Here is a 55678-nt window from a genome sequence, read left to right on the forward strand (position 1 = left end):
AACGCCGGGTTGTGCCTGGACGCGTATGGTGCGGCCACGGGTAACGGGACCTCGCTGGTGCTGTGGGCCTGCAATGGCGGGACCAATCAGCAGTGGGGGTTGAGTTGAGCCGGTAGTCGGTCGGGTGCGGGTGGGCTGTGGCTGGTCGCGCCCACGCGGCGGCAGCCGCACATCAGTCACAGCCCCGCGCCCCTAGAGGGGCGCTCTTGCCGCCAGCGTCAGCAGAACCGTTGCCGTCAGCAGGGCGCAGGCCAGCAGGAAGCCCACCAGGAGGCGTTGGCGTAGAGACCGGTATCTCGACTCGTACTCGTGCCTCAACTGCTCGGCGCGTTGTGTCGTGCGTTGCCAGGACAACCTGGCCAGTGCCACGTACTCGGTCTCGACATGCTGCTCAAGATCGGCTCGTTGGGTGTCCGTGAGCCAGCCGAGGCGGTCCGCGAGCCGAGCCGCCGCCCTCCGGCCCTCCTCCCTGGTCGCCGCCAGCAGCAGATGCCCCTCGACCTGGGCCACCAGCGCCCGCTCCTCCTCCTGTGCCGTCATCGGGCGCTCAACTCCCTCTCCACGGAGGCGTGGTGCAGGTCGAACGCCGGTGACTCGCTGCGGATCCGGGGCAGGGTGACGAAGTTGTGGCGCGGGGGTGGGCACGACGTCGCCCACTCCAGGGAACGGCCGTAGCCCCACGGGTCGTCCGACTCGACCTTCGTGCCGTACTTGGCGGTCTTCCAGACGTTGTAGAAGAACGGGAGCAGTGACGAGCCCAGCAGGAACGAGAAGATCGTCGAGACCGTGTTGAGGGTGGCGAACCCCTCCACCGCCAGGTAGTCGGGAATCCGGCGCTGCATGCCTTCGGCGCCCAGCCAGTGCTGGACCAGGAACGTGCCGTGGAAGCCGACGAACAGCGTCCAGAAGGTGATCTTGCCGAGCCGCTCGTCCAGCATCTTGCCCGTCATCTTCGGCCACCAGAAGTGGAAGCCGGCGAACATCGCGAAGACGACCGTACCGAAGACCACGTAGTGGAAGTGGGCGACGACGAAGTACGAGTCGGAGATGTGGAAGTCGATCGGCGGGGACGCGAGCATCACGCCGGTCAGGCCGCCGAAGACGAACGTCACCAGGAAGCCCGTGGCCCACAGCATGGGCGTCTCGAAGGACAGCGAGCCCTGCCACATCGTGCCGATCCAGTTGAAGAACTTCACTCCCGTGGGGACGGCGATCAGGAAGGTCATGAAGGAGAAGAAAGGGAGGAGGACGCCGCCCGTGACGTACATGTGGTGGGCCCAGACGGTCACCGAGAGGCCGGCGATCGAGATGGTCGCCGCCACCAGGCCCAGGTAGCCGAACATCGGCTTGCGGGAGAAGACCGGGATGACCTCGCTGATGATGCCGAAGAACGGCAGCGCGATGATGTAGACCTCCGGGTGGCCGAAGAACCAGAACAGGTGCTGCCAGAGCAGTGCCCCACCGTTGGCCGCGTCGAAGACGTGGGCGCCGAACTTGCGGTCCGCCTCAAGTGCGAACAGGGCGGCGGCGAGGACGGGGAAGGCGAGCAGGACCAGCACGGCGGTCAGCAGCACGTTCCACACGAAGATCGGCATGCGGAACATGGTCATGCCGGGGGCGCGCATGCAGATGATCGTGGTGATGAAGTTGACCGCGCCGAGGATGGTGCCGAAGCCGGAGAGCGCCAGGCCCATGATCCACATGTCGGCGCCGATCCCCGGCGTGCGGATCGCGTCCGAGAGCGGGGCGTAGGCGAACCAGCCGAAGTCCGCCGCGCCCTGCGGGGTGAGGAAGCCGCCGACCGCGATGGTGGAGCCGAGCAGGTAGAGCCAGTAGGCCAGCATGTTCAGGCGCGGGAACGCCACGTCCGGGGCGCCGATCTGGAGCGGCATGATCCAGTTCGCGAAGCCGGCGAACAGCGGGGTCGCGAACATCAGCAGCATGATCGTGCCGTGCATCGTGAACGCCTGGTTGAACTGCTCGTTCGACATGATCTGCAGGCCGGGGCGGGCCAGCTCGGCGCGCATCAGCAGGGCCATCACCCCGCCCACGCAGAAGAACGAGAACGCCGTGACCAGGTACAGCGTCCCGATCGTCTTGTGATCCGTGGTCGTCAGCCACTTGAGGTTCCTCATGCCCCGCCTGTGTCCGGGCTGTCCGCACCGGTCACACTTGGCGGATGCGACGAGCGTCACGGAGGCGGGTGTGACGATCGGGGAGGTGCCGGACAAGAACGGGACATGAGCAACGACGAGATCTTCGCCGCTGCCTATCGCGAGCACTACTGGGCGGTCAGCCGCTATGTCGCGCGGCGACTGGACGGGCGGACCGGCGAGGTGGAGGAAGTGGTGGCGGAGGTGTTCACGGTGGCCTGGCGCCGCCGCGCCGACCTGCCGGCGGCTCCGCTGCCCTGGCTGTACGGCGTGGCACGCAACTGCCTCGCCAACGCGGTACGCGGGTACGGGCGCCGGCGCCGGCTGCTGGACCGGCTGGGCAACGACGACACCGCGCACGGCCGGCACGTCGCGGCCGGCCCCGACAGCGAGCGGCCCGGCTCCTGGGTGCACGAGGCGCTCGCCCGGCTGTCCCCGGCCGACCAGGAGGTGCTGCGGCTGACGGCGTGGGAGGAGCTCGGCGTCGACGAGGTCGCCGTCGCCCTGGGCTGCGGGAACCGGGCGGCGGCGATGCGGCTGCACCGCGCCCGTCGCCGGCTCAGAGCCGAGATCGACCGACTGCGCCCCCCTGCCGCCGAGGCCCTTCCCGAGGTACACCGCCATGGCTGACGAACTCGACCTGCTGCGCGCCGCCGACCCGGTGCCCGCCGACGCCCCGCACTTCGGCGACGGCCCCCTCGACCACATGGCCGAACGGCACCTCAACCGGCTGCTGCACGACACCCACCCCGGCCGCCGGACCCGGGCCCGGCCGCGACTGCTGTGGGGGCTGACCGCGGCCGCCGTCGTGACGGCCACCACGCTGACCGTGCTGCTCGGCGGCCCGTCGGGCGCTCCGGCCGTCGCCGCACCCCGGCCGCTGACCGTCCGCGCCCACTCCACCGCCGTACCGCTCGCCCAGGTCGCGCGACTCGCCGCCGTGGCCGCGACGGACGGCTCCCCGGCCTTGCGCCAGGGCACCCATGTGCAGTCCTGGAGCCTGGCCATGAGCGACGACAGGCCGCCGGTCACCCTGCCCGAGGAGCGCGTGGTCCGCTGGCGGGCGGACGGCACCCACACCGAGGTGGTCGTGGCCACCGACCCGGACCACGCGGGCCGGCCCGTCCTGACCGACACGGGCCGGGTCGAGGACGGCCATGTGCTCAGCCGGCGGACGTTCCCGCCGATGTGGGGTGACGCCCCGCCCCTGTCCACACCCCCGCACGACCCCGCGAAGCTGCGCGCCTACCTCACCGACCTGATCCACAGCGACACCCTCACCACGTCCGAACTCCTCGACGCCACCGAGGAGTTGCTGGACAACTGGACGCTCGGGGCGCACGAGTCCGCGGCCCTGACCGACCTGCTCGCCGACGCGAAGGGGCTACGGCCCGCCGGCCAGGTCACCGACCGGCTGGGCCGCACCGGGCAGGCGTACGTCCTCGACGAGGGCACCGGCGGACGGCGAATGCTGATCCTGGATCCGGCGACCGGCGCCGTACTCGGCCTGGAGACCACGTTCACCCGGGACGACCCCGAGTACGGGGTGCGGGCCGGGGACGTCATGGAGTACCGCGCCTGGCTGCGCTGACCCTCACGCGCCGAGCTGCCGGGCGGCGGCCGCCACCGTCTGCTCCAGCAGCACGGCGATCGTCATCGGGCCGACCCCGCCCGGCACCGGCGTGATCAGCGAGGCGCGCTCGACGGCGGTGTCGAAGTCGACGTCACCGACGTTGCCCTCGTTGTAGCCGGCGTCGAGCACGACCGCGCCCGGCTTGATGTCCTGGCCCCGGATCAGCCGGGGCCGGCCGACGGCGGCGACCACGATGTCCGCCTCGCGGACGGCCGCCGAGAGGTCCCGGGTGCGGGAGTGGCAGTAGGTGACGGTGGCGTCGCGCGCGAGCAGGAGCATCCCGGCCGGCTTGCCCAGGATCGCGCTGCGGCCCACGACGACCGCCCGCTTCCCGGCCGGGTCGACGTCGTACGCGTCGAGCAGGCGCAGGATGCCGCCGGGGGTGCAGGAGACGAAGCCCGGCAGGCCGAAGCTCATCGTCGCGAACGACGCGAAGGTCACGCCGTCCACGTCCTTCTCCGGCGCGATCGCCTCGAACGCGGCCCGCTCGTCGATGTGTTCGCCGACCGGGTGCTGGAGCAGGATGCCGTGCACCGCCGGGTCGGCCGACAACTCCCGGAGCGTGCCGACGAGTTCGGCGGTGGTCGTGGTGGCGGGCAAGGCCACGTGGCGGGAGGCGATGCCCGCCTTGCGGCTGCGGTTCTGCTTCATCCGGACGTAGGTGACGGAGGCGGGATCCTCGCCGACCAGCACGGTCGCCAGACACGGCGTGACGCCGGTCCGTGCGGTGAGGTCGGCGGCCTGCCGCGCGGTCTCCTCGACGATCCGGCGGGCGACGGCGGTGCCGTCGATGAGGCGGGCCTGGGTCATGCGGCACACTCCTGAGCTGGTTCGACCTTGATCGCCCAGGCGCACGGCAACGACAGTGCGGGCCGCTCCCCGGTGGTGCTCCACCTCAGCGCCAGTCACGGCCCGCCCTCAGGGTAACCGAGACCCTCGGCGTCTCCGGCGGCAGTGCGCGGTCCGCAGGAGCGCCCGCAGCAGCGCGGTGCACGCGCGAGGCCGCGGGCGGCGGGCGTGTCCCAGCGCCGTCCGCGCCGAGAAGGTCCAGGTCAACCGCGAGCTGACCTGGACCCTCCCGGTCCTCGCTACTGCTCGTCCCATGCCTGGATCATGATCTGCTCGGCGATCTTGCCGTCGCGCAGCGTGATCATCGACTCGGCGAGCACCCGGACCCCGTCCGCGTACTCGCAGGACTCGCTGTAGGCGGCCTTGTCGCCCTGGACGATGCACTGGTCCAGGGTGTGCGTCATGTCGCGGCTGTAGACGTCGTCCAGCATCGCGGCGATGTCCTGGCGGCCGTGCAGGACCTTGGGGTGGCTGGGCTGGGTGTTGCGGTCGATGATGCGGATCTCCGCGTCGTCCGCGTAGAGCGCCAGAAGGGTGTTCCCGGTGTTCCCCTCTATGCCCCGGCGCAGCGTCTCGGCGTCGAACGTGGAACCGGTCGCGGTGCCCATGGTGACCTCCTGCGGGAGCCCGCGACCCGATGCGGAGCGAGCCGCGCGAGCCCCTCACATCGAGCGTCCCCCGCGCCGCCGGGCTCGGCAAGCGCAGGCCGCGCGCTCCGCCTTGCGGGTGAGGGGGAACGGCTGCCCGTGTCCGGCCCGGCGCCGGGGCCGTTGCTGAAGACATGATCTCAACACGACGTATCGTCGCCGCCGTCGGCCTTGCCGTCGGGGTCACCGGCCTCGCCGCGCCGCTGGCGAACGCGGCCGACGCGAGCGCGCAGCACCCCGGGAAGCTCACCGCGCTCGGCGTGCTGGACTCGGTCTCCCGCAGCGACATCCCTGCGGAGTACCGGGGCAGGATGCCGAAGGCCTCGGAGCAGGTGCAGGGGCTGAACGGACTCCACAAGCTCGGCGAACTGCACCAGGCCACCGACCTGGCCGCGCCCGCCATGGGGCTGCTGCCGGGCATCGAGGCCTGACCGCGCCGCACACCGAGGGCCGTCCCGGCAGGGGCGGCCCTTCCCGTTCCCCGTCCTCAGTGCTCCGAGGCCAGGAACTGCGTCGCCGCCAGCTCCGCGTAGAGCGGATCCGCCGCCACCAGCTCCCGGTGTGTGCCCACCGCGCGGACCCGGCCCGCGTCCATGACGACGATCCGGTCCGCCATGGTCACCGTCGACAGCCGGTGCGCGACCACCAGCACCGTCGTCGACCGCGCCACATCGGCGACGGTGTCCCGGAGCGCCGCCTCGTTCACCGCGTCCAGCTGCGAGGTGGCCTCGTCCAGGAGCAGCAGCCGGGGCCGGCGCAGCAACGCCCTCGCGATCGCCACCCGTTGGCGCTCCCCGCCCGACAGCTTGGTCCCGCGATGACCGACCAGCGTCTCCAGCCCCTGCGGCAGCCGGGCGACCAGACCGTCGAGCCGGGTCGTCTTCACCACCCGCGCGACCGCGTCCTCGTCCGCCTCCGGGTTGCCGAGGAGCAGGTTGTCCTTCAGCGACCCCGACAGCACCGGCGCGTCCTGCTCGACGTACCCGATGGCCGAACGCAGCAGCGGCAGTTCCCAGTCGGCGACCGGACGGCCGTCCACGGCGATCGTGCCGGACTCGGGGTCGTAGAACCGCTCGATCAGTGAGAAGACGGTGGTCTTGCCCGCCCCGGACGGCCCGACGAACGCCGTCATGCCCCGCGCGGGGACGTCGAAGCTGACACCGTGGTGGACGTACGGCAGGTCGTCCGCGTAGCGGAAGCGTACGTCGGTGAAGGCGACCGTGGCCGGTTCGGCGCCGGTGGCCGGCAACTCGGCGGGCCGGGACACGGGTTCGGCGGGCAGTCGCAGCGCCTCCTGGATCCGGGCGAGCGTGCCGGCGCCGGTCTGGTACTGAGTGATCGCCCCGACGACCTGCTGGATCGGCTGCATCAGATAGAAGACGTAGAGCAGGAACGCCACCAGCGTGCCCACCCCGATCGCACCGGTCGCCACCCGCGCCCCGCCCACCGCGAGCACGGTGATGAACGCCAGTTGCATCGCGAGCCCCGCCGTGTTCCCCGCGGCGGCCGACCACTTGGCGGCCCGCACGCTCTGCCGCCAGGACTCCTCGGCGGCCTCGTGCAGCGCGAGTTCCTCCCGGTGTTCGGCGCCGGACGCCTTCACCGTGCGCAGCGCGCCCAGCACCCGTTCCAGCGAGGCCCCCATCACCCCGACCGCGTCCTGCGCCCGGCGGCTCGCCCGGTTGATGCGCGGCACGATCGTGCCCACCACCGTGCCCGCCGCGGCGATCACGACGAGGGTGACGGCAAGGAGCACCGGATCGACCACCCCCATCATCACCACGGTGGCGACCAGGGTGAGTCCCTCGGTGCCGAGTGCGACCAGCGAGTCCGTGGTGACCTCGCGCAGCAGGGTGGTGTCCGAGGTGATCCGCGCCATCAGGTCACCGGGTTCGGTCCGGTCCACCGCGGTGATCCGCAGCCTGAGCAGGTACGACGACAGGGCGCGCCGCGCCCCGAGCACCACCGACTCCCCGGCGCGTCGCAGGACGAACGAACCCAGGGCGCCCACCCCGGCGTTGGCGACCACCAGACCTGCCATCGCGAGCAACCTGCCGGTGATGGAACGGTCGTGGGACAGGTCGTCGATCAACCCCCGGGCCACCAGCGGCAGCAGCAGCCCGGTCGCCCCCGTCACCAGCGAGAGCGCCGCCCCGGCCAGCAGGGCCCAGCGGTGCGGCCGTACGTAGGACAGGAGAAGCCGGAACACGGGCTCTTTCGGCCGGTTCGTCGGAACTGCGTCTGCGGCGGTCACGGTGCTCCTCGTCCGGGCGGTGGGCGGCGCCCTCCGACGGCCCCAGGCTACGACGGCCGGTCCCGGCCCCGGGGCCCGTCAGCCACGGGCGGAACCGAGCTTCGCCAGGGTCGCGTCGAGGTCGGCCGGGCGCGGCCGGTTGTGGGGCAGCCTCGACAGGACCGCGGCCATCCCGCAGGTGTCGGTGAGCGCCGAGAACACCAGGCCGCCCGCGACCCCCGCCGACAACAGCAGCCACGCCGGATGCAACTGCCCGAGGCCCAGGCCCGCGAGGACGACCGACCCGGCGGTGAGCCGCACCTGGCGCTCCATGGCCCACGTCGCTCGGGACTCACCCCGCGGCCGGTGCACTTCGTGACCGCGCTCGGCCCAGCCGTGCGTGCCGCCGGTGAGGGTGGCCGCCGGGATGCCGTGCTCGGCCAGGACCGCCCGGGCGCTCTCGGCCCGGGCACCGGAGGCGCACACCAGGAGGAGCTCGCCGTCCGCGGCGCGGAGCGCGGGCAGGGCCCGGCGCAGGGCGTGCAGGGGGATGTTGTGGGCGCCGGGCACATGGCCGGCGGCGAACTCGCCGGGTGTCCGGACGTCGACGACGGTCAGTTCCGGCAGGCGGGCGAGGGCCTGGTCGGGGGTGAGATCCGGGCTCGGGGGAGTGGTGGCCATGGTGGGTGCGATCCTTCCGTGCAGGGATGAGTGACGGGTTTCGCCCGGCGGGCGGGTAAAATACCCCTACGGGTATGTGAGGAGTGGTGGTCGTGGAGCTTCAGTTCGAGGGCGACGAGCTCAAGTCGGTGCTGAACCGGCTGCGCCGGGCGCAGGGGCAGATCTCCGGGGTGATCAAGATGATCGAGGAGGGCCGCGACTGCGAGGACGTGGTCACCCAGCTCGCCGCCGCCTCGCGCGCCCTGGACCGGGCGGGCTTCGCGATCATCGCGACCGGGCTCCAGCAGTGCATCGCCGATCCGGAAAAGAGTGGTTCGGACGGTGAGACGACCGAGCAGATGAAGGCGCGGCTGGAGAAGCTGTTCCTGTCACTGGCCTGAGCGGCAGTGCCCCGAAAGGGGCGCTGGGGGTAACCCCGGCCGAAGGCTGGGGGAGGAACTGCGCGACCAGCCACAACTGCGCCGCAGTCGACTGATCGCGGCACTTCCAGCGGAGCGCCTGGCCCGTCAACAGACCGCGTCGGCCAGCATGAACGCGGCGACCGCGAGCAGCGCGCAGGCGAAGAGCCGCTGGAGGGTGCCCGCGGAGAGCCGGGCCGCGAGCCGCTTGCCGTCCCAGGCGCCGAGGATCGCGGCCCCGGCGAACGGGCCCACGGCCGACCAGTCGACGTCCGCCGCCGAACCGGCGCGCGCCGCCAGCGCGGTGAGCGCGTTGATCGTGATGACCAGGAGGCTCGTACCGATCGCCGCGCGCATCCGCAGCCCCACGATGTTCACCAGGGACGGTACGGCGAGGAAGCCGCCGCCCACCCCGAGCACCCCGGTCACCGCGCCGAGACCGGCGCCCGCCCCGGCCACCCGGGAGGCCCGAGCCGGGACCGGCGCCGTGGCCCGGACGGCCGTCGGCCGCAGCATGCGCAGTGCGGCCAGGGCGGCGAGCACCGCGAAAGCACCGGTCAGCAGCGCCGCCGGCAGCTGCCGGGAGACCGCCCCGCCGATCGCCGCCGGTACGATCCCGGCCGCCGCGAACACGGCACCGGCCCGCCACCGCACCGCGCCCTCGCGGGCGTGTGCGACGAGCGCGGTGGCCGAGGTGACCGTGACGACGACCAGGCTCGCGGTGGTGGCCGCGGCCGGGGTGAAGCCGAGCAGATAGATCAGCGCCGGTACGGCCAGCACGCTGCCGCCACCGCCCAGGGCCCCGAGCGCCAGCCCGGTGACGGCCCCGGCGCCCAGGGCGAGCAGGAGCGCGCTCATCCGGCGGTGCCCTCGGCGGTCACCGCGAGGCCTGCCGCGCACCAGGCGGTCATCCCGCCCACGACGTCCACCGCGTCCAGCCCGCGGGCGGTCAGCAGCGCCGCCGCCTCTCGTGAGCGCCGGCCCGAGTGGCAGATCACGACGAGCGGGCGGTCCGCGGCGCCCGGCGGCAGCGGAGCCCCGGCCGCCAGTCCGGACAGCGGGGCGTGCACCGCCCGCGGCGCGTGTCCGGCCGCCCATTCGGCGGCCTCCCGGACATCCAGCAGGACGGCATCGGCGTCCGTGCGCTCCCGCGCCTCGGCCGGGGTGAGCCGGGCCATCGGCAGCCCGGCCGCGCGCGCCGCCGCGAACGCGTCGTCCACGGCCACCACATCGCGCCCGGCCGCGTCGAGGAGGGAGGCGGCGACGGCGGCCCGCATCCCGCCCGCGCAGTGCACCCACACCGTGCCGTCGGGTATCTCGCCGAGCCGCTCGCGGATGTGGTGCAGGGGTATGTGGAGCGAGCCCCGTACGTGGTCGCCTGCACGCTCCGTGTCCCGGCGCACGTCCAGGACGACGACGTCCTCCGTGCCGCGTGCGGCCAGGTCCGCGAAGGTGGCGCGGGGGAAGGAACGGGGCCGCTCGCCCGTGCGCAGCCAGGCCTCGGGTGCGCCGGTGGCGGCCGCGGCCGGGCGGTCGATGCCCACGCGGGTCAGCTCCCGCTGGGCGGCGGCGAGCTGGGCCGTCGTCTCGGCGAGCAGCGTGACCGGCCGGCCCCAGGGCAGCAGCCAGGCCAGATAGGTGGCGAGCTGTCCGTCGGCCTCGAAGTTCAGGGTGCCCGGGACATGCCCCTCGGCGAACGCCGGCCGGTTGCGCAGGTCCACCACCCACTCCCCGGCGGCCAGCCGCGCCGCGATCTCCGCCGCGTCCGCCCGGCGCGGCGGCGTGAGGTCGACGGGGGCCGGACCCGCGGAGTTCAGCGGGCCCATGTGGGCGTAGTACGCCGGTACGTCGTCGAGCCCCGCCAGCAGCTCGGCGACGAACGTGTCGACGTCCTTGACCAGCGCCTCGTTCACCGCGCGCTCCCGGCCGATGGTGGTGCCCGGACCGGCGGCGTCCCCGGCCGAGCAGAAGCTGCCGAAGCCGTGCGTCGGCAGCACCGCCGTCCCGTCCGGCAGCTCGGCGGCCAGCCGGTGCGCAGAGCCGTGCTGGGCCCGGGCCAGCTCGCCGGTGAGCCGGGGCTCCACCAGGTCGGGCCTGCCGACCGTGCCGATCAGCAGCGAGCCGCCGGTGAAGACGGCCACCGCGCGGCCGGCCTCCTCCAGGACGTACGACGTGTGGTGCGGGGTGTGCCCGGGGGTGGCCAGCGCGCGCAGCGCCAGGCCCGTCTCGATCTCCAGCACGTCCCCGTCGGCCACCGGCACCCGCTCGTACGCCACCCGCGCCCCGGCCGGCACCACGTACGCGGCCCCGGTCAGCCGGGCCAGCTCGAGCCCGCCGGAGACGTAGTCGTTGTGCACGTGCGTCTCCACGACCTGCGTGAGCCGCACCCCGCGCCGGGCGACGGCCGCCAGCACCCGGTCGACGTCCCGGGGCGGATCGACCGCGACGGCGCCGTGCGCGCCGCCCGCCAGATAGCTGCGGTTGCCCAGTCCGGGCACCTCGATGGTGTCGACGAAGGACACGGCAGCACACTCCTCTCCTCGATCCCCCTGGTGAATTACCCCCGGGGGTATGTGAGCCACCGTAGCAGAGGTACCCCGGGGGGTATGTGATGGAGGTGGTGGCGACACGAACGGCGGCGGTACGGGAAGATCCGGGTCGATCGATGCGTGCCGTCGCTGATCGTTCCCGCGTAGGGTCGGAAGTCAGCACGTCAGCAGAGCGACGAAAGGGCAGGCCCATGGCGCAGGAAGTACGCGGCGTGATCGCACCGGGCAAGGACGAGCCCGTGCGGGTCGAGACGATCGTGGTGCCCGACCCGGGGCCGGGCGAAGCCGTCGTACAGGTGCAGGCCTGCGGGGTCTGTCACACCGACCTGCACTACAAGCAGGGCGGTATCACCGACGAGTTCCCCTTCCTGCTCGGTCACGAGGCCGCCGGAGTGGTGGAGTCGGTCGGCGAGGGCGTCACGGATGTCGCGCCCGGTGACTTCGTGATCCTCAACTGGCGTGCCGTGTGCGGGGCTTGCCGGGCCTGTCTGCGCGGGCGGCCCTGGTACTGCTTCAACACCCACAACGCGAAGCAGAAGATGACCCTCGCCTCGACCGGCCAGGAGCTCGCCCCGGCGCTCGGCATCGGCGCCTTCGCCGAGAAGACGCTGGTGGCCGCCGGGCAGTGCACCAAGGTCGACCCGGCCGTCTCCCCGGCGGTCGCGGGACTGCTCGGCTGCGGGGTGATGGCGGGCATCGGCGCCGCGATCAACACGGGCAACGTCGGCCGGGGCGACTCGGTCGCCGTGATCGGCTGCGGCGGGGTCGGCGACGCGGCGATCGCCGGGTCCCGGCTTGCGGGCGCCGCGAAGATCATCGCCGTCGACATCGACGACCGGAAGCTGGAGAAGGCCCGCTCCCTGGGCGCCACCCACACGATCAACTCGCGCGAGAGCGACCCCGTCGAGGCCGTCCGTGGCCTGACCGGCGGCTTCGGCGCCGACGTCGTCATCGAGGCGGTCGGCCGCCCGGAGACCTACCAGCAGGCCTTCTACGCCCGCGACCTCGCCGGCACCGTCGTCCTGGTCGGCGTACCCACCCCCGAGATGAAGCTGGAACTCCCGCTCCTCGACGTCTTCGGCCGCGGCGGCGCCCTGAAGTCCAGCTGGTACGGCGACTGCCTGCCCTCCCGGGACTTCCCCATGCTGATCGACCTGCACCTGCAGGGGCGGCTGCCGCTGGACGCCTTCGTCACCGAGACCGTCCAGCTCGACGAGGTCGAGAAGGCGTTCGATCGGATGCACGGCGGCGACGTGCTGCGTTCGGTGGTGGTGCTGTGATGACCACGCGCATCGAACGCCTCGTCACCTCCGGGCAGTTCACCCTCGACGGCGGCACCTGGGACGTCGAGAACAACGTCTGGATCGTCGGCGACGAACGCGAAGTCATCGTGATCGACGCCGCGCACGACGCCCGGGCCATCGCCGAGGCGGTCGACGACCGCGTCCTGAAGGCGATCGTCTGCACCCATGCCCACAACGACCACATCGACGCCGCGCCCGCCCTCGCGGACCTCACCGGCGCCAAGATCTGGCTGCACCCCGACGACCTGCCGCTGTGGAAGCTCACGCATCCCGACCGCGACCCCGACAACCACCTGTCCGACGGGCTGGTCATCGAGGCCGCCGGCGCCGACCTGACCGTGCTGCACACGCCCGGCCACGCGCCCGGCGCCGTCTGCCTCCACGACCCCGGCCTGGGTGTCGTCTTCACCGGCGACACCCTCTTCCAGGGCGGCCCCGGCGCGACCGGACGGTCGTACTCGCACTTCCCGACGATCATCGACTCCATCCGGGACAAGCTCCTCACCCTCCCGCCGGAGACGAAGGTCCTGACCGGACACGGCGACCCGACCACCATCGGCGCCGAGGCACCCCAACTGGCGGAGTGGATCGCCCGGGGACACTGATCCGCACATGAGGTCGGCTTCCGCGGAAGGCCCGCCACCGGCCACCGCGGAACCGGCACGCCCCTCAGACGTCCGACGCCGGCCGGGTCGGCCAGAGCGCCGGGTGCCCCGGAGGCAGCGCGAGATCCTCGCGTACGGCGGTGTAGTAGCGCTCCCGGCAGGCCCGCTGCCGTGCCAGGAGGTCTTGCCAGGCGTCCGGGTCGACCGTCCCGGAACGCATGAACCGCTCCATGGCCATCACCGCGGTCACCCACTCCCGTGCCTGCTCGACCACCTCCCGGCTGCCCAGCATGATCAGCGCCTCCCCGGCCGGATCACGGCCGTCGGTGGCCGCCGCCAGCTGCGGCTCGGCCTCGGCCGGGGAGATCGGGTGCGGATGCGGGTCGTTGCCGAGATGGGCCGCGACGCGGTAGGTGAGGTTCACCGTTTTCTTCAGCGCCCGCGCGTAGTCGCTGTACACCCTCAGCCGCCGCTCCTCCCAGCGCGCCTCCTGCTCCCGCCGGAACCGGGCCCGGTCACCCCGCACCACCGCGAGGTACGAACCGAGCGCGCCGATCACGACGCCTATCAGGGCAGGGAGTTGCTGCAGGAACGCGGTCATGTGCGCACGGTATCTGTCCTGTTGATCGTCCGGCCCGTACGGTCGTCGTCATGACCGGACTGACGCGTTTTGCCGGATACGGAGTTCTCGTCACGGGCGCGGCCCGCGGCATCGGTGCGGCCGTCGCCCGCCGGCTGGCCGAGGAGGGCGCACGGGTGCTGGCGACCGACCGGGACCTGCCCGAGGCGGAGCGGACGGCGGCCGCGCTGCGCGAACAGGGCCTGGTGGTGGAGGCGGTCGCCTGTGACGTCGCCGACCGGGACTCGGTGGAGGCGGCCGTCGAGCGGGCCGTCGGCGCCTTCGGCAGGCTCGACGTCCTGGTGAACTGCGCCGCGCACTGCACCCCGGACCTCCCCCTCTTCGAGGACCAGCCGGACGACGGATGGGCACTGGACCTCGACATCACGCTCACCGGCGCCCAGCGCTGCTGCCGCGCCGCCCTCCCGCACCTCGCCGCCTCCGGCCGGGGCGCGATCGTCAGCATCGGCTCGGTCAACGCCCGCGCCGACTTCGGCAACCACGCCTACAGCGCCGCCAAGGCCGGTCTCGCCTCGCTGACCCGCACCCTCGCCGGCCACGCGGCCGCGCGCGGGGTGCGGGTCAACCTGGTGGAGCCGGGCACGGTCCGCACCTCGGCCTGGGCGGGCCGGGAGGACGAACTCGACGCCGTCCGGTCGCTGTATCCGCTCGGCCGGGTCGGCGAGCCCGAGGACGTCGCCGCGGCCGTCGCCTTCCTCGCCTCCCGGGACGCCGCCTGGATCACCGGTACCACCCTGAGCGTCGACGGCGGACTGACCGCCGTGCACAGCGGGTTCCACGCGGCGCTGCGGCCGCACCGGGAGGACCGGCGCGGGTCAGACAGCCGCTGAGGCGCTCGCGAGTGCCGCCAGCACGCGCCGGGTGTCGTCCCCGGTGGTCCGCCAGTTGCTGAACGCCGCCCGCAGCGCCGGCACCCCGCCGTACACCGTCGGCGTCAGGAACGCCTCCCCGGACGCGGCGACCGCCCGGGCCAGCGCGGCCACCCGTTCCTGCGTGGGGTTCTCGGCGAGGGTGAAGCAGACGACGTTGAGCCGGACCGGGGCGAGCAGCCGCAGGGCGGGCAATTCCCCGATGCCGGCGCCGAGTCGGCGGGCCTCGGCGACGTTGCGCTCGACGATCTCGCGGTGCCCGTCCCGGCCGTACGCCGTCAGTGCGAACCAGGCCGGCAGCGCCCGCATCCGCCGGGAGTTCTCCGGGGTCAGGTGCAGGAAGTCCGGGGTGCCGGTGGGCGGGCCCAGGTACGGGGACTCGTTCTGGAAGACGGCCACCTGGAGGTCGCGGCGGCGGGTGAACTGCACGGCCGCGTCGTAGGGGACGTTGAGCCACTTGTGCAGATCCACGCAGACCGAGTCGGCCGCGTCGAGACCGGCGACGAGCGGGGCGTGGGCGGGGGAGAGGGCGGCGAAGGCACCGAACGCGGCGTCCACGTGCAGCCAGAAGCCGTACCGCTCCTTCAGGGCGGCGATCGCCCGCAGGTCGTCGAAGTCGACGGTGTTCACGGTGCCCGCGTTGGCGACGACGATCGCCGGCCGTCCGTCCCGCGCGGCCAGCGCCGCGTCGAGCGCGGTCACGTCCACCGCCTCCCGGTCGCCGGGCAGCAGCGGCACCGGGCGCAGCCGGTCCCGGCCGATGCCGAGCACCGACAGGGCCTTGCCGATACTGGAGTGCGGGCTGCCGGAGAGCACGTCGACCGGGCCGAGCGCGGCGGCGCCCGCCCGGGAGACGTCCACCCCGAGCCGCTCCCCGAGCCAGGCGCGGGCGATCGCCAGACCGACCGTGTTCGACATCGTGGCCCCGGTCACGAACGCGCCGCTGTGCGCGTCGCCGAGCCCGAACAGCTCGGCCAGCCAGGCCACGGTCTCGCGCTCCAGGGCGGCACCCCAGGAACCGGCGTCCCCGGACAGGTTCTGGTCGTAGGCCGAGGTCAGCCAGTCGCCGGTGAGCGAGGCGGGTGTCACACCGCCGGTGACGAAACCGAGGTAGCGTGGCCCGGCCGAGGCGGACATCCCCGGCGCCCACCGCTCGGTGAACCGGGCCAGCGCGCCGGCACCACCCTCCCCCTGCTCGGGCAGCGGCGCCCGCGCGGGCGCGGGCCCGAGCGCGGCCACCGGCCGCTCGGCCGACCCGGCCGCCGCGCGGGCGGCCACGTCGCGGGCGGACTGGAGGAGTTCGGGAAGCCGGGCGAGATCGTCGGCGAGCGCGGGGTGCATGAACCGCACACTAGGTCGGCCACGACGCTGTGGCGCGGTCCACTTCCGGGTAAGTGGACCGGTGTCGGCAGGGACGGCCACGGCGGCGAAGTTAACCGTTTCGTCACGACCCGCCCCGGGCTACAACCAATGCCGCGCATCGGGCGGTCCAGTACGACGAGACCACAGTGCAGAAGAAGGAGACAGACGTCATATGGGGGACATACGCAGACGAAGTGCCGTAGTGCTCGGTGTCACGGGCCTTGTGGCGCCGCTCACGCTCGCCCTCACCTCCGCTCCGGCGCAGGCGGCGAGCTGCACCACGCAGGCCGGGCCGTACCAGAAGCAGGTGGAGAAGTTCCTCGGGCGGCCGGTCGACGGCAAGCAGTCCACCGCCGACTGCAAGGCGATCCAGGCCTTCCAGAACAAGCACGGCATCACGCCCGCCGTCGGGTACGCGGGTCCCGTCACCTGGGGCGTGATGGACCTGATGAACAAGCAGAAGGCCGTCGGGAACAACCCCAACAAGGACGGCAAGTGCCCGACCAACAAGGGGCGCATCGCCTGCGTCAACCTCACTCTCCAGCTGAGCTGGATCCAGGACGGCAACAGGCTGGTCTACGGCCCGGTGCCGGTCCGTACCGGCCGGAACGGGTTCGAGACGCGGACCGGTCTGAAGAAGATCTACTGGCGTGACATCGACCACGTCTCGTCCGTCTACAACGTGCCGATGCCCTACAGCCAGTTCTTCGACGGCGGGCAGGCCTTCCACTCGGTGAATCTCAGCATGTGGAACCCGCCGGGTTCGCACGGCTGCGTCAACATGACCCCCACCACCGCCAAGAAGTACTGGTCACTGCTGAAGACCGGCGACGACGTCTACGTGTACGGCCGCAAGCCGGGCACCTGACGGCACCCGGCCCGCCGCCGGTCCCGGCCGGCGGCTCCGGCTCAGCTCTCCGGGGCGTCCCCGAAGTCCGGGATCTCCAGCCTGGCCCCACCCTGCCGCGCCGACTCGTGCGCGATGATGCCCGGCAGGGTGTAGCGGGCCGCCACCCAGGCGTTGACGGTCGGCAGGCTGCGCGTGTTGACCGCGGTCACGAAGTCGTCCACCAGGAAGTGGTGGCTGCCCTCGTGCCCGTTGTGCAGCGCGTCGAACTCCCGCGGCAGCCGCGCCCGGTCGTGCACCGGCGCCGACCCGGAGGTGAAGGCCGCGCGCAGCTCCGGCGCGATGTGCTGGAGGGACGGGTCGTCAGGGGACATGGTGGGCTTGGGTTCGAGCAGCTCGCTGATGTCCTTCACGCAGTTCTTGTCCTGCCACAGCGCCACCGTCGCCAGCTGCTCCATGCTCGCCTCCGTGCCGAAGAACCGGAAGCGGGACTCGCGGATGTGGGACGGGTAGCCCACCCGCCGGAACTCGTTCGTACGGAACGACCCGCCGCCCGCCACCTCGAACAGCGCGGTCGCGTTGGACACGTCGTTGCCGAACTGGCTGACCTCCTTGTCGAAGACGCCGTCGCCCCGGTCGTCCACGACCCCGATCGCCGACACGCTCACCGCGTGCGTCTGCCAGGCGCCGAGCACCCCGCCCACCGCGTGCGTCGGGTAGAGCAGCGGGGGATAGCTGGCGGTCGCCTTCCAGTTCTCGCCGCCGCTGTAGCGGTAGGCGTCGTAGAAGCCCAGGTCCATGTCGTGGACGTAGTCGCCCTCGGCGTAGAAGAGCCGCCCGAAGGCGCCCTCGGCGATCTGGTTGCGGGCGTGCACGGTCGCCGGGTTGTACTGGCTGGTCTCGCCCATCATGTACGTCAGCCCGGTCGCCTTGACCGTGTCGATGATCGCGGCGATCTCCTCGGTCGTGATGGCCATGGGGACCGCGGAGTACACGTGCTTGCCGGCGTTCAGGCCCTGGAGGACCAGCGGGCCGTGCGTCCAGCGCTGGGTGAAGATCGCGACCGCGTCGACGCCGGACTCCAGCATGGCCTCGTACGACGGGAAGGTGCCCGCCAGACCCTGGGCGGCGGCGAGCTTCTCCGCCCGCTCGGGCAGCAGGTCGGTGACGTACACGTCGCCGACGCCGGGATGGGCCTGGAACAGCGTGGCGAACTGGCCGGAGAACTGTCCGGCGCCGACGATGCCGAGTGAGAAAGTCATGGGGGTTACTTTCGTCGCGGAAGAATCTTGCCGTCAAGGGGCGGAAGGAAGCCGGAAAGGTGTGAGGAGGGCGCTTATGCGGCGCACCCGGCGCACAGTAGGGTGGCTTGGTTGCTTCAGTCTCGGAAGAAAAGGGATGCCGTGACCGACTGGCTGCCGCTGAGCCCCGCGGAGCGCTCCGTGGCGATCGAGGTGCTCGTCAACGGCCCGCTGTCGCGCACCGAGCTGGCCCGCCGGCTGAACCTGTCCCAGGGCAGCCTGACCCGCCTCACCAAGCCGCTCATCGAGTCCGGCCTGCTCGTGGAGGCCCCCTGGACGGGCGCCCCGGGGGAGGCGCGCCAGGGCCGTCCCTCGCAGCCGCTCGACGTGGTCGCCGAGTCCCGGTCCTTCCTCGGCTTCAAGATCACCGACGAGATGGTCTACGGCGTCGTCACCAGCCTCAGGAGCGACATCGTCGCCCGCCTCGACCGGCCGCTCACCAGTCATGACCCGAAGGGCGTCGCCGACCTGCTGGCCGCGATGACCACCGAGCTCGCCGGCCGCCATCCCGCGGTCGCGGGCATCGGCATCGGCGTCGGCGGGTTCGTGCGCGAGTACGCGGTGGTCGGCGAGTCGCCCTACCTGTCCTGGCGTGACGTCCCGCTGGCCGGGCTGGTCCGGGAGCGCACCGGGCTGCCGGTCTTCGTGGAGAACGACGTCGCCGCCCTGGTCGAGGCCGAGACCTGGTTCGGCGCCGGCCGCGGACTCGACCGCTTCGTCGTGCTGACCATCGGCGCCGGTATCGGCTACGGCCTGGTGCTCGGCGGCAGGCGGGTCCCCTGCGCCGAGGAGGACCGCGGCTTCGGGCGGCACTGGATCATCGACCCCCTGGGCCCGCTCACCCCGCAGGGCGAGCGCGGCAGCGCCGTGTCGCTGCTCACCATCCCCAGCATCCGCTACCAGGTCCGGGCCGCCACCGGCCGTGACGCGTCGTACGAGGAGATCCTGGCCGGCGCCGCCGCGGGCGAGCCGATGGCCGCGCGGGTGATCGGCGAGGCCGGCCGGGCGCTGGGCACGCTGCTCGCGCAGATCGCCAACTTCGTGATGCCGCAGAAGATCCTGCTGGCCGGGGAAGGCGTTGGCCTGATGGAGGTGGCCGGCGACACGGTGCGGGACACGGTCCGCGCCCACCGGCATCCGCTCGCCGCCCCGATCGGTCTGGAGACCAAGGTCTCCGACTTCCACGACTGGGCGCGGGGAGCGGCCGTCCTGGCGATCCAGGTGCTGGTGCTCGGTCGGGCCGGGGCCTGAACTGCCGTTTCCGCTCGGACGGCCGTTGCGGGACCGCACCGAACTCCCGCCTGTGCTTGACACATTGACGTGATGAGTAACACGGTCCGATATGTCCGTATCGGTCGTACTTACTCACGGCGCCTTCACGTCGACCGGCATATGCTTCACACCATGTCCACCACTGTTGAAACCGTCACCGAGCGATCGGCCGACGAGGTCAACGAGGAGATCCGGGCCCTGTGGCTCCGGTCGGGCGGGACACTGAGCACCGAGCAGCGCGAGGAGTACCAGCGGCTCGTCCTCGAATGGGCGGCGGCAACCCCGTAGCAGCCGGACCAGACGGCCTGACCGCCCGTCCCGGGCACCCGCAGGCGAACGGGTGCCCTTCTCGTAGACCTCGCGCGGCAGACCTCGCGCCGCCCCCGTCAGCCCCAAGTGGCCGAGTAGTAGCGCTGGTACGCCTTGCGGTCCTGTTCCGCGCGGATGAAGCGCGTGCCCACCAGCGCGATCAGACTGCCTCCGATCACCAGCAGGCCCGGTCCGACGTTGCGGGTGTCCGTGAGCCGGGCGACCAGGCTGGTGTCGTCCCCGGTGACCGGCGCCGACGAACCCGGCGAGGCCGCGCTCGGCGCGATGGCGCTGTGGTTGGCCGACGCGGACGGCGCCGGAGCGGCGCTCTGCCCGCCGGTCGCGGCCTGCTTCGTCACGATCAGCTGGACGTTCAGCGCCGCCATCGCCCGCGTCACCGGCTGGAAGAACGTCACCCCGCCCGTGGTGCAGTCACCGCTGCCGCCCGAGGTCACCCCCAGCGCGATGCCGTTGGAGAACAACGGACCCCCGCTGTCGCCGGGTTCGGCGCACACGTTGGTCTGGATGAGTCCGGTGACCGTGCCCTCGGGGTAGTTGACGGTCGCGTTGAGCGCCGTCACCGTGCCGTCGTGCAGCCCGCTGGTGGAGCCGCTGCGGAACACCTTCTCGCCGACCGTCGGATCGGCCGCCCCGGTGATCCGCACGCCTTGGCCGTTGCCGATCGCGACCACGTCCGCGTTGTCGCCGGCCTTCCCGTTCGCGTACTGGATCAGCGAGAAGTCGTTGCCCGGGAACTGCGTGTCGATCGTGGTGCCGACCTGCTGGTCGTTGCCCTGCCCCTCGTCGAACCAGACGGTGTTGGCGGGACCGCAGTGACCGGCGGTGAGGATGAAGTCGGTGGTCCCGTTGGTGACGTTGAACCCCGCCGAACAGCGGCCGCCCGTCGACAGGATGGGCTGCGCCCCGTTCAGCCGGGTGGTGAACGTCCCCTCGGAGCGCTGCATCTGCACGAAACCGCCGATGCCCGCGGCGACCCGGCTCAGGTCCGACCAGTCGGAGGCGGAGACCGTGCTGTCGGCCTCCACCATCACCCGGTTGGTCTTGTAGTCCACCGCCCACGCGGTGCCGGCGACCCGGGGCGCCGCCTTCAGCGTGGCGGTGGCCGCCTTCAGCTCGTTCATGCTGTGCGACACCATCTTGGGTTCGGCGCCCGCCTGCTTCACCATCGCCGCGGCCTGCTCGTCGGTGACCGCGACCACCGGCTTGCCGTCCGCGCCGATCCAGCTGCCCGCGGTGCGGGCCGTGCCGAGCTTCGCCACCAGCGCGGTCCCGGTGTCACCGGCCGCGGTCGCGGAGCCCGAACTGAACGGGACGACGGACGTGCCGGGAGTCTCGCTCGCCATGGCCGTGGTGACCATCGCGCCTCCCAGAAGGAGTCCGCCGACCGCCGCCAGCTGTGTCCCCCGCCGGACGACCCGTCGTCGTGCGTGCCTCATCCATGGCTCCCGAACCCCGAACGCGCGGTGCCTGCACCGCGGGGCCCTCCGGTCGTCGAGCGCCCTGCTCTCCATACGTGGGCGGCCCCCGGGGTGTTCACGGCCGTGGTGATCTTTACGATCCCGTGGCAGTGCGGCACGGCCGTACGCCTCGTTCCCGGGCCTGCCGCAGCCGCCTATCTTGAGCCCATGACCAGCATCCCGCAGGAGAATCCGGGCGAACCGAACCCGCTGCGCGCCCTCACCCTCGACCGGCTGCGATGTCGTACCAGCATGAAATGGCGCACCTACCCGGCGGACGTGCTCCCGGTGTGGGTGGCCGAGATGGACGTGCCGCTCGCCCCGGCGGTCGTCCGCGCGGTCACGGACGCGATGGAACTCGGCGACACCGGCTACCCGGCGGGCACCGCCTACGCCGAGGCGCTCGCCGCGTTCGCCGCGAAACGATGGGGCTGGGACGGGCTCGACGTGGCCCGCACCGCGATCGTCCCCGACGTGATGCTCGGCGTGGTCGAGATGCTGAGACTGGTCACCGGGCCCGGAGACCCGGTGGTCGTCAACTCGCCGGTGTACCCGCCGTTCTACCAGTTCGTCGGCAACATGGACCGGCGAGTGGTGGAGGCCCCGCTCGGCGCCGGCGGACGGATCGACCTCGACGTGCTGGAGGCGGCGTTCCGCGGGCTCGGCGGCGGCCGGGCCGGCTATCTGCTGTGCAGCCCCCACAACCCGACCGGCACCGTCCACACCGCCGACGAGCTCACCGCCGTCACCGCCCTCGCCGAGCGGTACGGCGTCCGGGTCGTCGCCGACGAGATCCACGCCCCGCTCACCGCCCCGGGCGTCGGCTTCGTGCCGTACCTGAGCGTGCCGGGCGCCGACCGCGGGCTGTCCCTGATGTCGGCGTCCAAGGCCTGGAACCTCGCGGGCCTCAAGGCCGCGCTCGCCCTCGCCGGGCCGGGCGCCGCAGCCGACCTCGCCCGGCTGCCGGAGGAGGTCAGCCACGGCCCGAGCCACGTCGGCGTCATCGCCCACACGGCCGCGCTGACCGACGGCACCGCCTGGCTGGACGCCCTGCTCGCGGGCCTCGACGAGAACCGGCGCCTGCTCGCCGGGCTGCTCGACAGCCACCTGCCGGGCATCCGGTACCGGCCCGCCGAGGCCACCTACCTCGCCTGGCTCGACTGCCGCGCCCTCGGCCTCGGCGACGACCCGGCCGAGGTCTTCCTGGACCGCGGCCGGGTGGCCGTGAACTCCGGCCTCCCGTTCGGGACCGGTGGCGCCGGGCACGTACGGCTCAACCTCGCCACCTCGCCCGAGGTGATCACGGAGGCGGTGCGCCGGATGGCGGCGGCGCTCGCGTGAGGCGGGACCGCCCGGCTGACATCATGGCCGTATGCGTGTGCTGATACCGCTTCCCGACCGGGACTTCGACGTGACCGAGGTGGCCGTGCCCTGGCGGGAGCTGACCCGGGCCGGCCACCAGGTCGTCTTCGCCACCGAACGCGCCGGCACCCGCCCCGCCGCCGACCCCCGGCTGCTCACCGGTGTCCTGTTCGGGCAGCTCGGTGCCGAGGACGAACCCAAGCGGTTCTACGAACAGCTCACCGCAGCACCGGAGTTCACCACCACGCCGGCCTGGGCCGACCTCGACGTCACCGGCTTCGACGGGCTGCTGCTGCCCGGCGGACACGCCCCCGGCATGCGCCAGTACCTCGGCTCACCCGAACTCCAGGACCAAGTACGGAAGTTCTGGGCGCTCGGCCGCCCGGTCGGCGCGATCTGCCACGGCGTCCTGGTCCTCGCCCGCACCCGGGACCCGGCCACCGGGCGCAGCGTCCTGTCCGGCCGCCGCACCACCTGCCTGCCCAAGTACATGGAACGCACCGCCTACCTGACCACCGCCTGGCGCCTCGGCCGCTACTACCGGACCTACCCGGCCTACGTCGAGGACGAGGTGCGCGCCGCCCTCGCCGACCCGGACGCCCAGTTCGAGCGCGGCCCCCGCGAGCTCACCCGGCGTGGCACCGCGACCGACGACACCCACGCCTTCGTCGTCGAGGACGGCACCTATCTCTCGGCCCGCTGGCCCGGTGACGCGTATCTCTTCGCGCGGAGGTACCTCGGCCTGCTCGACCGGAGTTCGGACACCTGAGTGTTCCGCTGGTCATGCGGTTCGTCGGCCGCGGGCCGGTGGGGGCTGGTCGCGCAGTTCCTCCCCCAGCCTTCGGGGCGCGCACTCGCCTAGACTCCGGGCATGGACGACATCACCGGGACGGCGCTCGACCGGCTCGCCGCCGGTAAGTATCTGCTGGTCACCAGCTACCGCAAGGACGGCACCCCCGTCCCGACCCCGGTGTGGGTGGTGCGGGACGGGGACACGCTCGGCGTCTGGACGGTCGCCGACTCCTTCAAGGTCAAGCGCATCCGCCGCCGTGCCGACGTCACGGTCGGCCCCTGCGACCTGCGTGGCAACCCGACCGGCGACCTCGTCCCGGCCACCGCCGAGATCACCGACGCGGCCACCACCGCCCGCTACCGCGGCCTCATCGCCCGCAAGTACGGCATCACCGGCCGCCTCACCCTCCTCGGCAGCAGGCTGCGCCGGGGCGTGGACGGCACGGTCGGCATCCGGGTGACCCTGGCGCCCTGAGGAGGCCGAGACCTCCTCAGGGCGCCAGGGGCGCTACGAGGCGTCCAGCACCGTCCCGTTGAGCGTCAGGCCGCCGGGCAGCGGCTTGCCCTCGTCGTCCGTCTGCTGGAAGGTCACCGACTCGGCCGGTTCCCCGACCTGGTCCCGTACGGTGGGCACGGTCACGTCGAGACCGGTCTTTCCGGCGGGCACGTCCAGCCACAGGTACAGGCCGTCCACCTGGGACAGCGGCCGCTCCGGGTCCGGATCCGCGCCGGAGACCTCGGCCAGCCAGCCGGGGTCGACGTCCTTGGTGGACAGCTCCGTGCCGCCGCTGCCGACCGGGACCGGCACGAAGAGCGCGCCGATGTCCGTGTCCGCGGCCTGCGACAGCGAGATCCGCCACTTCAGGGCGGCGCCCTCGGTCACCCGGTCCGCGAGCGGAGTCACGGTGACGGTGGGTGCCGGGTCGTCGTTGTGTACCGTCAGCCCGCCCCGGTAGGAGCCGACCACGGCCCCGTGGACGGCCTTGACCAGCACGTCGTACGGCACGTCGGCGCCGTAGCGCGTGTTGCCCCGCACCTTGACCGGCACGTCGATGCCGTGGCCGCCGGGCCGCACGGTGACCAGACGGTCCTTCGCGGTACCGGTGGCCGGGTCGACGACGTACACCCGGACCTGGCCGCTGCCCCGACCGGACACCCGCACCGGGACGTGGTAGGTGCGCACGCCCGAGTCGCCCTCGTCGACCGTGAGCCGGCCGACGTCGACGCGCGGCAGCCCCGCCGCGCGGACCGCCGGGGTACCCGGCCGCCAGCCCCAGGCGTCCATCAGCCAGGCCCGTCCGGACCCGGAACGCGGCGTCAGCTCAAGGGACGTGACGGACCGCAGGTCGACCCCGGCCCGGTGGGCGGCGGTGAGCGGTACGCGCAGCTCGCGCGCCCAGTAGGACGCGGTGCGGTCACTGCCGGGCAGCCCGTCGGCCCGGACCCGGCCCAGCGTGGCCCGCCGGCCGTGGCTGTCGGTGACGGACACGTCGAGGCTCGTGCCCCGGGAGTTCGGGGGCACGAAGACCCGCAGTGCGAGCGCCTCGGCACCGGAGAGCGAGATGGGCCGCGCCACCCGGACCCGGGCCGGAGTTCCGGCGGACGTCCAGTCCAGCGCGATCGCGTGCCGACCGGTCTCCCGTCCCGTCTCCCACTGCGCGAAGTGCGGCGAGACACCCGTGGCGCCCTGCCCCAGGCAGGCCACCGCCGGATCGGGATCGACCGCCGAGCACAGCCGGCCACCGGTCACCGTCACCTTTCCGTCCGGCAGGAACCCGGCACCGCGGTTCGCGCCGACCGCGTGGCCGAGCACCCGCGCCGGATCCGCCGACGGCGCCCGCCGCCCCGAACCGTCCAGCAGTGGACGGACCCTGTCGTCCCTGGCGACGAACAGCCTGGCCGCCGCCGCGATGTACGTCGAGCCCGCCCGGTGCTGCTGGTCGGCCGTCAGCCGGGTCGCGGCCTGCGGGGAGCAGACCGGGTCCGGGTGGTCCGGGTCGTCGGAGAAGTCGTCCTCCGCGGGGGCCTGAGCCTGTCCCGGCGTCCACTCGGTGTTGAAGAAGTTGTGGTCGGCGCCGATCACGTACACGGCGCTGTGCAGGGCCTTGCCGCTGCTGACCGCGCGGGTGCCGTCGACGTACACCTCGCCCTGGAGGTCGGAGACGTCGCCGTCGCAGCCCGGCAGGATCGTGAGCGACGGCACGTCCGGCACCGGGTTCTGGCCGAAGACGGTCGGGCCGATCAGCACGGTCCCGCTGATGTGCCAGCGCACCCTGCCGTGGTAGCCGTCCTGGTCGGCCGGCGGCGGGTACAGGCTGTCCAGCGCCGCCCGGTTGACGCCCTCGCCGCCCCGCGAGTGGCCGATCAGCAGCACACGGGAGAGGTCGGCGCGGGGTGCCTCGCGCACGATCGGGGGCGCGTGGCGCGGGTCGCGCGCCCAGTCGGCCCAGTGTGCGAGGTGCAGCCGGATCAGGGACGAACGGGCCTGCGCGCCGCCGTCCTCGGCCTGCCAGTCCTGGCCGTTGATCCCGTTCGCCGAGATCGACACCGTCACATAGCCCTGGGAGGCCAGTAGTTGCTGGTCGCGCAGATAACCCCGGTGGCTCGGTATGGGGAGCGTCCCGTCCGGGCACGGCCAGGCCCCGGAGGCGTCGTCGGAGCCGCCCTGCGGGGCGTAGCAGGTGGCATGGCGTCCGTGCAGGAAGAGCGCGAGCGGCCGGGCCCCGGAGACCCCGGTGGGCGCGACCACCACGGCCTGCATCTCGACCGGGACGGAGAACCCCGGCAGGCGCACCGACTTGAGTCGGTACGAGCCCGTCTTCGTGCGGTACGGGCCGGGCTTGCCCGGGTCCACCGGATTGGCCGGCAGCGGGGCCGGGGGCCGGGCCGCCGCCGAGGTCGTGGGCGCGGCCTCGCGGGTGTCCAACCGGCGTCCACCGGACCAGACCTGCAGGTTCTTCAGCGCTCCTGCCCGCGCCGCCCCGTCCAGACCGAGCCGGAAGGTGTGCCCGTCCCGCTCCGGCTTCGGCACCCCCAACAGCCGCCCGTCCGCACGGAATTCGACCCGCGCGTCCCCCATCGGCACCCGTCTGCCGGACCGCCACACCAGCTGGGGCGCCGACCGTCCCTGGTCGATGTGCCAGCCCGGTGGCAGCTTCCCGTCGGATCTGACCGCGGCCGGGGCCTGTCGAGCGTGTGCGGTGGTGCCGGACACTCCTCCCACGAGCGCGAGCACCGCCGCCGCGGTGACCCATATGCGCCGGGTACGGACCAATGTTCCCTCCTCCTCGGAAGGCGAGCACGGGCCGTCCCGGCCGTCCCGGGAAGCCCCTCGCGCTCCGGAGGACGGGGAGTTGAGGCTGTGGGTTGCCTGTGAGGAGGGAGTGAAGGGTCAAGTGCGCGAGAAACGGCACCTGTCGAGGTCCCGGGCGGCGTCCCGGCACGCCAGGTGGTACGCCACCGACGCGCCGAGGACCCCGGCCCCCACCACGACGGCCGTCACGGCTCGCTCAGCCCCCGCCGTGTCAGTCGACGCCGGGAGGTACGACCGTGGCGTGGTGGTGGTACATCCGCCAGCCGCTCCGCTCGTCGCGCCGGCGCCAGAGGGAGCTGTGCCGGGAACGGCGGTCGCCGAGACGGGCCTCGAAGGTCACCAGTACCAGCCCGGGAGCGAGGACGACACCGGTCATGCCGGACGGCTCGTACCGGGGGCCGTCCGCCGACGCGCCCGGCTTGTCCGGCAGTTCGGCGAGCAGTTGCCCGTACGTGAACCTGCGGCCGGACGCGCCCACCTCCACGAACTCCGGGTCCAGCAGCTCGGCCGCCGACTCCCGGGATGCGCGCACCTCGGGCTCCATGAGCCGCAGCTCACCCGCGATCGCAGCCGCCACCTGGGCCGATTCGTCGCTCATGGCCACATCCTCGCCCAGGGCCCCGGTCACCGGGCAACCGGATTTCCGAGCGTCAGCTCCAGGCCCGGTACGGCTCGTCGAGCAGCTGGAAGACCGGCTCGCCCCGCACCGGGTCCCTGGTCGTGGAGAGCCTGACCCGGTCACCGCTGTGGATGCCGATCGGCGGGCCCATGACCCGGCCCCGGACCACGAACCCCTCGGCCATCTCGATCAGGGACACGTTGCGCGCGGCGGGCGTGTTGCGGTGCACCACCGTCGAGTGGCGGACCGTGCCGGTGCCCTCGCTGCGCTCCGTCCGCAGCTCGCTGCCCTGGCACACCGGACACAGCAGCCGGTGGTACATCGCGGTGCCGCACCAGGTGCAGCGCTGGTAGACGATGGCGTCCTTGGCACGGTCCGCGGGCGCGGGGTCGAGCACGCCCGTCGCGAATCCGACCGCCGACTGCGCGGCGCTCGTCGAGTGGTGGTACACGCTGGTCAACTCCCTGCGCTCGCCCGGAATCACACGTGTCCGGACCCGGCCGGGCACGCCTGTGCCCGGTTGGCCGTGCCACCGTGCACGCCGACAGCGTATGGCACTCAGTGCCAACCGTAAAGGCACTGCGTACCCCCAATGTGGGTGCACCGGGATTCAGGCGCGGCCGAACGCGGTCTCGATCTCCTGTACCACCCGCCACAGCGGGGCGTCCCGCCGCGAGACGAGGACGACCACGTCGTCCGGGTGCTCCGCCGGGCCGCCGAAGAGCGCGGCCGGCGCCCCGCCCGGAGCGGGGCCGACGGCTGCGGTGCCGAACGCCTCCTGCACGTACCCGAGGGCGTGGTCGACCGTCTCGTCCGCGTCGCCCCGCCCGTCGGAACGCAGCCAGGAGCGGAGCGCGTTGTTGTGCGCCGCGACGACGGCCGCCGCGACGACGTCGGCCCGCAGCGTCCCGTCCGGCCGGCCGGCGTACCGGCCGCGCAGGTACTCGGCCAGCGCGCGCTCGTAGCGCCACACCACGGACAGCTCGTACGCGCGCAGCCCCGGGACCTGTTTGGTGAGCCGGTAGCGCTGCACCGAGAACGTGGGGTTCTCCGCGTACATCCGCAGCACCAGCCGGGCCGCGTCGCACACCCGCCGCACCGGCTCGCACTCCGGGTCGCCCGCCGCCAGGAAGGCGGTCATGTCGGCCAGGCACCCCTCGTGGTCGGGGAAGACCACGTCCTCCTTGGACGGGAAGTAGCGGAAGAAGGAGCGGCGCCCGACCCCCGCGAGGGCAACGATGTCGTCGACGGTCGTCTGCTCGTACCCGCGCTCCAGGAAGAGCCGGAAGGCCGCCGCGACCAGGGCGTCCCGCATGGGCGGCTTGGCGGGCGGTGCCACGCTGCTGGAGCTCATGGACGCGAACGTAGCATTCCGTCGCCCCGCATGGCACTCAGTGCACCAGGTCGGGGGACTGAGTGCGCTGCCGGCCGGCCAGGGCCGGGTTGCGGTCCCCGGCTGAACCGGCCGGGCGGTCCTCCCGTATGTGTTCTCGGGGATCGCGGACTCCCCGTGCGCACGGGGAGTGGAAGGAGAGCAGTGTGTCGACACCGCCCGACCCTGAACAGCCGCACCGCGGACCGGTGCTGGAACCGGTCCGGGTCCTGCGGCCCCGCCGGCTCGACTCCCTCGCGGAGCTGATGCGCGAGTTCCACGCGGATGCGGAGGCCGCCGAGAAGGCGAGGGAGACGCGGGAGACCAAGGAGGCGAAGAGCCCGGGCCCCGCGGACTTCGAGGCCTTCGACCCGGCCGTCGGCTCCGGCACGGGGTCCTTCGTCTCCGGCATCGGCTCCTTCGGCTCCCGCATGGAGGACGAGACCCAGGAGCTGCCGCCCGTCACCGACGGCCCGCGCACCGCGCCCGGCGGCCGCGGGTATGGTCACGGCCCCGGCGCCGGCCCGTCCCGTGCCTTCGGCTTCGGGCCGGGACTGCGCCGGGCCGCGGTCGTGGTGGCCGTCGGCGCGGCCGCCCTGGTCGGCTTCGGCTGCGCCCTGCTGCTGCCCGGCCGCGAGGGCACCGCCGAGGCCGCCCAGCCGTCCGAGTCCGCCACCACGGCACCGGCCTCCACCCCGCCGGCCTCGGACACCGCCACCGACCCCGACGGCGCCGGCACCCTCCGCCAGGGCGACACCGGCCCCGAGGTCGTCGAACTGGAGCAACGCCTGCTGCGCATCCCGGACGTCTACCGCGACGGCTCCACCGGCGGCACCTACGACGCGGCCCTGACCGCCGCCGTGGAACGCTTCCAGGTCTGGTACGGCATCAGCGGCGACGAACGCGGTGTCTACGGCGACGACACCCGCCGCGCCCTTGAGTCCCGTACCAGCCTCACCGACGGCTGACGGCCCGGAGGTGCGACTACTCCTCGCCCTCCGCCGGCACCCGGATGTCCAGCACGCACACGTCGTCCCGCCGTTCACCCGCCAGCATCGCGGCGAGAAGCGCGTCCAAGGAGGCGGGTCCGGCGGCGAGCGCGGCCGCGGCCAGGCGGTCCAGGCCCGCTTCGATGTCCTCGCCGGGCCGCTCGACCAGGCCGTCGGTGTACAGCAGCAGCCGGTCGCCGGGCTCCAGCTGGAACTCGGCGGACTCGTAGACCGGCTCCGCCGACGCCCCGAGCAGCATGCCGGCCGGACGGTCGAGGCGGTAGGCCCTGCCCCCGCGCACGAGGAGCGGCGGCGGGTGGCCCGCCTGGGCCCAGGCGAGTCGCCGCTCGGCCGGGTCGTAGCGGGCGAGGACGAGTGTCGCGGTCGACTGGGCGTCGCGCGAGTGCAGGAGCAGGAAGTTGAGCCGGGCCAGCGCACCGGTCAGGGAGGAGCCGGTGCTCACCATGCCCTTGGCGGTGAACCGCAGCTGGGCCATCGTGGCAACGGCGTCGACGCCGTGCCCCGCCACGTCGCCGACCACGAACAGCGCCGCCTCGTCGGGCAGTTCGATGGCGCTGAACCAGTCACCGCCGACATGCACCCCCGCCTGGGCGGGCAGGTAGGCGACCTCGACGCGCAGCCCGTGCAGCCGTACCGGATTGCTGGGCAGCGGCAGCAGCGCGTGCTGGAGCCGGGCGGCGAGCGCACGCTCGGCATCCAGGACGCCGCGCTGCACGAGGATCGCGCGCTCGCTGTCCACCAGGGCGAGTTCGGCGCTGCGCTGCGCGGTGAGGTCCTGAACGAAGCCGTGCACCTCGACGACCGTGCCGTCCGCGGCGCTCACCGCCTCGGCGACGGCCCGCAGATGCCGTACCGCGTTCCCGGTCCTGATCCGGAAGGGCACGTCGAACGACCGGCCGGTGCGGGCGAGTTCGGAGACGGCGCGGGCCAGCGCGTGGGCGTCCTCGGGCAGCACCAGGTCCGGCAGCAGGTCCAGCGGCACCGCTCCGCGTCCCGGGTCGCGGCCCAGGATGGTGTACACCTGCGACGACCAGTTGACCTGACGGGTGACCAGGTTCCAGTTCGCCCAGCCCAGGTTGCCCAGCCGCTGCAGCTCCGCCAGCCGCTGCTCCTGACGTTCCTCCGTGTCGTGCCGGAGCCAGGTCACCAGCAGACCGTCGCCGAGCCGCGCGGCACGCACCGAGTAGGTGGCGGTCACGGTCACCCCCGCGACGATCTCCTCGTAGACGAACGGCTCGCCCTCGTACGGCTCTCCTCCGCCGAGCGTCTTCAGGTATCCCTGCCACAGCGACTCGCCGGCGACGGAGGGATAGCTCTCCAGGATGTGCGAGCCGATCAGCTCGCGACCGGTGCGGCCGAGGATGTCGACGGCGCCCGGAGTGGCCGCCTCGATGCGGTAGTCCTCCACCTCGCCGGCGGCGGTACGCAGCGGGGTCAGCAGGACCGTCGCTCCCGGCAGCGCGTCGAGGACCGGCTGCACCGCCTGGGCGAGGCCCGAGGCCGCCGGCTCGGCGGGGGCGTCCAGGGCGCCGAGCCGGCCTGCGCACAGCCGGGCGACGGACTGCAGCAGCTCCCGGTCCGCGCGGCCGAAGGCGGCCGCGGGGCGGCGAAGTACACCGAGGACCAGGTCCGTCGAAACCGGCAGCCACGCCCGGGTGAGCCAGCGCCCCGGCGGCTCGTCGATGAGCTGGAACGCCTCCCGGTCCTCGGTGAAGTGCTCCAGCCAGAGCGGGTCGCCGGCCTTCAGCACCTCCAGCGGGGCGATCCCCTTGAGCGGCGGTACCTGGTGCCATTGGGCGGCGAGCGTCGTGTCGAGTCCCGCGTGCCCGACGAGCTCGAGCCCGTCGCCGGGCAGCCGCCGGTACAGCAGCACCGCGTCGGCGTCGACCCGGGATGCCAGGTGGTCGAGGAGTGTCCCGGCCAGTTCCTGCGGGGAACCGACGTGCAGCAGGGCCTTGCCGAGACGGCCGAGGATCTCGGCGACCTCCGCGGTACCGGGCGGGGCGGCCGGCTTCCGGGCCACGGCCCGTGCGGGCGGTTCGGTGACGGGGACACCGGCGGCGGACGCGGTGGGCGTCAGGGCGCCGAGGGTGAGCCAGCACTCCTCCAGCAGCGTGCGGTTCCCGGCCTCGGCCCGGTGCAGCAGCGCCTCGTGCGCGGCGTCGGGGGAGCAGCCCGTGGTGGCCATCAGCGCGCCCTTGGCACGCTCCACAACCGCGGAAGTGGCCACCGATTCCCGCAGTCGGTCCAGCTCGGCGCGCTGCCTGGACACGATCTTGGCCAGGGCTGCCAGCTCGGCGACGGCACCGGTGTCCATGGCAGGCACGTACTCGCTCGTCACGGGTCGAGCATGGCACAAGAAGGTGCCTCCGATCACACTCGTACCCGATCCGTGAAGGATATGGGCATTCGTGGACGGTTATGGTCAGCGGCCGGTGCTGTGCCCGACGAGCGCCTCGGTGACCACGCGGACGCTGCGGGCGATGTGCTGCAGCTGCATGACCTCCGCCGCGTACAGCTTGATGGTGTGCTCGATGACCGACTCCGGCAGGCCCAGCAGGGGCAGTTCGGCGCGCGCGGTCTGCAGCGCCGTGCGTGCCACCCGGACCTCGTGCTGGACCTGGATCTGCGCGTGCCGGGCGAGCAGCACGGGGTGCCGGATCAGCGCCGGATAGCTGGCGTAGCGGGCCGGGACCAGTTCGCGCAGCCACTTGGCGGCGGAGCGCTCCCAGTCGTAACTGCCCGGTGCCTTGACCTGGCAGGGCCAGTCGGGGCTGATGCGCGCGGTCGTCGTCACAGTCATGGTCATCGCTTCCGGGTGTGCGGCGTCGTGAGGGTGCTCGACGGAGGTCTTGGCGGCTCCGGCCTAGGGGATGGCCGGAGCCGCCGCGGGCGGATCGCACAGGCGATGCCCGTTCGAACATCCCCGGCGCCGACGCGGGTAGGAGACGGCGGCTGGGGATGTCCGTGCGAGGCCCCGGCCGTCGGCCGCCGGCACTGCGGGTGGTGCTGCGTGCGCATGGGCGGTCCGTCGGCTTTCTCGGGGCGGGGTGCGAGCGGTGCGTCCTCGGGTGCGGAACGCGCCCGGAGTGGGCCGGGAGTGATCCGTGAGCAGTATTTATATATGCCGTCCGCTTTGCAAGACGTATGAAAACATTCATGCGTGAAATGAGGTGAATGCTCCCCTTACGAGGTCGTGCGGGGACATCGGAGCCGAGGTCAGTCCTTGAGGAAGAACTGGTGCTCCTCGGCGACCTGCTCGTACTCCTCGAGTCGCGCCTGGGTGCGCTCGGGGTCGGCGTCGGTCATGGCCTGGAGCAGGGCGGCGGCCATCAGACCGGGCGCCGCGTAGGTGTCGAAGACCAGGCGGGACCCGATGCCGGTGCTGAAGGTGACGTCGGCCTCGTCGGCCAGCGCGCCCAGCGCCAGGTCGGTCACCAGCGCGACCCGCAGCCCCGCGGTGCGGGCCACCCGGATCGCGGTCAGAGTCTCCTGCGCGTGCCGCGGCATGCCGAACGCCAGCACCCAGGTGCCGCCCGCCTCGCGTGACTGCAGCAGCGCGTCGTAGGCCACGCTGCCGCCCCGGGTCACCAGCCGTACGTCGGGGTGGATACGGCGGGCGGCGTAGGCGAAGTACTCCGCCAGCGAGACGGAGATGCGCAGGCCCAGCACGGTCAGCGGGGACGACTGGGACAGCTCGCGGCCGATCCAGATCACCCGGTCCGGGTCGGCGAAGTCCCGGCGCAGGTTCTCCAGGTTCTCGATCTCGGCGTCGACGGCGGCCTGGAGCTCGTTGCTGCGCTGCTCGGTGGCGGCCCCGGTGCCGCCCGCCAGGGTGCGCAGCGCGATCGACTGGAGCCGCTCACGCAGCGCGGGGTAGCCGTTGAAGCCGACCGCGCCCGCGAACCGGGTCACCGACGGCTGGCTGACCCCGACCCGCTCGGCCAGGTCGGTGATCGACAGGAAGGCCGCCTCGGTGATGTGGTCGATCAGGTACTGGGCGATGCGGCGCTGGCCGGGGGAGAGCCGGGGGCCGTCGAAGAGCTCGCGGAGCTGGGAGGTGGGCGCGGCCTCGGCCTCCGGCACGGTTTTGCCCGAGGTGATCGCGGATGCCTGGGCCCGGGCCTGCTGCGGCGATGGCACCGAAGCGCCTCCTTTGTCTCCCACGAGGACTCAACATAGCTCACGGACCGTGGTGACCAGGGGTTGTGCGGTACGCCGGACCGTCCCGGCGCCGAACGCCCAGGATGCGGAAACAGCACCGGGATTCCGGCGCTCACCGGCGACGGGTGCGGTGGCCGTCGCCGGTGGATCGGGTGGATCGTACGGTCACCGCCGATAGATGGTGATCGAATGACCGACATCATCGACCGGACGGCTGGTGTCGATCAATTCGGCCAGTCCGCCCCGGGCCTTGGCGGCCGACGAGTCCGAGACGACCAGCAGCCCGTGCACGCTGCGGAGCGGCACCTTGCGGGGGTCGGCGGCGTGGATCCCGTAGTACTCCGGGACACCGCTGCCCTTGTAGACCAGCCAGATCCGCTCGCCCGGGTAGCGCTCCCGCAGCCGGTCGGCGAGCCGGCCCAGGTCCTGCCCCCAGTCCACGTTGGAGTCGTGCAGCCACTGATGCGTCTTCGCCGGGCCCCCGAACGCCTCGTTGGCGTACGGCAGATAGAACGGGAACGTCCGCAGCGAACTCACCGCGACGAACAGCACCAGCGCCCCGCCCACCGGCCGCACCCACCGCCGGCGCAGCGTCAGGACCGCGGCTCCGCCCACCGCCAGGAACATCGGCATGAAGACCGCGTACCGCGTCCCGAAGTCCCGGGACCCGGTCATCGCCGCGGCCAGCAGCACCGCCGGCGGCAGCAGCAGGTACGGCGCGGCCCGCCGCAGCCGACGTACCGTCACCAGCGCCACGGCACCGGCCACCCACAGCGCCAGCATGCCGAGCGGGGTCTTCACCAGCAGGGCGGCCGGCAGGTAGTACCAGCGGGAACCGGTGTAGAGGTGCCCGAACAGATAGCCCTGCCAGGGGTAGTCCTCCAGGGCGAACTGCATCCGCATGCCGTCCCGGTAGGACTCCGGGAAGGGCATCAGGCCGACCAGGAGGCCCCGCAGGCCGTGCACCGCCGGCACCGGCTCGGCGGACAGCGGACGCAGCCGGGGATCGACCGCCAGGTAGGAGAGCCAGACGACGGCGACCGCCGTCACCGTCACCACGGCGGCGGCCGCGAGGGCGCGCAGCGCACGGCCTGGGCGTGTGCCCCACACCGACACCACCGCCAGCGCGACGAGCACCGGGACCGCGGGCAGCGCGCTCATCTTCGTCGCCACCGAGGCCCCCAACGCGGCTCCGGCCAGCGGCAGGTACCGCCGGGGCCGGCGCCGGGCCCGCCAGACCAGCCACGCCGCCGTCAGCACGAACCCGGCCGACGGCACGTCCAGGGTGGCCAGCGAGCCGTGTGCGATGACGTCCGGCGAGAAGCAGTACAGGGCGAGCGCCAGCAGCCCGGCGGCCGTACCGAGGACCTCGCGGGCGAAGGCGAACGCCACCAGGCCGAACAGCAGCGTCAGCACGATCACCGGCAGCCGGGCCCACAGCATCACCCGCCAGGGGTCGTTGCCGGACGCGTACAGCAGATGCCGGCCCACCTGCCCCTGGTCGCCTCGGTACGACGGGTCGTAGTGCGGGTCGGCGACGGCGATGCCGGCCATGACGACGAGCTTGCCGAGTGGCGGGTGCTCGACGTTGTAGCGCAGCCGGTGCTCGTGGAGGTAGTCGGTGGCGGTCGCCACGTAGACCGGCTCGTCGATGGTCGGTGTCTGCTGGACGGCGGTGGTGACCATCGCCGCCGCCATCTGGGCGAGCAGCAGCACCGCGAGGACCGGCACCAGCCAGCGGCGGCGGGCGCGCAGGGCGGCGGTCAGCCGGGCCGCGGGGGTGGGCCGGGGGAGCGGCCCGGGGCCGGCGGGGAGGCCGGGGACGTCGGGTTCGAGGACCGACTGCTGTTCGCTTGCCATCATCCGCCCCGCGGGGACACCGGGCCCGCGGCGACGGGAGCGATCACGAGCAGTCATGGGCCCTACTGTCGCATCGCTCCCGCCACCGGGCGCGTCACCGCTTCACGAGTCGTACCGACAGACCGTCTGCCGTGTACACGGGTACGGCTCGCAGCGTGGCGGAGTTCAGCTCCACCTTGTCGAACTGGCCGCGCAGCCGCGGAGCGTCGACGACCGGCAGGATGCTGCCCGCGGCCGGCGGGCGCTCGGTGTCGAGGGTGAGGGACAGGATGGTGCCCCGGCCCAGGACGGCCAGGTGCTTCACCGCCAGCGGCGCCTTGCGGCCCTTGGCCAGGGTGACCTCCAGGGTGCCCGCGTCCTGCGTGTACGTGCCGCGCACGAACAGCTCCCCGGCGACCCGCAGGGTGCCCGCCGAGACCCGGACGTCCCCGCGGCCCAGCGCGTCCTCGGAGGCGGCGACCAGGGTGCCGGCGGCCAGCACGGTGCCGCCCCGGTAGCGGTTGTCGCCGGTCAGGGTCAGCGTGCCGGTGCCCTTCTTGGTCAGACCGCCGTGGCCGCCGATGTCGTTGCGCCAGCTGTCGGCCGCCGCGAAGCCGCCGGCCGCCGCGTCCAGGGTGACCGTGACGTCCGCGTCGAAGGCGCCGTAACCGTCCGCCGCGGCGAACAGGTTGAGGCGGCCCCACTGCTCCGGGCCGTCCAGCAGCACGTACCCGGAGGGCAGGCCGGTGGTGCGCAGCACCTCGCGGCGCTGGTCGGCGGTGAGGTACGGCTGGCGGGTCTCCAGCAGCACCTCGGCGCCCTTGGGCACGGTGAGCGGCAGGTCGCGGCCCTCGCGGTCCAGGATGTACGTCAGCCGGGGCGTGGCCGCGCGCTCGTTGGCCTCGCGGTCGGCGTACGGGTCGGTCGCGGCGTTCGCCGAGTGGGCGTAGGCGTACAGGGTGTCGGCGGTCGAGCCGGTCTGCGCCTCGAAGTAGGCGAGGGCCTGGGCGCGGGCGGCCGCCTTCAGGTCGGCGTTGGCCGGGTCGGCGAGGGTCGCGGCGGCCAGGGCGGTGGCCATGATGCGGCCGCCGATCACGTCGACCGTGTTGTGCATACCGGCGATGATCCGGGTGTCGCTCAGCTCCAGGGCGCGGGTGACCAGCTCCTGGAAGCGCTCCGGCACCGCGTACGCGTAGGCCAGGCCCGCCAGGTGGAAGGCGTTGGTGTGGCCGGACGGGAAGCCGCCGTCGTCGGTGGGGGAGGTGTTGCGCTGACGCAGCAGTTGCGGGGCGACGGCCACCTCGGACTCGTAGACCGGGAAGCCGTACGCGTCGGTCCTGCCGGTGTCGACGACCTGGCTGTCTTCGTTCATCCGCCACGGGCGCGGGTACTGGTAGGCGTACTTGGACGGGTTGCCGGACGCGTAGGTGCCGCGCAGGGTGTCGACCAGGGTGGCCACCTTGCCCAGCGCGGAGTCGTGCGAGCCCGCGCCGAGCGCCGAGCCCGCCGGGGCGCCGGCCGGGACCGCGTCGTTGATCGTGGTGGCGGGCGTGCCGTCGGGGGCGCTGGTGATCGAGGTGACCGCGAGGGCACCGGCCTTGTAGAGGTCCGCGAGCGGGCCGAGGCCGGCGATCATCGCGTAGCTCTGGTGCTGGCGGTCGTAGAGGAACGCCTTCTTCGCGTCGGCGGCGCTGCGCCTCCTGGTGATCTTGGCGCAGTAGCGCATGTTGGCGCGCAGGATGTCGGCGCGCAGCACGCTGCCGGTGTTCCAGGCGGAACCGGTCTTCCAGATCTGCGCGAAGCCGCCGAGGATGCGGACCACCGCGTTGGTGTCGGCGGTGAGGTTGGTGCTGATGTTGGTCTTGTAGTCGTCGACGAACGCGAGGGCGGCGGTGGCGGCCTTGGCGTCGGCTGCGGCGAGCCAGCCGACGAGGGTCGGAGCGGCCACCACACCCGCCGACGCGCCGAGCGAGGTCTTCAGGAATCCCCGTCGGCCGACGGCGAGTCCACGGGCCGGAGAAGCGGAGTGGTGCCCGGCAGGTGACGGCATGGGTGTGCCTCTCTTCAGTTCTGGGGGAGTTCACGCGGACGGCCGATGCTCCGGATGCGCGTGAGCGGGTGGGTTCGCGTGGGAAAAGTGTTGAACGAGCGAAGTTCTAGGGCGAGTTCGTGTCCCGGCGGTCATCGTCCGGCGACCGCCACGTGACCCGGAGTTGAACGGCAGCCTGTGGTTCACCGGAAGAACCGGCCGGGACCTGCGCGTTCGCAGCACCGAACAGCCCGTGGTCCAGGCGCGCGGGACCGGACGGGCTGCGGAGGCGTTTCTCACAGGATCGAACGCGCCAGCGCCACCGCTCCCTCGACCGGCGGGAGCCGCAACGGCTGTGGCCGCGCCCCGGGTACGGCTTCGGCGAGCGCGGCGGCGAAGGCGTCGTACAGCCGCGGCTGGGAGAGGATCGTGCCGCCCGCGACCACCACGTCGTCCACGGCGAGACCGCGGGCGGCGAGCCGGACCACGAGGCCGGCGAGGGCGCGGCCGCCGTCGGCTATCACGTCGGCGGCGAGCCGGGAGCCCGCGTCGGCCGCGGCGAAGAGCACCGGGGCGTGCCGGCCCCACTCGGCGGAGACGTCGAAGGCGCCCTCCAGCGCGGCGCCGAGCGCGGGTACCTCGGCCACCTCGAAGGCGGCGACGAGTCCGGTCGCGAGGGCGTCGGGGGCCTCGCCGCGGTCGTGCGCGGCCCAGACGGCGCGGGCGGCCTCGCGGACGAGTCCGGCGGCGCCACCCTCGTCCCCGAGGACCGCACCCCAGCCGCCGACCTGCACGGGGCTGCCGTCGGCCAGTCGGCCGACGGCCACCGAGCCGGTGCCGGCGACCAGGCCGACACCCTTGTCCAGGCCGGCGGCGGGGACGAGGAGCTCGGCGTCGCCCACCACCAGGACGGGCACGTCGAGGAGGTCCCGCAGCGCGGCGGCGATCCCGGCGCACTGGCGGGGGGTCTCACAGGCGTGCCCGCCGACGGCCAGGGCGGCCGGGCGGGTGCCGGTGGGCAGGGCGTCGTGGACCAGCGCGGTCAGCCAGCGGGCCGCTGCGGCCGGGTCGTGCGGCCGCCAGCCGCTGCTCGGACGGACGTGGTCGGCGACCCGCTCCGCGCCGGCGAGGGCGCGGAGCTGGGTCTTGGTGCCGCCCACGTCGATCCCGACCACGAGCGGGGAGGACGGGGAGGGCGGAGAAGAAGAAGCGTCCTGCACGGATCCTCTTTCGTCGTCTGGGCGAAGAGCGCCGAAGAGCCTGGCCCGGAGCGGGTCCGGCGAAGTCCGCTGCGAATCGGCGGCGCGCCTGAGGGGCGCGGGGCCGTATCCGATATGCGGCTACTGCCGCATAGGCGCGAACAGCCACGACGGCGCCGCGGGTGAACGACGGCGCATCGCGGCACTTCCAGCGGAGCGCTTGGCTGCGACGGTTGGGCGAACCGTGCCTGGCCGAACAGGAGTTGTGCAAGTCGGGAAGCCCCGGGACGGGCTTCTTGCGGAGCACGGCAGGCGAGTACCGTGTACTTCGTTAGGAAGTTAACTAACGAAGTACAGTGCGTCAAGAGTTGCCGCGGACTCGATCAACGGGACGCTGTCGAGGCCAGAACCGCGCGGCACAACGGCACCGCATCGCCGCCTCCCCCGGCACCCGGGGGAGCGCGGCCCCTGACCCATGGGGGAACTGTGGAACACGACGTGGCTGAGGCCCCCCGGCTCACCGAGAGCGCCGGCGCGGTCTTCGCCGTGCTGGCCCAGGCCGGCAGCGCCACCCGGCCGCAGCTCGCGAGCCTGGCCGGCCTGTCCAAGCCGACGGTCTCCGCCGCCGTCGCGGAGCTGGAGGGGGCCGGTCTTGCCACCCACTCCGGCACCGCCTCCAGCGGCACCGGCCGCTCCGCCGCCGTCTACGGCCTCGGGCCCGCCTCCGGCTCGGTCCTCGCCGTCGACCTGGGCCCGGCCCGCACCCGGGTCCGCGCCTGCGCCCTGGACGGCACCCTGCTGGCCGAGGCGGACACGCCCCGCACCCGAGCCGCCGACGCCGTGCGCGAGGCCCTCGCCGCGCTGCCCGCCGGCGCCCCGCTGCGGGCCATCGTCGTCGCCATCGGTGACGTCAGCGCCCCCGACCGGGCGGGCACGGGCATGCGTCCGGCGACCGCCAAGGCGGGGCCCGTCTTCGACGCGGTCTCCGTAGCCCTGCCGCCGGGAGTCCCCGTCCACCTGGAGAACAACGTCAACTGCGCGGCCCTCGCCGAACTCCACGAGGGCGCCGCCCGGGGCCGCCGCACCTTCGGCTACCTGCGGATCGGCGTCGGTATCGGTCTGGGCATCGTCATCGGCGGCCACGTGCTGCGCGGCGCCAACGGTGCGGCCGGTGAGCTCGCCCGGCTGCCCTACCCCTGGGACGACGACCGGGAGCCCCGCCAGGAGGCCCTGGAGGCCTATGTCGGCTCGCAGGCACTGCTGCGCCGGGCCGCCGAGGCCTGGCGGGAGGGCGACGGACCGTCTCCCCGTACCGCCGACCGGCTGTTCGCGCTGGCCGCCGAGGGTCGTGAACCGGCCCGTTCCCTCGTCGCCCGGCACGCCGCCGACGTGGGCAGGCTGGCCGCCGCCGTGGCCGCCGTGCTGGACCCGGGGCTGATCGTGCTCGGTGGCAGCACCGGCGCGGACCCCCAGCTCCTGCCCGGGGTGCGCACCGAGCTGGGACGGCTGAGCTGGCCCACCGAGGTGGTCAGCAGCCAGATCGGCGATCTCGGTACCGTGGTGGGTGCCGCGCGGCTCGCCGTGGCCAAGGGAGTCCAAACCGTGACCGAAGGTGTGCAGGCGAAGGATTGACGGCTTCCTTATCGGTCTGCCAATGTCCGGACAAGCGCTTTCTAAGTCGGCCGGGACGCCGGCTTGGGGTGAGCCTCCCAGCCCGTACACGACGTACGGCAACCGTACGAGGGCGTGCCCGTGCGGTGACGGCCAGGACGGCCGGGGATCTCGCCCCGCGTGGACGATGCGGCCGGGCGAGGCCGCGCACCCCGGAAAGTGACTTCTCCATAAAAATGCACCCGTGCCGCCTCAGTCGGCGCCGTGCTCCGTCCGTACGACGAAATGGGATCGAAGATGACCACTGTGGGTGTGCGGCGTTCCCGCCGACTCGGCCGCGGCGGTATGCGCCGCCTGGTTCCTCTCGCTGCCGTGGCTTCGGCAGGAGCCCTGCTGCTCTCCGCCTGCGGAGGGGGATCCGGCTCGGGCGGTGACTCGAAGTCGCTGACGTTCTGGATCTCCACGGTTCCGGGGCAGGACGCGGGCTGGAAGAAGCTGGTGGCGCAGTACAAGAAGGAACACGGCGTCTCCGTCAAGCTCGTCAACATCCCCTACGACGGCTACACGACGAAGCTGCACAACTCCGCGCAGGCGAATGCTCTGCCCGACGTGGCGGCCGTGCCGGCGCTGGACCCGATCTGGTCGAACAAGCTGATCGACCTGAGCTCCATCGCCGGCAACAAGAGCTACAACATCAACGCCAACTTCCTGGCGAAGGACTCGTCCGGCAAGGTGCTGGCCATCCCCTCGGACGTCACCGCGTCCGGCCTGTTCATCAACAAGACGCTCTTCAAGAAGGCCGGCGTCTCCTTCCCCACCTCGCCCTCGGAGACCTGGACCTGGACCGACTTCATCGCGGCCGCGAACAAGGTCCGGGAGAAGACCGGCGCCAAGTACTCCCTGACCTTCGACCAGTCGCCGTCGCGACTGCGCGCCATGGTCTACGAGATGGGCGGCAAGTACGTCCACGCGGACTCCTCCGGCAAGTTCTCGGTGGACGCCGCGACCAAGAAGGCCGTGAAGACCTTCGTCGGATGGAACGACGACAAGACCATGCCGAAGTCGGTGTGGACCAGCGGCGCCGACCCGTCCGCGATGTTCCAGAGCGGTGACGTGGTCGCCTACTGGTCCGGCGTGTGGCAGGTCGCCGCCTTCTCGGACAGCATCAAGAAGTTCGACTGGGCGAGCGTCCCGACCCCCGCCCAGCCCGTGCAGGCCAGCGACGTCAACGCCGGCGGCCTGATGGTGGGCTTCAACAACAACGGCGCCGCGGCCACCGCCGCGAAGAAGTTCATGACGTGGGTGTACGACCCGAAGCAGTACACCGAACTGGTCGAGAGCTCCGGGTTCCTCCCGGTCGAGAGCGGCCTGACCCCGAACTACCCCTTCAAGTCCCCGGCGGCGCAGGCGGCGTTCAAGCTGTACAACGAGGAGATCCCGCTCTACGCCCCGATCTCCGGCTACTTCAACGGCGCGCAGACGGAATGGGCGCTGAAGGGCAAGAGCATCACCACCGACCCGACCAAGACGGAACTCGGCAAGGCGGTCAACGGCCAGCAGTCGTCCGACAAGGCCCTGGAGAACATCGTCGCCGGCTACAACCAGCAGGTCGGCGGCGCATCGTAGGCCACAGGTCCGGGCGGCGGGTCAAGACACCGCCGCCCGGACCTGGGCGCCCGCGTGATGCCGGGCTCATGGCGTGAGCCCACCGGAATCCATTCCACCAGCACGGAGTCAGGAAGATGACAAAACCCGCCCCGGCAGTGTCCGCGAGCCCGCCCAGAAGACGCAGTAAGTACACCGTCGCGCCGCTCGTCCTCATCGCGGCCAACGTCATACTTTTCTCGCTGTTCTTCGTCTGGCCGGCGGTGATCGGGCTCGTCTACTCCTTCACGAACTACACCGGTGTGGGGGCGTTCCAGTTCATCGGACTGGACAACTACCACAACCTGTTCGGGGACTCCACGTTCTACGACGCGCTGAGCCGCACGCTGTTGTACACCGTGCTCTTCGTACCGCTGAACTTCGCGCTCTCGCTGCTCGCCGCCAATCTGGTGGTGAGCAAGCACGCCAAGGGTACGTCGGTCGCCCGCGTCATCTTCTTCATCCCGTGGCTGCTGTCGCCCATCGTCGTGGGTGTCCTGTGGCGGTGGCTGTTCGGTGAGAACTTCGGACTGGTCAACTACGTCATCGAGAAGCTCGGCGGAAGTGCCGTCCCGTGGCAGTCGAACGCGGACCTGTCGCTGCTCGTGGTGGTGATGGCGGCGTCCTGGATGTGGACGGGATTCACGATGCTGCTGTTCATCGCGGCGATCAAGAACGTGCCGGTGTCGTACTACGAGGCGGCCTCGCTCGACGGCGCCGGACCATGGCGCCAGTTCTTCAGCATCACACTGCCGAGCATCGCACCCACCTCGTTCATCGTCGTCCTGCTCAACACGATCAACGCAATGAAGGAATACCCGGTGTTCGTCGCCCTCAACAACGGTGGACCCGGAACGTCGAACAACCTCCTTGTCCAGTACATCTACCAGACCGGTTTCCAACGCGGCCAGATCGGCTACGCGAGCGCCGCGTCATTCGTGCTCATGCTCATCCTGATGGCCGTCGCGATCATCCAGCTGATCGTCAACCGGCGGGTGGAGAACCGATGACAACCACAGACATGCCTCGCAAGGTCGACGCCGATCCCGGGCGGGCCGTCTTCAAGAAGCGGCCCCGCGGCGTGGCAAGGGGTGGGATCCGGCAGGCGGTGTCCGCGACGACACTGCTGTGGATCCTCGCGTGCCTCTACGGGTTGCCGGTGCTGTGGTTCATCCTCAGCTCGCTCAAGCCGGCCAGCGACCTGTTCTCCTATCCGCTCACGCTGGTGCCGCACCACCCCACCCTGTCGGGCTACCTGACGGCCTGGCGCAGTGCCAACTTCTCCCAGTTCTTCATCAACACGGCCATCGTGTGCGTGATCACGACGATCCTCACGGTGGGAGTGAGCTGCTGCACCGGGTACGCGCTGGCCAAGTACGACAACAAATGGCTCAAGGCGTTCTTCCTCTGCATCCTGGCCACAACGATGCTGCCGGGCGAGGTCATGCTCGCCCCGGAGTTCCTGGTGGTCCGCAACCTCGGCCTCTACAACTCGTTCGCCGGCATCATCCTTCCGGCCGTGCTCACCGCGACCGGATGCTTCATGTTCCGTCAGTTCTTCCTGACGGTTCCCGACGAACTCGTGGAAGCCGCACGCATCGACGGCGCCCGTGAACTGTCGATCTTCCTGCGGATCATGGTGCCGCTCTCCCGGCCCATCATGCTGACCCTCGCCATCCTGTCCTTCCAGTGGCGGTGGAACGACTACATCTGGCCGCTGCTGATGCTCAACGACCCCAACAAGTTCACCGTGCAGATCGGCATCCAGAGCATCGTCGGCGCGCAGAACATCAACTGGTCGGTCCTGCTCGGCGCGTCGGTCATCTCCATGATCCCGCTGATCGTGATCTTCCTGGTCTTCCAGCGCTACGTCATGGGCGCCGACATCAATGCCGGACTGAAGGACTGACTTTGTCCACCCCGCTCGACCACGAGTTCGTCCGGTCGGTGGCCCGCGCCGCCGACCGGGCGACCGTCCCGCTGGCGGCCGCCCCCGACGACGAACCCACCGGTGCGACCCACCGCGATCTGGCCCGCCGGGTGAAGACCCTGGTCGCGGCGTACCGTTCCCCGGACTCGGCACTGCACGGCAGCAGGCAGGCCGTCGCCGCCGCGAGGACCCACATCGGCGCCCTGCGGGCCGCACAGACCGGCACCGGCCTCTTCGCCGGCGGCGACAACGTGCAGTCACCGCCGGACTCCGCGTTCACCGTCAACGACGTGTGCGACGCGCACGTCCTCGCCGCGGGCGCGGGGCCGGAACTGGGCGACGTCACGGACGCGCTCGCCGAGATCGCCGGCGCCGCCACCGGGGGCCTTCTGACCGGTGGGGTGCACACCCCGAACCACCGCTGGGAACTGTGCGCGGCGCTGGCCCGGCTGCACCGGTCGTTCCCGGACGGCCGGCTGCTCGACCGCATCGACGCGTGGCTCGCCGAGGGCGTCGACATCGACGCGGAGGGCCTGTACTCGGAGCGCAGCGCCGTCTACGCGTCCTACGTGTCCAACCCGTCACTGCTGCTCCTGGCCGACGTCCTCGGCCGCACCGACCTGCGGGACGCCGTCGAACGCAACCTCACCGCGACCCTGGACCTCATCCGACCGGACGGCACGGTGGAGACCGTCCACTCGCGCCGGCAGGACCAGCACCACCCGTTCCCGCTGGCGCCCTACCTGCCGCACTACCGGCTGCTCGCGATCCGCACCGGCCGGGGCGACTTCAGCCGGGCGGCGCGCGCGGCGGCGGCCGGCGGCATCGACGACCCCGGCCTGCTCGCCGAGACCCTCCTCACCCCCGACCTGTGCCGCGCGCTCCCGGCACCGGCGCCGGAACCCCTTCCCCGCGACCGGTACTTCACCACGGCGCGCCTTGCCTCACGTGCCTCCACCACCGCCCACAGCGTCCTGTACGGCGGCTCGGACGTGCCCGGGCACCGGCGCATCCGCTCGGGCCTCGCCTGCAACCCCACCTTCCTGCGCCTGTTCGCCGGCGACGCCGTCCTCGACGCGGTCCGCCTCTCCCGGGGATTCTTCGACCTGGGCCCGTTCCGCGCCGCCGGCATGCAACAGCTCGCCGACCACCGGTACCGGCTCACCGAGACCCTCACGGCCGCCTACTACCAGCCGCTCCCGCCGGACCGGCGACGGGACGACGGCGCCTACCGGGTGGCGGACGAGGGACGTTTCTCGGCCGCCATGGCCTTCCCGGACCGGCCCCGGGACGAGGTCTCCCAGACGACCCGCGTCGACGTCGATCTGCGCGAGGACGGTGCCGACCTGCGCATCGACATCAGCGGACCACGGGTGCCCTGGGCTCTCGAACTGACCTTCCGGCCGGGCGGCGTGCCGACGGGCGCGGTACCGATCGGCGACGGACGCTGGTGCCTTGCGACCGGACCGACGACCTACCGGGCCGGTGCCGACGAGATCCGGGTCGAGGCCCACGTCGAGGCAGGCGAACCGCTCGCCGGGCCGGACCGGAGCGACGTACTACGGTACGACCCGGGTCAGGACCACACCGTGGTGGGCGGCACCGACGCGACGACCGGGAACCGCGTCTACCTCGGAGGGCAAGGCCCGCAGACACTGAGCGTCACACTGCGCGCCCGCCGCGCCTCACCCGTCGCCCGCCCCTGACCATCCACGTCACGGCCACCTCCGGAACGAAGGGCTGACCTCCTCCGATGCACCTGCCGCGCCAGCTCGGCCCGCTGCACGACCTGCCGTCCACCCCCGAGGCCTACGACGCGGTCCTCGCCGACGTCGTCGAACAGGCGCTGGCCCGCCTCACCCCCGAGGGCAACCTCGAACACCCCGACGCGGACGACGACATCGGCGACACCTCCCTCGGCGTCACCTCCCTGCTGGCCCTGGCCTGGCAGCGGTCCAAGGACCCGCGGCTGCCGGAGGCGGTGCGCCGCAGCCTCGCCTTCCATCTGCGCGAACGGGTCTACACCGAGGACAACCCCGGCTACCCCAACCTCACCGTCCGCAACTCCGGTCTCCCATACGCCCGTTACGTCCTGGAGGCGGGCGCGCACCCGATCGGTGACTGGCCCAGCACGGTCTGGGCGCTGCTCCAGGCCGTGAACATCCTCGACCTCTCCGGGGGCCTGGTCGACGAGGGACAGTGCACGGAGCTGGTCGAGCTGGGCCGCGGTTACTGGCGCTGGCTGACCGAGGCCACCTTCTTCAACCCGCAGGAGGCCGGCAACCAGGCCATCGGGTGCGTGGTCGGCGGCCTGATGCTGGCACGGCACCTTCCACCCGAGGAGGCGCAGCCGATCCGGGAGCGGGCACTCGCCCTGTACACCGACAGGATCCGTGCTCACCGCGTCCTCGACCGGGGCGAGCTGCTGCCCCCCGAGCACGGCGGCGCCTACGACAACAACTACGGGCCGATCTCCCTGTCCTTCCTCGCCCAGGCCCACCGGGTCAGCGGCGAGGAGGTCTTCGCCGAGGACGGCGACGCGCTCGCCCGCTACATCGACGCCCGGCTCACGGGCGGCGGCTTCGACAACGGCGGACCGCGCTACAGCGAACAGCACTCGGCCTTCGAGTCGGTCCTCGGCCTGCGCTACTTCGGCGCCCGTATCGGCTCCGACCTGGGCCGCTACCGGGGCGACACGAACTGGGGACGGCACGCCGTCAAGCCGGACGGCGGTGTCGACGGGCACTTCGCCTGGATGCTGGTCTGGCAGATCCAGGACACCACTCCCTGGCACCGCGACCCGGCGACCGCCCCGGCCCGCCACCAACTCCGCGCCGGTACGGTCTCGGTGGCCTTCGACAGCCGCATGACCCCGTCACTGATCGAGGCCGGCGGCACCTACTACCTCCCGGCGGCGGTGAACCGGCAGCACGGCTTCGGCCCGGTCCTGGACGGCTTCCTGTACTGCCGGCCGATGGGCGAGGTCCGGGTCCGGGACGTCCACGCCGACGGCCTGACCGCCAAACTGGTCAGCAAGCCGGTCGTGGGGCGCGACCATGTCCTGCGCCACGTACGTTCCCTGTACGTCACGGACGGCACCCGGCTGTGGGTGACGGTGGCCGTGGAGCGTCTGAACGGCACGCCGTACCTGCTGGCCGGGCTGCCCTACGCGGCCGACGACGGCGAACGGGTGCGCCGGGTCGCCGAGGGCGAAACCGCCGCGGCGGGCGCCCTGCGCCTCACGCACCCCGCCGGGCAGAGTGCGGACCACTTCGACGCGCGCTCCGAACTCACCCAGGAGCAGGCCGCGTTCGCCCTCGCCGCCGACCCGCGCGGCTACGGCAACCCGGACGAGGGCTGGCGCCACCTGGTCACCTCGACTGCCTACGAGGCCGAACCGGCGCCGGGCGCACCGGAACACCTGCACGTGTTCGCCGTACGGTACGGGCCCGGCGGGGACTTCACGCCGTCCTTCGAAGGCGATCTGACGCTGCACACCGAGGAGTTCACGGCCGCGATCGGGGCCGAGGACGCCCACGGGGTGCCCGAACTGGTCCTGACCGCCTGCTAGCGCCGTTCCGCGCGTGGCGATGAGTCCTGTGGTCTCCGGCGGTCGTACGGTCGAACCCGTTTCCCGAGCAGGAGGACTCGCGATGCGCAGCGTGACCTATTCGATGGGTGTGTCACTCGACGGCTACATCGTCGGGCCGGACGGCACGTTCGACTGGGCGGCGCCCGACAAGGACGTCTTCCGCTTCTGGATCGACGAGATCCGGGAGGTCGGCGTCCATCTGATGGGGCGGCGGCTGTACGAGACGATGCTGTACTGGGAGACCGCCGACCAGGATCCCGCGCTCGACGACGCCGAGCGAGAATGGACCGCGCTCTGGAAGCCCCTCCCGAAGGTGGTGTTCTCCACCACGCTGTCGGAGGTGCGGGGCCGGGCCCGGCCGGCCTCCGGCAGCGTGGCGGAGGAGATCGAGCGGTTGCGGGCCGAGCCGGGCGACGGCGCCATCGCGATCGGCGGCGCGACGCTCGCCGCCGAGGCGGCCGAACGGGGTCTGATCGACGAGTACCGGACCGTGGTCCACCCGGTGCTGGTCGGCGGCGGCGTTCCGTACTTCCCCCGGCACGAGCGCCGGGTGGATCTCGAACACGTCGAGACCCGCACCTTCGGCTCGGGGGCCGTCTACCTCCGCCACCGGGTGGTGCGCTAGACCGCCGCGGCCCGGGCCGCGCCGGAGTCCATCGCGGGCGGCCCGGACTGCGAGCACGTCACCTTCGCCAGAACAGGTGGTGGGTCACGCCGCTCGGGCTGGGCACGACCTCCAGGTGGAAGCGGTCGAGGAGTTCGTCGGGGGACTCCCACAGGTGTAGGCCGGAGCCGAACTTCACCGGTGAGACCGCCACGTGCAGGGTGTCGACGAGATCGGCTTCGAGGAACTGGCGGACGGTGGTGACCCCGCCGCCGAGCCGGACGTCCTTGCCCTGCGCGGCTTCCCTGGCCTGGGCGAGGACCGTGGCCGGGTCGCCCTCGACGAAGTGGAAGGTGGTGTCGGAGAGCGTGAACGAGGGACGCGTGTGGTGGGTCATGACGAACACCGGGGTGCGGAACGGGGGCTCGTCGCCCCACCAGCCCTGCCACTCGTGGTCCTGCCAGGGCCCGCGCTGGGGCCCGAACTTGTTGCGGCCCATGATCTCGGCGCCGATGTTGCGGGCGAAGTCCCGGGTGAAGTAGTCGTCGAGGCCCCGGCTGCCCCCGGCATCCGTGCGGTTGGGCCAGCTCGCGGTGGCGCCGGCCCAGGCGAACAGCCGCTCGGCACGGTCGAGGCCGAACGGCCGCTCGAAGCTCTGGTGCTCACTGGCACCGGCAGCGACTCCGTCGGCCGATACGACGAAGTTCATGACTCTCAGCAGTTGATCCACGTGTTTCCTCGCCAGGTTCGGTTCGTGTCCTCGTGGGGCGAGACGCCGCACATCATGATGTCGAACGGGAGGCGGCCGGATCGACAGCGCCCCGCGACTTTTTCCGCGGGGGCAGCGCCGTCTCCGGCACCACCAGGTCCGCCCGGTCCCGGGTGGCCGCGACCAGGTCGGCGTTCAGCTGGTCGGTGCCCGCCACCCAGGCCACCGCCTGTTCGTGGCCCTTGCCGAACTCCTCGTGCCGGTCGACCAGCCGTCGTATCCGCTCGGACTCGTCGATCTCGCAGAACCACACCTCGTCCAGGGCCGGCCGCACCCGCGCCCACGAACCGTCCGCCAGCAGCAGGTAGTTGCCCTCCGTCACCACCAGCCGGGCGGTCGGCAGGACGGGGATCGCGCCCGCGATCGGCTGCTCCAGGACCCGCTCGAAGCCCGGCGCGTACACCACGACGTCCGTCTCCTCGCGCAGCCGCCGCAGCAGCGCCGCGTACCCGGCCGCGTCGAAGGTCGCGGGCGCCCCCTTGCGGTCCCTGAGCCCGAGGCGGTCCAGTTCGACGTCGGCCAGGTGGAAGCCGTCCATGGGGACATGCGCGGCCCACGGCTCTCCGCTGCCGTTCAGCTCCCGCACCAGATGCTTGGCGAGGGTCGTCTTGCCGGCACCGGGGCTGCCCGCGATGCCCAGGATCGCGCGCGGAGCCCGTCCGGCCAGTGAACGGGCGCGGTCGAGGAGGTCGTCGAAAGTCAGCGGCACGCAAAAAGTGTGACACCGGGCCCGGAATGTGGCGGGCGCCACCCCCTCGAAGCCGTCCGCTGGGGAAGATGCGGGACATGACTGCACTCGGTCTGCCCGACACCATCCAGGCCTGTCTCTTCGACCTCGACGGGGTCGTCACCAAGACGGCCGTCGTGCACGCGGCGGCCTGGAAGGCGACCTTCGACGCCTTCCTGCGCGGCCACGACGGACAGCGGCCCTTCGACGCGGTCGCCGACTACGACGAGTACGTCGACGGACGCCCCCGCGCCGACGGGGTCCGCGCCTTCCTCGACTCCCGCGGCATCCACCTGCCGGAAGGCACGCCGGACGACCCACCGGACGCGCCGACCGTGCACGGCCTCGGCAACCGGAAGAACGAACTGCTGCTGGAGAAGATCCGCACAGAGGGGGTCGAGGCCTACGACGGCACGCTGCGCTATCTGGAGGCGGTCCGCGCGCACGGGCTGCGCACCGCGATCGTCTCCTCCAGCGCCAACTGCCGTGACGTGCTGCGCTCGATCGGCGCCGAGCACTTCTTCGACGTCCGCATCGACGGCGTCGTGGCCGCCGAGCGGCGGCTGCCCGGCAAGCCGCACCCGGACACCTTCCTGGCCGCCGCCCAGGACCTGGGGGTGGAACCGGTCGCCGCCGCGGTCTTCGAGGACGCCCTGGCGGGCATGGACGCGGGTCGGGCGGGCCGTTTCGGGTACGTCGTCGGCGTGGACCGCGTCGGGCAGACGGACGCCCTGTACGCACACGGCGCGGACACGGTCGTGAAGGACCTCGCCGAGCTGGGAGGCAAGGAGTGATCACCCAACGGTCGTACGCCGTGGAACCCTGGACGGTCCGCGAGACCGCGCTCAACCTGGACGTGCTCGCACAGAGCGAGTCGGTCTTCGCGCTGTCCAACGGCCATGTCGGCTGGCGCGGCAACCTCGACGAGGGCGAACCGCACGGCCTGCCGGGCAGCTATCTCAACGGCGTGCACGAGGTGCACCCGCTGCCGTACGCCGAAGCCGGTTACGGCTACCCGGAGTCCGGGCAGACCGTCATCAACGTCACCAACGGCAAGATCCTGCGGCTGCTGGTCGACGACGAGCCCTTCGACCTGCGCTACGGCCGGCTCGTCGCCCACGAACGGGTCCTTGACCTGCGCCGGGGCGTCCTGGAGCGGACCTGCGAGTGGACCTCGCCGGCCGGCTCCACCGTGCGGGTGCGCTCCACCCGGCTGGTCTCGCTGACCCAGCGGGCGATCGCCGCCGTCTCCTACGAGGTGGAGGCCGTCGACCGGCGCTGCCGGATCGTGGTCCAGTCCGAGCTGGTCGCCAACGAGCAACTGCCCGACTCGAACGGTGATCCCCGTGCGGCGCTCGCGCTGCAGTCGCCGCTGGAGCAGGAGGACGACTTCGCCTCCGGGTGCCGGCTGCGTCTGGTCCACCGCACCCGGCGCAGCGGCCTGCGGGTCGCGGTCGCCGCCGACCACACCGTCTCCGGTCCCGAGCGGACCTCGGCCCGCGCCGAGAGCGGCGTGGACGTGGCCCGGCTGACCGTCACCTCCGTCCTGGAGCCCGGGCAGCGGCTGCGGCTGGAGAAGTTCGTCGCCCACGGCTGGTCCGGGGTGCGCTCACTGCCCGCCATGGCCGACCAGGTGGACGCGGCCCTCGCGGCCGCCGCCCACGAGGGCTGGCAGGGGCTCGCCGACGACCAGCGCGGCTACCTGGACGACTTCTGGTCCCGCGCCGACGTGGAGGTGGACGGCGACGAGGAGGTCCAGCAGGCGGTCCGCTTCGCCCTCTTCCACGTCCTGCAGGCGGGGGCCCGCGCCGAACAGCGGGCGATACCCGCCAAGGGCCTCACCGGCTCCGGATACGACGGGCACGCCTTCTGGGACACCGAGATGTTCGTGCTGCCCGTCCTCACCCACACCGCCCCCGGCGCCGTCGCCGAGGCGCTGCGCTGGCGGCACAACACCCTGCCCGCCGCCCGCGAACGCGCCGCCCAGCTCGGTCTGGACGGGGCCGCGTTCCCCTGGCGGACCATCGCGGGACCGGAGGGCTCGGCCTACTGGCCGGCGGGCACCGCCGCCTTCCACGTCAACGCCGATGTCGCCGACGCCGTGGTCCGCTACGTCGCCGCCACCGGCGACACCGACTTCGAACGGGACACCGGTGTCGAGCTGCTCGTGGAGACCGCCCGCCTGTGGCGCTCGCTCGGCCACCACGACAGCCGCGGCGCCTTCCACATCGACGGCGTCACCGGCCCCGACGAGTACAGCGCGGTCGCCGACGACAACACGTACACCAACCTGATGGCCCGCGCGAACCTGCTGGCCGCCGCGGACGCCGTGGAACGCCACCCGCGGCAGGCGGCGGAGCTCGGCGTCGACGCGGAGGAGAGCGCCGCCTGGCGGGACGCGGCCGAGTCCATGCACATCCCCTACAACCACGAGCTCGGCGTCCACGAACAGAGCGCCGGATTCACCCGGTACCAGCGCTGGGACTTCGAGAACACCCGCCCCGAGCAGTACCCGCTGCTGCTGAACTTCCCCTACTTCGACCTCTACCGCAAACAGGTCGTCAAACAGGCCGACCTGGTGCTGGCGATGTACACCTGCGAGGCGTACTTCGACGAGGAGCACATCGCCCGCAACTTCGCCTACTACGAGCCGCTGACCGTCCGCGACTCCTCGCTGTCCGCCTGCTGCCAGGCCGTCGTCGCCGCCCAGGCCGGACACCTCACGCTCGCCCACGCCTACACGGCCGAGGCCGCGCTGATGGACCTCGACGACCTGGAGCACAACACCCGCGACGGACTGCACATCGCCTCCCTCGCCGGCACCTGGATGGCCCTGGTGGCCGGCTTCGGCGGGCTGCGCCACTACGACGACGGGGCCCGCTTCGCCCCCCGGCTGCCAGAGCGGCTGCGCCGGCTCGCCTTCAGCCTGCAACTGCGCGGCAGCAGGCTCCGCGTGGAGATCGGCGCCGACAAGGCGACGTACACCCTGCTCGACGGCCCGCCGCTGACGGTGTACCACCACGGCGAGCCGGTGACGGTCGGCACGGACAGCCCGGCGGTACGGGCGGTGCCGCCGACCCGGCCGGGGCCGACACCGGCCCAGCCGCTGCACAGGGCACCGACTCGACCGGCGTGAGCGACGACGCCCCGTCTTTCAGGGGCGCTGGGGGTACCCCCGGCGCCCCCAAAAAAGAAGGGCGCTCACGTGAGGGCGTTGAAAAGGAGGTGTACCAGGTCGCCCGTCGCGTCCGCCGCGAACAGGGCCGCCAGCGCGCCCAGGGCGAGGACGGCCGCCGCGGCGGGCCACAACTGCGGGGGCGGAGTCGTCTGGAGTGCCGCGATCCGGCGCGTCACCGCGCGGTCCGTGAAGTTGAGGGCACAGGCCGGGCGCGCGGCGCGGCCCGCGCTGAGTGCCGCCCGGGCCAGCGCCAGGGCGGTGGTGCCGCGGTCCCCGACCTCGGTCGCCGCCTGCTCGTCCGCCCACCGCTCCACCAGGAAGGTCACCGCGGAACGGACCGGGCCGAGCAGTGGGTTGGCCGCCGCGGCGAGTGTCACCGCCGTCACCAGGCGGCCGTGCCGGTGCCTGAGGTGGGCGCGTTCGTGGGCCAGCAGCACCCGTCGCTCCGCCGGTGCCAGCGCGCCCAGCATCGCCGAGGTGACCAGGATCCGGCCCGGCCGCCCCGGGATCGCGAACGCCCGCGGCACCTCGCAGGCCGCCACCACCAGCTCGGTGTCCCTGGGATGCCCCTCGCACAGCCGCCGCAGCGCCCGCCGGGTGTGCCGCTCGGCCCGCACCGCCCGCTGCACCCGCCAGACCACCACGACCAGCGCCAGGCAGGCGGCGACGCCGATCACCTCGGGCACCGGGTCGGCCAGCGGCCGCCCGTCCTCGTGGGCCTCTCGGACCACCGGCGGGGCGTCGCCCAGCAGGGCCGTCGTGAGCAGGACCAGCGACCAGGTGGCCGCGGCGGCGGTCAGTACCGCGGCGGACGCGAGGACGCGCGCCGCCAGCGCCGGCGCGACCCGGCGGGCGATCAGCGGGCTGACCAGGTGGAGCAGCAGGGAGACCAGCAGCGGGGTGTAGACGTCGAACCTCATGCGCCGCCTCCGGCGAACAGGTTCCGCAGCGCCCGCTCCTCCTCCGGGCTCAGCCCGGACACGAACTGCTGGAGCGCCGCGATCGGGTCCGGGCCCCGGTCCAGGGCCTCGTGCATGGCTTCGGCGGTCAACTCGGCCGCGTTCTTCGCCGGCCGGTACGCACCGCGCCGCCCGTCGGCGTCCCGCAGCACCAGGCCCTTGTCGTACAGCCGCTTCAGGATCGTGTGCACGGTGTTGTACGCGAGCCCGCCGCCGATCTCGGTCTGGATCTCGGCGGGGGTCAACGGGCGTTCGGTCGCCCACAGTGCCGCCAGGACCTCGCTCTCCAGCTCCCCGGCGCTGCGCCGCTCCGTCCTGCCGCGGGACCCTGTGCCAGCCATGCCACAACCTTACAGCGCGTAGTGCCGCCGTTCGTATGGACTTACCCGCGCTGCCTCCGCCGGTAAGTCCGGTTAATTTGTCAGTGTTTGTCCCTGAGTCCATGGAGGGTCCTGCGCGCCGCAGGGGAACAGGGGGGTGCCTCGATGGTCCCGAACGTGAACGCCACACCCGTCCTGGGCCGTCGGGGACGCTACTGGCAGAGCGGTGCCTGCCTGGTGCTGCTGCTCGGCGCGGGCTGGCTGGTCCTGCGGCACTGGCCGGTCGTGGCGCACGGGGCGGTCCGGCTGGCCGGCGCCGACCAGGGGTGGCTGTTGGTTGCGGCCGTGGCGGCGGTCGGGACCTGGGCGTCGTCCGCGCTCGCCCAGCAGGGCGCGGTCACGCGCCGGCTGCCCGGCGGGCGGCTGGTCGCCGCCCAGTTCGCCGCGTCGGCCGCCAACCACGTGCTGCCCGCCGGGCTCGGCGCGGGCGCGGTGAACCTGCGGTTCCTGATGCGCTGCGGGCTTCCGGCGGGCCGCGGTGCGTCGGCCCTCGCGGTCAAGGCGGCCTCCGGTGCCGTGGTCCGGCTGGCGTTGATCGCCGTGCTCGCTCCCGCATGCCCCGGACTGCTGCGCGTCCCGCACGTGTCCGGGGCCGCGATCCTCGCCGTGACGGCTGCGGCCACCCTGGCCGGGGTGCTGCTCCGGGCCCGGGTCTGGCCCCGCTGCCGGGGTGCGCTGGCCGCCGTGGCCGCCGACATCCGGGCCCTGCACGCACGCCCGGTCCGCGCGGCCGCGCTGTGGGGCGGCTCGCTGACCTTCGCCGGGCTGCACGCGCTGGTGCTCTTCGCCGTGATCCGGGCGGTCGGACTGCCGCTGTCCCCGGCCCGGGTGGCGCTGCTCTACCTCGCCGCCAGCGGGGCTGCCGCGCTGCTGCCGACCCCGGGCGGCATCGGCTCCCTCGACGCGGCCCTCGCGTTCGCTCTCACCGTCTCCGGAACCCCGGCCGCCGCGGCCGCCTCCGCCGTGCTCGGCTACCGGCTGCTGACCGTGTGGCTGCCGCTGCTGCCGGGCCTGCTGGTGCTCGGGTTACTGATGCGGCGCCGGGCGCTGTGACCGGGCGGGCGTTTCCCGGCGCCCCGCATCAGGTAGGAGTCCGGTGTCGTCGGCCGACAGGAGGGGGACTGGTATGCCAGCGAACGACACGGAGGGCCGGCTGGGGGAGGAGTTCTTCACGCCGGGGACCTCGTCCTTCGCCTGCTTCCTCGCCGCCCACCGGCCCGAACTGCTGCCCACCCGCAGCCCGCTGCCCCCGGGCACGGTCGCCGCGCCGGACGCCTTCCCGCACGGCACCACCGTCCTCGCCCTCGCCTACCGCGACGGCGTGCTGATCGCCGGCGACCGCCGGGCCACCATGGGCAACCTCATCGCCCAGCGCGACCTGGAGAAGGTGCACCCCGCGGACGACCACACGGCGGTCGCCTTCGCCGGTACCGTCGGGCTCGCCGTCGACATGGT

The 55678-nt window shown here is 72.7% G+C and carries 52 protein-coding genes and 1 riboswitch (2 of these 53 running past the window's edge); of the genes, 26 read left to right on the forward strand and 26 right to left on the reverse strand.

Annotated features, from left to right (window positions below):
- Positions 1–108, forward strand: the end of a protein-coding gene (locus ACFY0P_RS05590; RefSeq protein WP_388907678.1) for an RICIN domain-containing protein. Its footprint begins 1872 nt before the window's first position; only the last 108 of its 1980 coding nucleotides appear in the window; its start codon lies beyond the left edge, outside the window; the stop codon is at positions 106–108.
- An 84-nt stretch (positions 109–192) separates the two neighbouring features.
- On the opposite strand, the gene ACFY0P_RS05595 is transcribed toward ACFY0P_RS05590, so the two are convergent.
- Together ACFY0P_RS05595 and ctaD are read right to left on the reverse strand one after the other, a co-directional pair.
- Positions 193–540, reverse strand: coding sequence for a hypothetical protein (locus tag ACFY0P_RS05595; protein ID WP_388907679.1), 348 nt, complete (start codon positions 538–540; stop codon positions 193–195).
- Positions 537–2135, reverse strand: coding sequence for a cytochrome c oxidase subunit I (gene ctaD / locus ACFY0P_RS05600; RefSeq protein ID WP_388907681.1), 1599 nt, complete (start codon positions 2133–2135; stop codon positions 537–539). Before ctaD ends, ACFY0P_RS05595 begins: the two co-directional genes overlap by 4 nt.
- Before the next feature lie 105 nt (positions 2136–2240).
- Here ctaD and ACFY0P_RS05605 point away from each other — a divergent pair, with 105 nt between their 5' ends.
- Complete coding sequence (locus ACFY0P_RS05605; RefSeq protein ID WP_388907683.1) at positions 2241–2783, forward strand: RNA polymerase sigma factor; 543 nt, start codon at positions 2241–2243, stop codon at positions 2781–2783.
- Positions 2776–3744 (forward strand): CU044_5270 family protein, encoded by a 969-nt coding sequence (locus tag ACFY0P_RS05610; RefSeq protein ID WP_388907684.1) that lies wholly within the window; start codon positions 2776–2778, stop codon positions 3742–3744. The genes ACFY0P_RS05605 and ACFY0P_RS05610 overlap by 8 nt, the downstream gene beginning before the upstream one ends.
- Before the next feature lie 3 nt (positions 3745–3747).
- Here ACFY0P_RS05610 and ACFY0P_RS05615 read toward each other — a convergent pair whose 3' ends face one another.
- Together ACFY0P_RS05615 and ACFY0P_RS05620 are read right to left on the reverse strand one after the other, a co-directional pair.
- Positions 3748–4596, reverse strand: coding sequence for a bifunctional 5,10-methylenetetrahydrofolate dehydrogenase/5,10-methenyltetrahydrofolate cyclohydrolase (locus ACFY0P_RS05615; RefSeq protein WP_388907686.1), 849 nt, complete (start codon positions 4594–4596; stop codon positions 3748–3750).
- A gap of 26 nt (positions 4597–4622) precedes the next feature.
- Positions 4623–4705, reverse strand: a riboswitch (ZMP/ZTP riboswitch).
- Positions 4706–4874: 169 nt separating this feature from the next.
- Positions 4875–5243, reverse strand: coding sequence for a nuclear transport factor 2 family protein (locus ACFY0P_RS05620; protein WP_388907688.1), 369 nt, complete (start codon positions 5241–5243; stop codon positions 4875–4877).
- Between the two features lie 173 nt (positions 5244–5416).
- Here ACFY0P_RS05620 and ACFY0P_RS05625 point away from each other — a divergent pair, with 173 nt between their 5' ends.
- Positions 5417–5713, forward strand: coding sequence for a hypothetical protein (locus ACFY0P_RS05625; RefSeq protein WP_388907690.1), 297 nt, complete (start codon positions 5417–5419; stop codon positions 5711–5713).
- A gap of 56 nt (positions 5714–5769) precedes the next feature.
- Here ACFY0P_RS05625 and ACFY0P_RS05630 read toward each other — a convergent pair whose 3' ends face one another.
- Both ACFY0P_RS05630 and ACFY0P_RS05635 read right to left on the reverse strand, forming a co-directional pair.
- Entirely contained in the window at positions 5770–7491 is a 1722-nt protein-coding gene (locus tag ACFY0P_RS05630; protein ID WP_388907692.1) for an ABC transporter ATP-binding protein, read from the reverse strand.
- 123 nt (positions 7492–7614) lie between these two features.
- Positions 7615–8196: a rhodanese-like domain-containing protein gene (locus tag ACFY0P_RS05635; protein ID WP_388907694.1), complete on the reverse strand. Its 582-nt coding sequence runs from the start codon at positions 8194–8196 to the stop codon at positions 7615–7617.
- Between the two features lie 92 nt (positions 8197–8288).
- On the opposite strand from ACFY0P_RS05635, the gene ACFY0P_RS05640 reads away from it, so the two are divergent.
- Entirely contained in the window at positions 8289–8576 is a 288-nt protein-coding gene (locus tag ACFY0P_RS05640; RefSeq protein ID WP_388907696.1) for a metal-sensitive transcriptional regulator, read from the forward strand.
- A gap of 126 nt (positions 8577–8702) precedes the next feature.
- Here the strand turns inward: ACFY0P_RS05640 and ACFY0P_RS05645 are convergent, their stop codons facing one another.
- Both ACFY0P_RS05645 and ACFY0P_RS05650 read right to left on the reverse strand, forming a co-directional pair.
- Positions 8703–9452: a sulfite exporter TauE/SafE family protein gene (locus tag ACFY0P_RS05645; RefSeq protein WP_388907698.1), complete on the reverse strand. Its 750-nt coding sequence runs from the start codon at positions 9450–9452 to the stop codon at positions 8703–8705.
- Positions 9449–11116, reverse strand: a complete 1668-nt coding sequence (locus ACFY0P_RS05650; protein WP_388907700.1) for a rhodanese-like domain-containing protein — start codon at positions 11114–11116, stop codon at positions 9449–9451. The genes ACFY0P_RS05645 and ACFY0P_RS05650 overlap by 4 nt, the downstream gene beginning before the upstream one ends.
- A gap of 218 nt (positions 11117–11334) precedes the next feature.
- Between ACFY0P_RS05650 and ACFY0P_RS05655 the strand changes: the two genes are divergently transcribed.
- Positions 11335–12423 carry an S-(hydroxymethyl)mycothiol dehydrogenase gene (locus ACFY0P_RS05655; protein WP_388907702.1) on the forward strand — a complete coding sequence of 363 codons (1089 nt, stop codon included), beginning with the start codon at positions 11335–11337 and terminating at the stop codon, positions 12421–12423.
- Positions 12423–13052, forward strand: a complete 630-nt coding sequence (locus tag ACFY0P_RS05660) for an MBL fold metallo-hydrolase (protein WP_351496758.1) — start codon at positions 12423–12425, stop codon at positions 13050–13052. The genes ACFY0P_RS05655 and ACFY0P_RS05660 overlap by 1 nt, the downstream gene beginning before the upstream one ends.
- Positions 13053–13116: 64 nt before the next feature.
- Here the strand turns inward: ACFY0P_RS05660 and ACFY0P_RS05665 are convergent, their stop codons facing one another.
- The gene (locus tag ACFY0P_RS05665) at positions 13117–13653 is read right to left on the reverse strand and encodes a hypothetical protein (protein WP_388907705.1); all 537 of its coding nucleotides are present in this window, start codon (positions 13651–13653) and stop codon (positions 13117–13119) included.
- A 50-nt stretch (positions 13654–13703) separates the two neighbouring features.
- Between ACFY0P_RS05665 and ACFY0P_RS05670 the strand changes: the two genes are divergently transcribed.
- Positions 13704–14522: an SDR family NAD(P)-dependent oxidoreductase gene (locus tag ACFY0P_RS05670; RefSeq protein ID WP_388907707.1), complete on the forward strand. Its 819-nt coding sequence runs from the start codon at positions 13704–13706 to the stop codon at positions 14520–14522.
- Here ACFY0P_RS05670 and ACFY0P_RS05675 read toward each other — a convergent pair.
- Positions 14508–15902, reverse strand: coding sequence for a pyridoxal phosphate-dependent decarboxylase family protein (locus tag ACFY0P_RS05675; RefSeq protein ID WP_388907709.1), 1395 nt, complete (start codon positions 15900–15902; stop codon positions 14508–14510). The two genes, ACFY0P_RS05670 and ACFY0P_RS05675, sit on opposite strands and share 15 nt — an antisense overlap.
- A 193-nt stretch (positions 15903–16095) precedes the next feature.
- Between ACFY0P_RS05675 and ACFY0P_RS05680 the strand changes: the two genes are divergently transcribed.
- Entirely contained in the window at positions 16096–16791 is a 696-nt protein-coding gene (locus tag ACFY0P_RS05680; protein WP_388907711.1) for a L,D-transpeptidase family protein, read from the forward strand.
- 41 nt (positions 16792–16832) lie between these two features.
- On the opposite strand, the gene ACFY0P_RS05685 is transcribed toward ACFY0P_RS05680, so the two are convergent.
- Complete coding sequence (locus tag ACFY0P_RS05685) at positions 16833–18032, reverse strand: Gfo/Idh/MocA family protein (RefSeq protein WP_388907713.1); 1200 nt, start codon at positions 18030–18032, stop codon at positions 16833–16835.
- Positions 18033–18173: 141 nt separating this feature from the next.
- On the opposite strand from ACFY0P_RS05685, the gene ACFY0P_RS05690 reads away from it, so the two are divergent.
- The gene (locus tag ACFY0P_RS05690; RefSeq protein ID WP_388907715.1) at positions 18174–19322 is read left to right on the forward strand and encodes an ROK family protein; all 1149 of its coding nucleotides are present in this window, start codon (positions 18174–18176) and stop codon (positions 19320–19322) included.
- 153 nt (positions 19323–19475) lie between these two features.
- Complete coding sequence (locus ACFY0P_RS05695; RefSeq protein WP_351500593.1) at positions 19476–19631, forward strand: hypothetical protein; 156 nt, start codon at positions 19476–19478, stop codon at positions 19629–19631.
- Between the two features lie 98 nt (positions 19632–19729).
- Here ACFY0P_RS05695 and ACFY0P_RS05700 read toward each other — a convergent pair whose 3' ends face one another.
- On the reverse strand, positions 19730–21109 hold the full coding sequence (locus ACFY0P_RS05700; protein ID WP_388907717.1) for a S1 family peptidase: 1380 nt from the start codon (positions 21107–21109) through the stop codon (positions 19730–19732).
- 189 nt (positions 21110–21298) lie between these two features.
- On the opposite strand from ACFY0P_RS05700, the gene ACFY0P_RS05705 reads away from it, so the two are divergent.
- From ACFY0P_RS05705 to ACFY0P_RS05715, 3 genes are all read left to right on the forward strand, one after another.
- A complete protein-coding gene (locus ACFY0P_RS05705) occupies positions 21299–22471 on the forward strand; it encodes a MalY/PatB family protein (protein ID WP_388907719.1) in 1173 nt (390 codons plus the stop codon).
- Between the two features lie 31 nt (positions 22472–22502).
- Complete coding sequence (locus ACFY0P_RS05710) at positions 22503–23261, forward strand: type 1 glutamine amidotransferase domain-containing protein (RefSeq protein WP_388907721.1); 759 nt, start codon at positions 22503–22505, stop codon at positions 23259–23261.
- A 102-nt stretch (positions 23262–23363) separates the two neighbouring features.
- On the forward strand, positions 23364–23759 hold the full coding sequence (locus tag ACFY0P_RS05715) for a PPOX class F420-dependent oxidoreductase (protein WP_388907723.1): 396 nt from the start codon (positions 23364–23366) through the stop codon (positions 23757–23759).
- Between the two features lie 33 nt (positions 23760–23792).
- Here ACFY0P_RS05715 and ACFY0P_RS05720 read toward each other — a convergent pair whose 3' ends face one another.
- The 4 genes from ACFY0P_RS05720 to ACFY0P_RS05735 form a co-directional block, all read right to left on the reverse strand.
- On the reverse strand, positions 23793–26558 hold the full coding sequence (locus ACFY0P_RS05720; RefSeq protein ID WP_388907725.1) for a hypothetical protein: 2766 nt from the start codon (positions 26556–26558) through the stop codon (positions 23793–23795).
- 250 nt (positions 26559–26808) lie between these two features.
- On the reverse strand, positions 26809–27195 hold the full coding sequence (locus tag ACFY0P_RS05725; protein ID WP_388907727.1) for a DUF4440 domain-containing protein: 387 nt from the start codon (positions 27193–27195) through the stop codon (positions 26809–26811).
- A 52-nt stretch (positions 27196–27247) separates the two neighbouring features.
- Complete coding sequence (locus ACFY0P_RS05730) at positions 27248–27667, reverse strand: Zn-ribbon domain-containing OB-fold protein (protein ID WP_388908825.1); 420 nt, start codon at positions 27665–27667, stop codon at positions 27248–27250.
- A 159-nt stretch (positions 27668–27826) separates the two neighbouring features.
- Complete coding sequence (locus ACFY0P_RS05735; protein WP_388907729.1) at positions 27827–28570, reverse strand: TetR family transcriptional regulator; 744 nt, start codon at positions 28568–28570, stop codon at positions 27827–27829.
- A 185-nt stretch (positions 28571–28755) separates the two neighbouring features.
- Between ACFY0P_RS05735 and ACFY0P_RS05740 the strand changes: the two genes are divergently transcribed.
- Positions 28756–29556 carry a peptidoglycan-binding protein gene (locus ACFY0P_RS05740; RefSeq protein WP_388907731.1) on the forward strand — a complete coding sequence of 267 codons (801 nt, stop codon included), beginning with the start codon at positions 28756–28758 and terminating at the stop codon, positions 29554–29556.
- Positions 29557–29572: 16 nt separating this feature from the next.
- Here ACFY0P_RS05740 and ACFY0P_RS05745 read toward each other — a convergent pair whose 3' ends face one another.
- The 6 genes from ACFY0P_RS05745 to ACFY0P_RS05770 form a co-directional block, all read right to left on the reverse strand.
- On the reverse strand, positions 29573–31915 hold the full coding sequence (locus ACFY0P_RS05745) for a SpoIIE family protein phosphatase (protein WP_388908827.1): 2343 nt from the start codon (positions 31913–31915) through the stop codon (positions 29573–29575).
- A gap of 108 nt (positions 31916–32023) precedes the next feature.
- Positions 32024–32407, reverse strand: a complete 384-nt coding sequence (locus ACFY0P_RS05750) for a hypothetical protein (protein WP_388907733.1) — start codon at positions 32405–32407, stop codon at positions 32024–32026.
- A gap of 410 nt (positions 32408–32817) precedes the next feature.
- The gene (locus ACFY0P_RS05755) at positions 32818–33741 is read right to left on the reverse strand and encodes a MurR/RpiR family transcriptional regulator (protein WP_388907735.1); all 924 of its coding nucleotides are present in this window, start codon (positions 33739–33741) and stop codon (positions 32818–32820) included.
- 186 nt (positions 33742–33927) lie between these two features.
- Positions 33928–35625: a glycosyltransferase family 39 protein gene (locus ACFY0P_RS05760; RefSeq protein ID WP_388908829.1), complete on the reverse strand. Its 1698-nt coding sequence runs from the start codon at positions 35623–35625 to the stop codon at positions 33928–33930.
- A gap of 91 nt (positions 35626–35716) precedes the next feature.
- Entirely contained in the window at positions 35717–37651 is a 1935-nt protein-coding gene (locus tag ACFY0P_RS05765; protein ID WP_388907737.1) for a phosphatase PAP2 family protein, read from the reverse strand.
- Positions 37652–37926: 275 nt separating this feature from the next.
- The gene (locus tag ACFY0P_RS05770) at positions 37927–38850 is read right to left on the reverse strand and encodes a BadF/BadG/BcrA/BcrD ATPase family protein (RefSeq protein WP_388907739.1); all 924 of its coding nucleotides are present in this window, start codon (positions 38848–38850) and stop codon (positions 37927–37929) included.
- Between the two features lie 477 nt (positions 38851–39327).
- Here ACFY0P_RS05770 and ACFY0P_RS05775 point away from each other — a divergent pair, with 477 nt between their 5' ends.
- From ACFY0P_RS05775 to ACFY0P_RS05805, 7 genes are all read left to right on the forward strand, one after another.
- Complete coding sequence (locus ACFY0P_RS05775; RefSeq protein WP_388907741.1) at positions 39328–40461, forward strand: ROK family transcriptional regulator; 1134 nt, start codon at positions 39328–39330, stop codon at positions 40459–40461.
- Positions 40462–40737: 276 nt separating this feature from the next.
- Entirely contained in the window at positions 40738–42066 is a 1329-nt protein-coding gene (locus tag ACFY0P_RS05780) for an ABC transporter substrate-binding protein (RefSeq protein ID WP_388907743.1), read from the forward strand.
- Between the two features lie 116 nt (positions 42067–42182).
- The gene (locus ACFY0P_RS05785) at positions 42183–43094 is read left to right on the forward strand and encodes a carbohydrate ABC transporter permease (RefSeq protein WP_388907745.1); all 912 of its coding nucleotides are present in this window, start codon (positions 42183–42185) and stop codon (positions 43092–43094) included.
- Positions 43091–43993, forward strand: a complete 903-nt coding sequence (locus ACFY0P_RS05790) for a carbohydrate ABC transporter permease (RefSeq protein ID WP_388907747.1) — start codon at positions 43091–43093, stop codon at positions 43991–43993. Before ACFY0P_RS05785 ends, ACFY0P_RS05790 begins: the two co-directional genes overlap by 4 nt.
- Before the next feature lie 2 nt (positions 43994–43995).
- On the forward strand, positions 43996–45720 hold the full coding sequence (locus tag ACFY0P_RS05795) for a hypothetical protein (protein ID WP_388907749.1): 1725 nt from the start codon (positions 43996–43998) through the stop codon (positions 45718–45720).
- A 47-nt stretch (positions 45721–45767) separates the two neighbouring features.
- A complete protein-coding gene (locus ACFY0P_RS05800; RefSeq protein WP_388907751.1) occupies positions 45768–47585 on the forward strand; it encodes a hypothetical protein in 1818 nt (605 codons plus the stop codon).
- Positions 47586–47667: 82 nt separating this feature from the next.
- Positions 47668–48231: a dihydrofolate reductase family protein gene (locus ACFY0P_RS05805; protein ID WP_388907753.1), complete on the forward strand. Its 564-nt coding sequence runs from the start codon at positions 47668–47670 to the stop codon at positions 48229–48231.
- A 58-nt stretch (positions 48232–48289) separates the two neighbouring features.
- On the opposite strand, the gene ACFY0P_RS05810 is transcribed toward ACFY0P_RS05805, so the two are convergent.
- Entirely contained in the window at positions 48290–48940 is a 651-nt protein-coding gene (locus tag ACFY0P_RS05810) for a dihydrofolate reductase family protein (RefSeq protein ID WP_388907755.1), read from the reverse strand.
- Positions 48941–48992: 52 nt separating this feature from the next.
- Positions 48993–49688: a nucleoside/nucleotide kinase family protein gene (locus tag ACFY0P_RS05815; protein ID WP_388907757.1), complete on the reverse strand. Its 696-nt coding sequence runs from the start codon at positions 49686–49688 to the stop codon at positions 48993–48995.
- A gap of 77 nt (positions 49689–49765) precedes the next feature.
- Between ACFY0P_RS05815 and ACFY0P_RS05820 the strand changes: the two genes are divergently transcribed.
- Complete coding sequence (locus ACFY0P_RS05820) at positions 49766–50500, forward strand: beta-phosphoglucomutase family hydrolase (protein ID WP_388907759.1); 735 nt, start codon at positions 49766–49768, stop codon at positions 50498–50500.
- The gene (locus ACFY0P_RS05825) at positions 50497–52842 is read left to right on the forward strand and encodes a glycoside hydrolase family 65 protein (RefSeq protein ID WP_388907761.1); all 2346 of its coding nucleotides are present in this window, start codon (positions 50497–50499) and stop codon (positions 52840–52842) included. The genes ACFY0P_RS05820 and ACFY0P_RS05825 overlap by 4 nt, the downstream gene beginning before the upstream one ends.
- A gap of 65 nt (positions 52843–52907) precedes the next feature.
- Here ACFY0P_RS05825 and ACFY0P_RS05830 read toward each other — a convergent pair whose 3' ends face one another.
- Both ACFY0P_RS05830 and ACFY0P_RS05835 read right to left on the reverse strand, forming a co-directional pair.
- Positions 52908–53804: a M56 family metallopeptidase gene (locus ACFY0P_RS05830; protein WP_388907763.1), complete on the reverse strand. Its 897-nt coding sequence runs from the start codon at positions 53802–53804 to the stop codon at positions 52908–52910.
- Positions 53801–54184, reverse strand: coding sequence for a BlaI/MecI/CopY family transcriptional regulator (locus ACFY0P_RS05835; protein ID WP_294007099.1), 384 nt, complete (start codon positions 54182–54184; stop codon positions 53801–53803). Before ACFY0P_RS05835 ends, ACFY0P_RS05830 begins: the two co-directional genes overlap by 4 nt.
- A 144-nt stretch (positions 54185–54328) precedes the next feature.
- Here ACFY0P_RS05835 and ACFY0P_RS05840 point away from each other — a divergent pair, with 144 nt between their 5' ends.
- Together ACFY0P_RS05840 and prcB are read left to right on the forward strand one after the other, a co-directional pair.
- Complete coding sequence (locus ACFY0P_RS05840) at positions 54329–55276, forward strand: YbhN family protein (RefSeq protein ID WP_388907766.1); 948 nt, start codon at positions 54329–54331, stop codon at positions 55274–55276.
- Between the two features lie 73 nt (positions 55277–55349).
- Positions 55350–55678, forward strand: the 5' portion of a protein-coding gene (prcB, locus tag ACFY0P_RS05845) for a proteasome subunit beta (RefSeq protein WP_388907768.1). Its footprint extends 526 nt past the window's final position; the window shows 329 of its 855 coding nt (coding positions 1–329); its start codon is at positions 55350–55352; the stop codon falls past the right edge of the window.

The organism is Streptomyces sp. NPDC001714 (assembly GCF_042892755.1).
Lineage (GTDB): Bacteria > Actinomycetota > Actinomycetes > Streptomycetales > Streptomycetaceae > Streptomyces.

What these genes read in the sequence shown, in the direction of transcription:
- ACFY0P_RS05595 (WP_388907679.1), bottom strand. Translation starts at nt 540, where the DNA reads ATGACGGCACAGGAGGAGGAGCGGGCGCTGGTGGCCCAGGTCGAGGGG.
- ctaD (WP_388907681.1), bottom strand. Translation starts at nt 2,135, where the DNA reads ATGAGGAACCTCAAGTGGCTGACGACCACGGATCACAAGACGATCGGG.
- ACFY0P_RS05605 (WP_388907683.1), top strand. Translation starts at nt 2,241, where the DNA reads ATGAGCAACGACGAGATCTTCGCCGCTGCCTATCGCGAGCACTACTGG.
- ACFY0P_RS05610 (WP_388907684.1), top strand. Translation starts at nt 2,776, where the DNA reads ATGGCTGACGAACTCGACCTGCTGCGCGCCGCCGACCCGGTGCCCGCC.
- ACFY0P_RS05615 (WP_388907686.1), bottom strand. Translation starts at nt 4,596, where the DNA reads ATGACCCAGGCCCGCCTCATCGACGGCACCGCCGTCGCCCGCCGGATC.
- ACFY0P_RS05620 (WP_388907688.1), bottom strand. Translation starts at nt 5,243, where the DNA reads ATGGGCACCGCGACCGGTTCCACGTTCGACGCCGAGACGCTGCGCCGG.
- ACFY0P_RS05625 (WP_388907690.1), top strand. Translation starts at nt 5,417, where the DNA reads ATGATCTCAACACGACGTATCGTCGCCGCCGTCGGCCTTGCCGTCGGG.
- ACFY0P_RS05635 (WP_388907694.1), bottom strand. Translation starts at nt 8,196, where the DNA reads ATGGCCACCACTCCCCCGAGCCCGGATCTCACCCCCGACCAGGCCCTC.
- ACFY0P_RS05645 (WP_388907698.1), bottom strand. Translation starts at nt 9,452, where the DNA reads ATGAGCGCGCTCCTGCTCGCCCTGGGCGCCGGGGCCGTCACCGGGCTG.
- ACFY0P_RS05655 (WP_388907702.1), top strand. Translation starts at nt 11,335, where the DNA reads ATGGCGCAGGAAGTACGCGGCGTGATCGCACCGGGCAAGGACGAGCCC.
- ACFY0P_RS05660 (WP_351496758.1), top strand. Translation starts at nt 12,423, where the DNA reads ATGACCACGCGCATCGAACGCCTCGTCACCTCCGGGCAGTTCACCCTC.
- ACFY0P_RS05665 (WP_388907705.1), bottom strand. Translation starts at nt 13,653, where the DNA reads ATGACCGCGTTCCTGCAGCAACTCCCTGCCCTGATAGGCGTCGTGATC.
- ACFY0P_RS05670 (WP_388907707.1), top strand. Translation starts at nt 13,704, where the DNA reads ATGACCGGACTGACGCGTTTTGCCGGATACGGAGTTCTCGTCACGGGC.
- ACFY0P_RS05675 (WP_388907709.1), bottom strand. Translation starts at nt 15,902, where the DNA reads ATGCACCCCGCGCTCGCCGACGATCTCGCCCGGCTTCCCGAACTCCTC.
- ACFY0P_RS05680 (WP_388907711.1), top strand. Translation starts at nt 16,096, where the DNA reads ATGGGGGACATACGCAGACGAAGTGCCGTAGTGCTCGGTGTCACGGGC.
- ACFY0P_RS05685 (WP_388907713.1), bottom strand. Translation starts at nt 18,032, where the DNA reads ATGACTTTCTCACTCGGCATCGTCGGCGCCGGACAGTTCTCCGGCCAG.
- ACFY0P_RS05695 (WP_351500593.1), top strand. Translation starts at nt 19,476, where the DNA reads ATGTCCACCACTGTTGAAACCGTCACCGAGCGATCGGCCGACGAGGTC.
- ACFY0P_RS05700 (WP_388907717.1), bottom strand. Translation starts at nt 21,109, where the DNA reads ATGAGGCACGCACGACGACGGGTCGTCCGGCGGGGGACACAGCTGGCG.
- ACFY0P_RS05705 (WP_388907719.1), top strand. Translation starts at nt 21,299, where the DNA reads ATGACCAGCATCCCGCAGGAGAATCCGGGCGAACCGAACCCGCTGCGC.
- ACFY0P_RS05710 (WP_388907721.1), top strand. Translation starts at nt 22,503, where the DNA reads ATGCGTGTGCTGATACCGCTTCCCGACCGGGACTTCGACGTGACCGAG.
- ACFY0P_RS05715 (WP_388907723.1), top strand. Translation starts at nt 23,364, where the DNA reads ATGGACGACATCACCGGGACGGCGCTCGACCGGCTCGCCGCCGGTAAG.
- ACFY0P_RS05725 (WP_388907727.1), bottom strand. Translation starts at nt 27,195, where the DNA reads ATGAGCGACGAATCGGCCCAGGTGGCGGCTGCGATCGCGGGTGAGCTG.
- ACFY0P_RS05735 (WP_388907729.1), bottom strand. Translation starts at nt 28,570, where the DNA reads ATGAGCTCCAGCAGCGTGGCACCGCCCGCCAAGCCGCCCATGCGGGAC.
- ACFY0P_RS05745 (WP_388908827.1), bottom strand. Translation starts at nt 31,915, where the DNA reads ATGGACACCGGTGCCGTCGCCGAGCTGGCAGCCCTGGCCAAGATCGTG.
- ACFY0P_RS05750 (WP_388907733.1), bottom strand. Translation starts at nt 32,407, where the DNA reads ATGACCATGACTGTGACGACGACCGCGCGCATCAGCCCCGACTGGCCC.
- ACFY0P_RS05760 (WP_388908829.1), bottom strand. Translation starts at nt 35,625, where the DNA reads ATGATGGCAAGCGAACAGCAGTCGGTCCTCGAACCCGACGTCCCCGGC.
- ACFY0P_RS05765 (WP_388907737.1), bottom strand. Translation starts at nt 37,651, where the DNA reads ATGCCGTCACCTGCCGGGCACCACTCCGCTTCTCCGGCCCGTGGACTC.
- ACFY0P_RS05780 (WP_388907743.1), top strand. Translation starts at nt 40,738, where the DNA reads ATGACCACTGTGGGTGTGCGGCGTTCCCGCCGACTCGGCCGCGGCGGT.
- ACFY0P_RS05785 (WP_388907745.1), top strand. Translation starts at nt 42,183, where the DNA reads ATGACAAAACCCGCCCCGGCAGTGTCCGCGAGCCCGCCCAGAAGACGC.
- ACFY0P_RS05790 (WP_388907747.1), top strand. Translation starts at nt 43,091, where the DNA reads ATGACAACCACAGACATGCCTCGCAAGGTCGACGCCGATCCCGGGCGG.
- ACFY0P_RS05800 (WP_388907751.1), top strand. Translation starts at nt 45,768, where the DNA reads ATGCACCTGCCGCGCCAGCTCGGCCCGCTGCACGACCTGCCGTCCACC.
- ACFY0P_RS05805 (WP_388907753.1), top strand. Translation starts at nt 47,668, where the DNA reads ATGCGCAGCGTGACCTATTCGATGGGTGTGTCACTCGACGGCTACATC.
- ACFY0P_RS05820 (WP_388907759.1), top strand. Translation starts at nt 49,766, where the DNA reads ATGACTGCACTCGGTCTGCCCGACACCATCCAGGCCTGTCTCTTCGAC.
- ACFY0P_RS05830 (WP_388907763.1), bottom strand. Translation starts at nt 53,804, where the DNA reads ATGAGGTTCGACGTCTACACCCCGCTGCTGGTCTCCCTGCTGCTCCAC.
- ACFY0P_RS05835 (WP_294007099.1), bottom strand. Translation starts at nt 54,184, where the DNA reads ATGGCTGGCACAGGGTCCCGCGGCAGGACGGAGCGGCGCAGCGCCGGG.
- ACFY0P_RS05840 (WP_388907766.1), top strand. Translation starts at nt 54,329, where the DNA reads ATGGTCCCGAACGTGAACGCCACACCCGTCCTGGGCCGTCGGGGACGC.